At 42.1% G+C, this 56,485-nt stretch carries 62 protein-coding genes and 3 riboswitches (1 of these 65 cut by a window edge); of the genes, 26 read left to right on the forward strand and 36 right to left on the reverse strand.

All coding sequences use genetic code 11. The features are described from left to right. Positions 1 to 99: 99 nt before the first annotated feature. Both ACQKIC_RS16725 and ACQKIC_RS16730 read right to left on the reverse strand, forming a co-directional pair. A complete protein-coding gene (locus ACQKIC_RS16725; protein WP_427592014.1) occupies positions 100 to 1,308 on the reverse strand; it encodes an ABC transporter permease in 1,209 nt (402 codons plus the stop codon). Further along, entirely contained in the window at positions 1,301 to 2,044 is a 744-nt protein-coding gene (locus ACQKIC_RS16730) for an ABC transporter ATP-binding protein (RefSeq protein ID WP_402990130.1), read from the reverse strand. Before ACQKIC_RS16730 ends, ACQKIC_RS16725 begins: the two co-directional genes overlap by 8 nt. A gap of 661 nt (positions 2,045 to 2,705) precedes the next feature. Between ACQKIC_RS16730 and ACQKIC_RS16735 the strand changes: the two genes are divergently transcribed. From ACQKIC_RS16735 to ACQKIC_RS16745, 3 genes are all read left to right on the forward strand, one after another. Next, entirely contained in the window at positions 2,706 to 3,128 is a 423-nt protein-coding gene (locus tag ACQKIC_RS16735) for an HIT family protein (protein ID WP_402955763.1), read from the forward strand. A gap of 202 nt (positions 3,129 to 3,330) precedes the next feature. Continuing rightward, complete coding sequence (serC, locus tag ACQKIC_RS16740) at positions 3,331 to 4,434, forward strand: 3-phosphoserine/phosphohydroxythreonine transaminase (protein ID WP_427592015.1); 1,104 nt, start codon at positions 3,331 to 3,333, stop codon at positions 4,432 to 4,434. Positions 4,435 to 4,558: 124 nt separating this feature from the next. After that, the gene (locus ACQKIC_RS16745) at positions 4,559 to 5,077 is read left to right on the forward strand and encodes a tryptophan transporter (protein WP_402867713.1); all 519 of its coding nucleotides are present in this window, start codon (positions 4,559 to 4,561) and stop codon (positions 5,075 to 5,077) included. A gap of 121 nt (positions 5,078 to 5,198) precedes the next feature. On the opposite strand, the gene ACQKIC_RS16750 is transcribed toward ACQKIC_RS16745, so the two are convergent. Next, positions 5,199 to 5,378 carry a hypothetical protein gene (locus tag ACQKIC_RS16750; protein WP_402955735.1) on the reverse strand — a complete coding sequence of 60 codons (180 nt, stop codon included), beginning with the start codon at positions 5,376 to 5,378 and terminating at the stop codon, positions 5,199 to 5,201. A gap of 320 nt (positions 5,379 to 5,698) precedes the next feature. On the opposite strand from ACQKIC_RS16750, the gene ACQKIC_RS16755 reads away from it, so the two are divergent. Together ACQKIC_RS16755 and ACQKIC_RS16760 are read left to right on the forward strand one after the other, a co-directional pair. Then, on the forward strand, positions 5,699 to 6,061 hold the full coding sequence (locus tag ACQKIC_RS16755) for a YtxH domain-containing protein (RefSeq protein ID WP_402867712.1): 363 nt from the start codon (positions 5,699 to 5,701) through the stop codon (positions 6,059 to 6,061). Positions 6,062 to 6,249: 188 nt separating this feature from the next. Further along, positions 6,250 to 6,828, forward strand: coding sequence for an HTH-type transcriptional regulator Hpr (locus tag ACQKIC_RS16760; RefSeq protein WP_402867711.1), 579 nt, complete (start codon positions 6,250 to 6,252; stop codon positions 6,826 to 6,828). A 2-nt stretch (positions 6,829 to 6,830) separates the two neighbouring features. Here the strand turns inward: ACQKIC_RS16760 and ACQKIC_RS16765 are convergent, their stop codons facing one another. Next, on the reverse strand, positions 6,831 to 7,157 hold the full coding sequence (locus ACQKIC_RS16765; RefSeq protein WP_402867710.1) for a DUF1878 family protein: 327 nt from the start codon (positions 7,155 to 7,157) through the stop codon (positions 6,831 to 6,833). Positions 7,158 to 7,532: 375 nt separating this feature from the next. Between ACQKIC_RS16765 and ACQKIC_RS16770 the strand changes: the two genes are divergently transcribed. Beyond that, positions 7,533 to 7,919 carry a DUF3267 domain-containing protein gene (locus ACQKIC_RS16770; protein ID WP_402990353.1) on the forward strand — a complete coding sequence of 129 codons (387 nt, stop codon included), beginning with the start codon at positions 7,533 to 7,535 and terminating at the stop codon, positions 7,917 to 7,919. Positions 7,920 to 8,017: 98 nt separating this feature from the next. Next, positions 8,018 to 8,200 (forward strand): hypothetical protein, encoded by a 183-nt coding sequence (locus tag ACQKIC_RS16775; protein WP_402867708.1) that lies wholly within the window; start codon positions 8,018 to 8,020, stop codon positions 8,198 to 8,200. A gap of 123 nt (positions 8,201 to 8,323) precedes the next feature. Here ACQKIC_RS16775 and ACQKIC_RS16780 read toward each other — a convergent pair whose 3' ends face one another. Both ACQKIC_RS16780 and ACQKIC_RS16785 read right to left on the reverse strand, forming a co-directional pair. Continuing rightward, positions 8,324 to 8,407 carry a YjcZ family sporulation protein gene (locus ACQKIC_RS16780; RefSeq protein ID WP_402868526.1) on the reverse strand — a complete coding sequence of 28 codons (84 nt, stop codon included), beginning with the start codon at positions 8,405 to 8,407 and terminating at the stop codon, positions 8,324 to 8,326. Between the two features lie 179 nt (positions 8,408 to 8,586). After that, positions 8,587 to 8,670, reverse strand: coding sequence for a YjcZ family sporulation protein (locus ACQKIC_RS16785; RefSeq protein ID WP_402868524.1), 84 nt, complete (start codon positions 8,668 to 8,670; stop codon positions 8,587 to 8,589). Positions 8,671 to 8,874: 204 nt separating this feature from the next. On the opposite strand from ACQKIC_RS16785, the gene ACQKIC_RS16790 reads away from it, so the two are divergent. After that, entirely contained in the window at positions 8,875 to 9,735 is an 861-nt protein-coding gene (locus ACQKIC_RS16790) for a peptidylprolyl isomerase (RefSeq protein ID WP_402867707.1), read from the forward strand. Between the two features lie 54 nt (positions 9,736 to 9,789). Here the strand turns inward: ACQKIC_RS16790 and ACQKIC_RS16795 are convergent, their stop codons facing one another. The 7 genes from ACQKIC_RS16795 to cysK form a co-directional block, all read right to left on the reverse strand. After that, the gene (locus tag ACQKIC_RS16795; protein ID WP_402867706.1) at positions 9,790 to 9,957 is read right to left on the reverse strand and encodes a sporulation YhaL family protein; all 168 of its coding nucleotides are present in this window, start codon (positions 9,955 to 9,957) and stop codon (positions 9,790 to 9,792) included. Between the two features lie 97 nt (positions 9,958 to 10,054). After that, positions 10,055 to 10,996: a 3'-5' exoribonuclease YhaM gene (gene yhaM / locus ACQKIC_RS16800; protein ID WP_427592016.1), complete on the reverse strand. Its 942-nt coding sequence runs from the start codon at positions 10,994 to 10,996 to the stop codon at positions 10,055 to 10,057. Between the two features lie 127 nt (positions 10,997 to 11,123). Then, positions 11,124 to 11,909, reverse strand: coding sequence for a (2Fe-2S)-binding protein (locus ACQKIC_RS16805; RefSeq protein WP_402955732.1), 786 nt, complete (start codon positions 11,907 to 11,909; stop codon positions 11,124 to 11,126). A gap of 221 nt (positions 11,910 to 12,130) precedes the next feature. After that, positions 12,131 to 12,526, reverse strand: a complete 396-nt coding sequence (locus ACQKIC_RS16810; protein WP_402867703.1) for a hypothetical protein — start codon at positions 12,524 to 12,526, stop codon at positions 12,131 to 12,133. Positions 12,527 to 12,605: 79 nt separating this feature from the next. Continuing rightward, on the reverse strand, positions 12,606 to 15,602 hold the full coding sequence (locus tag ACQKIC_RS16815) for an AAA family ATPase (RefSeq protein ID WP_427592017.1): 2,997 nt from the start codon (positions 15,600 to 15,602) through the stop codon (positions 12,606 to 12,608). Positions 15,603 to 15,627: 25 nt separating this feature from the next. After that, positions 15,628 to 16,857: a metallophosphoesterase family protein gene (locus ACQKIC_RS16820; RefSeq protein ID WP_427668709.1), complete on the reverse strand. Its 1,230-nt coding sequence runs from the start codon at positions 16,855 to 16,857 to the stop codon at positions 15,628 to 15,630. Positions 16,858 to 17,014: 157 nt separating this feature from the next. Further along, the gene (cysK, locus tag ACQKIC_RS16825; RefSeq protein ID WP_402955726.1) at positions 17,015 to 17,938 is read right to left on the reverse strand and encodes a cysteine synthase A; all 924 of its coding nucleotides are present in this window, start codon (positions 17,936 to 17,938) and stop codon (positions 17,015 to 17,017) included. Positions 17,939 to 18,234: 296 nt separating this feature from the next. Here cysK and ACQKIC_RS16830 point away from each other — a divergent pair, with 296 nt between their 5' ends. Continuing rightward, on the forward strand, positions 18,235 to 18,423 hold the full coding sequence (locus ACQKIC_RS16830; protein WP_402867699.1) for a YhzD family protein: 189 nt from the start codon (positions 18,235 to 18,237) through the stop codon (positions 18,421 to 18,423). Between the two features lie 93 nt (positions 18,424 to 18,516). On the opposite strand, the gene ACQKIC_RS16835 is transcribed toward ACQKIC_RS16830, so the two are convergent. Together ACQKIC_RS16835 and ACQKIC_RS16840 are read right to left on the reverse strand one after the other, a co-directional pair. Next, positions 18,517 to 19,308 carry an enoyl-CoA hydratase gene (locus ACQKIC_RS16835; protein WP_402868522.1) on the reverse strand — a complete coding sequence of 264 codons (792 nt, stop codon included), beginning with the start codon at positions 19,306 to 19,308 and terminating at the stop codon, positions 18,517 to 18,519. Between the two features lie 65 nt (positions 19,309 to 19,373). Continuing rightward, on the reverse strand, positions 19,374 to 20,990 hold the full coding sequence (locus ACQKIC_RS16840; RefSeq protein WP_427592018.1) for a long-chain fatty acid--CoA ligase: 1,617 nt from the start codon (positions 20,988 to 20,990) through the stop codon (positions 19,374 to 19,376). A gap of 177 nt (positions 20,991 to 21,167) precedes the next feature. Between ACQKIC_RS16840 and ACQKIC_RS16845 the strand changes: the two genes are divergently transcribed. Continuing rightward, a complete protein-coding gene (locus ACQKIC_RS16845) occupies positions 21,168 to 22,046 on the forward strand; it encodes a dimethylarginine dimethylaminohydrolase family protein (RefSeq protein WP_402990159.1) in 879 nt (292 codons plus the stop codon). A 43-nt stretch (positions 22,047 to 22,089) separates the two neighbouring features. Here the strand turns inward: ACQKIC_RS16845 and ACQKIC_RS16850 are convergent, their stop codons facing one another. From ACQKIC_RS16850 to ACQKIC_RS16895, 10 genes are all read right to left on the reverse strand, one after another. After that, positions 22,090 to 22,593 (reverse strand): DUF1648 domain-containing protein, encoded by a 504-nt coding sequence (locus ACQKIC_RS16850; RefSeq protein ID WP_427592019.1) that lies wholly within the window; start codon positions 22,591 to 22,593, stop codon positions 22,090 to 22,092. A 31-nt stretch (positions 22,594 to 22,624) separates the two neighbouring features. Beyond that, positions 22,625 to 23,023 carry a hypothetical protein gene (locus tag ACQKIC_RS16855; RefSeq protein ID WP_402990165.1) on the reverse strand — a complete coding sequence of 133 codons (399 nt, stop codon included), beginning with the start codon at positions 23,021 to 23,023 and terminating at the stop codon, positions 22,625 to 22,627. 147 nt (positions 23,024 to 23,170) lie between these two features. After that, complete coding sequence (locus ACQKIC_RS16860) at positions 23,171 to 23,815, reverse strand: urease accessory protein UreH (RefSeq protein ID WP_427592020.1); 645 nt, start codon at positions 23,813 to 23,815, stop codon at positions 23,171 to 23,173. A 26-nt stretch (positions 23,816 to 23,841) separates the two neighbouring features. Then, complete coding sequence (locus tag ACQKIC_RS16865; RefSeq protein WP_402990169.1) at positions 23,842 to 24,657, reverse strand: urease accessory protein UreD; 816 nt, start codon at positions 24,655 to 24,657, stop codon at positions 23,842 to 23,844. Beyond that, complete coding sequence (gene ureG, locus ACQKIC_RS16870) at positions 24,654 to 25,274, reverse strand: urease accessory protein UreG (RefSeq protein WP_402955708.1); 621 nt, start codon at positions 25,272 to 25,274, stop codon at positions 24,654 to 24,656. The genes ACQKIC_RS16865 and ureG overlap by 4 nt, the downstream gene beginning before the upstream one ends. 46 nt (positions 25,275 to 25,320) lie before the next feature. Then, positions 25,321 to 26,007, reverse strand: coding sequence for an urease accessory protein UreF (locus tag ACQKIC_RS16875; protein WP_402990172.1), 687 nt, complete (start codon positions 26,005 to 26,007; stop codon positions 25,321 to 25,323). Beyond that, on the reverse strand, positions 26,000 to 26,446 hold the full coding sequence (gene ureE, locus ACQKIC_RS16880) for an urease accessory protein UreE (RefSeq protein WP_402867690.1): 447 nt from the start codon (positions 26,444 to 26,446) through the stop codon (positions 26,000 to 26,002). The genes ACQKIC_RS16875 and ureE overlap by 8 nt, the downstream gene beginning before the upstream one ends. A 10-nt stretch (positions 26,447 to 26,456) precedes the next feature. Then, positions 26,457 to 28,166, reverse strand: a complete 1,710-nt coding sequence (gene ureC / locus ACQKIC_RS16885) for an urease subunit alpha (RefSeq protein ID WP_402867689.1) — start codon at positions 28,164 to 28,166, stop codon at positions 26,457 to 26,459. Further along, entirely contained in the window at positions 28,163 to 28,486 is a 324-nt protein-coding gene (locus ACQKIC_RS16890; RefSeq protein WP_402867688.1) for an urease subunit beta, read from the reverse strand. The genes ureC and ACQKIC_RS16890 overlap by 4 nt, the downstream gene beginning before the upstream one ends. Before the next feature lie 12 nt (positions 28,487 to 28,498). Beyond that, positions 28,499 to 28,801 carry an urease subunit gamma gene (locus ACQKIC_RS16895; protein WP_402867687.1) on the reverse strand — a complete coding sequence of 101 codons (303 nt, stop codon included), beginning with the start codon at positions 28,799 to 28,801 and terminating at the stop codon, positions 28,499 to 28,501. Between the two features lie 235 nt (positions 28,802 to 29,036). Here ACQKIC_RS16895 and ACQKIC_RS16900 point away from each other — a divergent pair, with 235 nt between their 5' ends. From ACQKIC_RS16900 to ACQKIC_RS16910, 3 genes are all read left to right on the forward strand, one after another. Next, positions 29,037 to 29,492, forward strand: coding sequence for a DinB family protein (locus tag ACQKIC_RS16900; protein ID WP_427592021.1), 456 nt, complete (start codon positions 29,037 to 29,039; stop codon positions 29,490 to 29,492). A gap of 522 nt (positions 29,493 to 30,014) precedes the next feature. Then, positions 30,015 to 31,919, forward strand: coding sequence for an asparagine synthase (glutamine-hydrolyzing) (gene asnB, locus ACQKIC_RS16905; RefSeq protein ID WP_402990187.1), 1,905 nt, complete (start codon positions 30,015 to 30,017; stop codon positions 31,917 to 31,919). A 266-nt stretch (positions 31,920 to 32,185) separates the two neighbouring features. Then, on the forward strand, positions 32,186 to 32,644 hold the full coding sequence (locus tag ACQKIC_RS16910) for a DinB family protein (RefSeq protein ID WP_402955670.1): 459 nt from the start codon (positions 32,186 to 32,188) through the stop codon (positions 32,642 to 32,644). 47 nt (positions 32,645 to 32,691) lie between these two features. Here ACQKIC_RS16910 and ACQKIC_RS16915 read toward each other — a convergent pair whose 3' ends face one another. From ACQKIC_RS16915 to ACQKIC_RS16930, 4 genes are all read right to left on the reverse strand, one after another. Continuing rightward, entirely contained in the window at positions 32,692 to 32,940 is a 249-nt protein-coding gene (locus ACQKIC_RS16915; RefSeq protein WP_402867683.1) for a transcriptional regulator SplA domain-containing protein, read from the reverse strand. Positions 32,941 to 33,061: 121 nt separating this feature from the next. Then, the gene (locus ACQKIC_RS16920) at positions 33,062 to 33,928 is read right to left on the reverse strand and encodes a Cof-type HAD-IIB family hydrolase (protein ID WP_402867682.1); all 867 of its coding nucleotides are present in this window, start codon (positions 33,926 to 33,928) and stop codon (positions 33,062 to 33,064) included. A gap of 130 nt (positions 33,929 to 34,058) precedes the next feature. Then, entirely contained in the window at positions 34,059 to 34,412 is a 354-nt protein-coding gene (locus tag ACQKIC_RS16925) for a YlbF family regulator (RefSeq protein WP_402867681.1), read from the reverse strand. A gap of 75 nt (positions 34,413 to 34,487) precedes the next feature. Next, positions 34,488 to 35,627: a DUF445 domain-containing protein gene (locus ACQKIC_RS16930; protein ID WP_427592022.1), complete on the reverse strand. Its 1,140-nt coding sequence runs from the start codon at positions 35,625 to 35,627 to the stop codon at positions 34,488 to 34,490. 138 nt (positions 35,628 to 35,765) lie between these two features. On the opposite strand from ACQKIC_RS16930, the gene ACQKIC_RS16935 reads away from it, so the two are divergent. The 6 genes from ACQKIC_RS16935 to ACQKIC_RS16960 are packed head-to-tail and all read left to right on the forward strand — an operon-like array spanning position 35,766 to position 41,293. Further along, the gene (locus ACQKIC_RS16935; RefSeq protein WP_427592023.1) at positions 35,766 to 37,115 is read left to right on the forward strand and encodes a YheC/YheD family protein; all 1,350 of its coding nucleotides are present in this window, start codon (positions 35,766 to 35,768) and stop codon (positions 37,113 to 37,115) included. Positions 37,116 to 37,159: 44 nt separating this feature from the next. Then, positions 37,160 to 38,215: a YheC/YheD family protein gene (locus tag ACQKIC_RS16940; RefSeq protein WP_427668711.1), complete on the forward strand. Its 1,056-nt coding sequence runs from the start codon at positions 37,160 to 37,162 to the stop codon at positions 38,213 to 38,215. 3 nt (positions 38,216 to 38,218) lie between these two features. Next, on the forward strand, positions 38,219 to 39,586 hold the full coding sequence (locus ACQKIC_RS16945; RefSeq protein ID WP_402867677.1) for a YheC/YheD family protein: 1,368 nt from the start codon (positions 38,219 to 38,221) through the stop codon (positions 39,584 to 39,586). 50 nt (positions 39,587 to 39,636) lie between these two features. After that, positions 39,637 to 40,779 carry a YheC/YheD family protein gene (locus ACQKIC_RS16950; protein ID WP_427592024.1) on the forward strand — a complete coding sequence of 381 codons (1,143 nt, stop codon included), beginning with the start codon at positions 39,637 to 39,639 and terminating at the stop codon, positions 40,777 to 40,779. A 60-nt stretch (positions 40,780 to 40,839) separates the two neighbouring features. Continuing rightward, positions 40,840 to 41,043: a YheE family protein gene (locus ACQKIC_RS16955; protein ID WP_402867675.1), complete on the forward strand. Its 204-nt coding sequence runs from the start codon at positions 40,840 to 40,842 to the stop codon at positions 41,041 to 41,043. A 58-nt stretch (positions 41,044 to 41,101) separates the two neighbouring features. Beyond that, a complete protein-coding gene (locus ACQKIC_RS16960; RefSeq protein ID WP_402867674.1) occupies positions 41,102 to 41,293 on the forward strand; it encodes a hypothetical protein in 192 nt (63 codons plus the stop codon). Positions 41,294 to 41,322: 29 nt separating this feature from the next. Here the strand turns inward: ACQKIC_RS16960 and ACQKIC_RS16965 are convergent, their stop codons facing one another. Beyond that, a complete protein-coding gene (locus ACQKIC_RS16965; protein WP_402867673.1) occupies positions 41,323 to 41,547 on the reverse strand; it encodes a hypothetical protein in 225 nt (74 codons plus the stop codon). A 228-nt stretch (positions 41,548 to 41,775) separates the two neighbouring features. Then, positions 41,776 to 41,977: riboswitch (cobalamin riboswitch) on the reverse strand. A 95-nt stretch (positions 41,978 to 42,072) separates the two neighbouring features. Next, complete coding sequence (locus tag ACQKIC_RS16970) at positions 42,073 to 42,894, reverse strand: MBL fold metallo-hydrolase (RefSeq protein WP_402990199.1); 822 nt, start codon at positions 42,892 to 42,894, stop codon at positions 42,073 to 42,075. Positions 42,895 to 43,220: 326 nt separating this feature from the next. Continuing rightward, positions 43,221 to 43,330: riboswitch (SAM riboswitch) on the forward strand. Positions 43,331 to 43,399: 69 nt separating this feature from the next. Between ACQKIC_RS16970 and ACQKIC_RS16975 the strand changes: the two genes are divergently transcribed. From ACQKIC_RS16975 to ACQKIC_RS16995, 5 genes are all read left to right on the forward strand, one after another. Then, on the forward strand, positions 43,400 to 44,416 hold the full coding sequence (locus tag ACQKIC_RS16975; protein ID WP_402990201.1) for a methionine ABC transporter ATP-binding protein: 1,017 nt from the start codon (positions 43,400 to 43,402) through the stop codon (positions 44,414 to 44,416). Further along, complete coding sequence (locus ACQKIC_RS16980) at positions 44,403 to 45,071, forward strand: methionine ABC transporter permease (protein WP_402990204.1); 669 nt, start codon at positions 44,403 to 44,405, stop codon at positions 45,069 to 45,071. The genes ACQKIC_RS16975 and ACQKIC_RS16980 overlap by 14 nt, the downstream gene beginning before the upstream one ends. A 49-nt stretch (positions 45,072 to 45,120) precedes the next feature. Then, positions 45,121 to 45,942 carry a MetQ/NlpA family ABC transporter substrate-binding protein gene (locus ACQKIC_RS16985; RefSeq protein ID WP_402990207.1) on the forward strand — a complete coding sequence of 274 codons (822 nt, stop codon included), beginning with the start codon at positions 45,121 to 45,123 and terminating at the stop codon, positions 45,940 to 45,942. Positions 45,943 to 46,076: 134 nt separating this feature from the next. Next, a complete protein-coding gene (locus tag ACQKIC_RS16990; RefSeq protein WP_402990210.1) occupies positions 46,077 to 46,973 on the forward strand; it encodes a PucR family transcriptional regulator in 897 nt (298 codons plus the stop codon). Positions 46,974 to 47,072: 99 nt separating this feature from the next. After that, a complete protein-coding gene (locus ACQKIC_RS16995) occupies positions 47,073 to 48,215 on the forward strand; it encodes an ABC transporter ATP-binding protein (protein ID WP_427592026.1) in 1,143 nt (380 codons plus the stop codon). Positions 48,216 to 48,282: 67 nt separating this feature from the next. Here the strand turns inward: ACQKIC_RS16995 and ACQKIC_RS17000 are convergent, their stop codons facing one another. From ACQKIC_RS17000 to fumC, 4 genes are all read right to left on the reverse strand, one after another. Beyond that, on the reverse strand, positions 48,283 to 48,693 hold the full coding sequence (locus ACQKIC_RS17000; RefSeq protein ID WP_402990214.1) for a hypothetical protein: 411 nt from the start codon (positions 48,691 to 48,693) through the stop codon (positions 48,283 to 48,285). 239 nt (positions 48,694 to 48,932) lie between these two features. Beyond that, on the reverse strand, positions 48,933 to 50,129 hold the full coding sequence (locus ACQKIC_RS17005; protein ID WP_402990217.1) for an MFS transporter: 1,197 nt from the start codon (positions 50,127 to 50,129) through the stop codon (positions 48,933 to 48,935). A 228-nt stretch (positions 50,130 to 50,357) separates the two neighbouring features. Next, positions 50,358 to 50,600, reverse strand: coding sequence for a hypothetical protein (locus ACQKIC_RS17010; protein WP_402867664.1), 243 nt, complete (start codon positions 50,598 to 50,600; stop codon positions 50,358 to 50,360). Positions 50,601 to 50,707: 107 nt separating this feature from the next. Next, the gene (gene fumC / locus ACQKIC_RS17015; protein ID WP_402990220.1) at positions 50,708 to 52,090 is read right to left on the reverse strand and encodes a class II fumarate hydratase; all 1,383 of its coding nucleotides are present in this window, start codon (positions 52,088 to 52,090) and stop codon (positions 50,708 to 50,710) included. Positions 52,091 to 52,409: 319 nt separating this feature from the next. Continuing rightward, a riboswitch (SAM riboswitch) is annotated at positions 52,410 to 52,524 on the forward strand. 85 nt (positions 52,525 to 52,609) lie between these two features. Between fumC and ACQKIC_RS17020 the strand changes: the two genes are divergently transcribed. Together ACQKIC_RS17020 and metC are read left to right on the forward strand one after the other, a co-directional pair. Continuing rightward, positions 52,610 to 53,722, forward strand: coding sequence for a methionine biosynthesis PLP-dependent protein (locus ACQKIC_RS17020; RefSeq protein ID WP_402990223.1), 1,113 nt, complete (start codon positions 52,610 to 52,612; stop codon positions 53,720 to 53,722). Further along, positions 53,719 to 54,900, forward strand: coding sequence for a cystathionine beta-lyase (gene metC, locus ACQKIC_RS17025; RefSeq protein WP_402990226.1), 1,182 nt, complete (start codon positions 53,719 to 53,721; stop codon positions 54,898 to 54,900). The genes ACQKIC_RS17020 and metC overlap by 4 nt, the downstream gene beginning before the upstream one ends. A gap of 159 nt (positions 54,901 to 55,059) precedes the next feature. Here metC and ACQKIC_RS17030 read toward each other — a convergent pair whose 3' ends face one another. Further along, on the reverse strand, positions 55,060 to 56,485 hold the 3' portion of the coding sequence (locus ACQKIC_RS17030) for an ABC transporter ATP-binding protein (RefSeq protein ID WP_402990229.1). 593 nt of this gene lie beyond the right edge of the window; only the last 1,426 of its 2,019 coding nucleotides appear in the window; the start codon falls outside the window, past its right edge; its stop codon occupies positions 55,060 to 55,062.

Genomic DNA, 56,485 nt, shown 5'->3' on the forward strand with positions numbered 1-56,485 from the left:
CATTTTACTAAAAAGGGCGATTTTTTTGTGCATAAATTTCATAAAAAAAGGGTTGCCCTAAAAGTCATTTTCCTGACTTTTGGGACAGCCCCTTCGCGTTTAAAAGTTCTTGATTTTTTTGGTGGCGTACTTTTTGAATCCCAGAATGAAGATGATCCCTAGAACCAATACGGCTAAAGTGGAAACCCATTCTCCTTTTATTAAAAGGATGAGGGAAAACAGTACAGCCTCAAATAAAAGGAAATAGGATATAAGTTTAATGACTGCGGCTTCCCTCATTTTTGCGGGCAATGGATATAAGGATACCCAGACTTTCCATTCATGCACCTTCCAAACTGGTAAAAGCTGAAGGGCTGTCATGAATAGGAATAGGAAAGTGACGATTAAGTGCGCCCAGATGTTTGTAAACACCATCAGAATGACGGCGCCTATTACCGTTAACCGTAAGCATAGACCTACATAATCATTCGATCTAAGCAATGTGCGGGCATACAGGTAATTGTAGGTGGATTTTTCACCGTATGGGATGAGGGCTAAAAGCCAGTCCATCCACTTCCTGCGTGCTACCTTCCCTTTCAAGTGAGGAACATCCGTGAACATATTCGCTATTCTGTAAAAGGATGTCATCCGTTTGTTTTCAAGTTCCACCAAACGTTCCCACTTCAAAACAAGGCTTTTGGTGGCACTGCGGTAATACAGATATAGGCCAAGCAGCAATACGAAGGTGACCAGTACATATAGGATATGGGCTTTTGAACATACAAAGTAAAGTATTACTGCATTAAGTACCAGGCGGAGAATCGAATCCCAGTGGCTCACTGATACATCCTGGTACTTCAGCACATGCCAGCGCATGGACAAATTCAGATACTTCAATACGAGTAACACAACGAGTATGAACCCTAGCTGCTTACCGCTTGCACCCGTAACTTTTGCATACAATGGTACGAATACGATTAACATGATTAATAGCAAAAATCCTTGCATGACCCAACTGACCATCAGAGAATTTTTGAAGTAGCATTTCATCTTCGTTTCAAGCGGCAGTAAAAACACGGTATCCGGTTCTTTTAAGAATGTATTGATGGGACTTCTAGTTACAAGGATGCCCAACACAAAGGCCATGATCAGTTCAGCCGGAAAATCACCATCCAGTGTTTTCACCCAGTCACTGTAATAATAAGCCAAACCGCCTAAAACCAACACCATCACGAAAACGAGATGGCCGTTAAAAATGTAACGAAGGTATTTTTGCATTTCCTGGATGTAGAGAATATACCGTTCCTTCCAGAGACCTTGACTATTCATGACCGTTCTCTTCCTTCGTTAACTGGATGTATAAATCGTCAAGCGTGGCTCCAGGCATGGAGAATTGTTCGCGAAGCTGCTCCAAATTACCTTTTGCCCGTATTTCTCCGTTGTGCAGGATGATGAAAGAATCGCAATAACGTTCCGCAGTAGCCAGGATATGCGTCGACATCAATATACCTGCCCCACTCTCCTTCATTTTCCTCATCAAATCAAGCAAAGACTGAATGCCTAGTGGATCCAGGCCAACAAATGGCTCATCGATGATATATAATGATGGTTGTATTAAAAAGGCGCACATGATCATGACTTTCTGTTTCATGCCCTTAGAAAAATGGGCCGGAAACCATTTAAGCCTTTTCTCCATGCGGAATTCCTTCAAGAGACCGGTCATTCTCTCTTTATACTCGGATTCTTCCAGACCATGAGCCATGGCCGTTAGTTTCAAATGTTCCTCAAGTGTCAATTCATCATATAAAATTGGCGTTTCCGGAATATATGTAAATTGTTTCCGATATGTATCAGGATCTTGGGCAAGTGTTTTTCCATGAATCGAGACACTTCCACCTTTAGGCTCCATGAGTCCAATAATGTGTTTTATCGTCGTACTTTTCCCAGCACCGTTGAGTCCGATTAACCCAACAAGCTCATTAGGCTGAATATCGAAACTTATTCCTTTCAGTACGGGTAATTTCGTGTATCCCCCAACTAGTTGCTTAATTTCCAATAAGGACATATAAACGATCCTTTCTATATAAACGTTCTTTTTACCATTTTACCAAATTCTCCTGTTTTTATATAGTCGAGTGCACCCAATTTAAAACTTCCTAAAATAACCAATTATATTTTTCTTACTTCTGGGCCATCATAATTAAGGAAGAAGGGGCTAGTCATTGCAAGTGATTCACGTCATATTGTAAATGAGGTGTCAGTTAAAGACGTATAACACTGAAATACCCAGAAGTTCCATTACAATTTATTCACATTCAAAATTGTAAATGAGGTGTCAGTCAAAGACGTATAACTGAACGATACCAGAAGCTTCATTATTAAAATCGTTTCGAGCAAGGAGATGGTTCTCTTGCACGTAAAAGCTGAAAAATCATTCATTCATTATCGAATATACTTTGGAAGTTGAAAAAACTTTAAAGATATAGGAGATGGTTGGTTTGAATGCAGAATCTCTAATCAGATGACCAAAATTTTACTCTATTGTAGATGAGGTGTTTGTCGCAGAGAATTTAGATGCTAATGCGAATATATAATCGAAGCCCACTTCCCCTTTTTCAAACCGGCAGGGTGCAACGTTTTCGTTGCATCCTGTTTTTATGTTTTTTCTTTTCCTGGGGAATCATGCTATGGTACGATTAACCAAAATAGTGAATGGAGTGTTTTATATGAGCGATTGCATTTTCTGCAAAATCATCAATGGAGAGATTCCAAGTACGAAAGTATATGAAAATGAACATGTACTTGCCTTTCTTGATATCAGCCAAGTAACAAAAGGACATACACTGGTGATTCCGAAAGTACATAAGGAAAACATTTATGAGTTAACACCTGAGATCGCCAAGAATCTGTTTGAAGTCGTACCGGAAATTGCCCGTGCCATGAAACAGGAATTCGAGCCTGTAGGATTGAATATCCTAAACAACAACGGAGAGGCCGCCGGACAATCCGTCTTCCATTTCCATATGCACTTGATTCCACGCCATGGTGAGCATGATGGATTCGGTGCCGTCTGGAAAACCCATACAAGCGAGTATACTCCTGAAGCTTTAAAAGGAATTGCCGATTCCATTTCGCAACACATCAAATAACATTTCCCTTTTATGTTCATATTAGGGAAAACCAAGACCAAGTAGGTCCCTGATTCCTTCAGGGGCCTGTTTTTTACAGGTTTTTACATAACGATTTCCTACACTAAAAATTCTAAATTTTCCTCCTATTTAAATTCGTTTTCTGTTAGGATATATATAGTCTTACATACTTTCACACATTACTGTATAGGAGGAACACACATTGAAACGTGCACGTAATTTTAACGCGGGGCCTGCTGCCCTTCCATTGGAAGTTTTACAAAGAGCTCAAAATGAATGGTTGAATATCGAGGATTCTGGCATGTCTGTCATGGAATTAAGTCATAGAAGCGCAGAATTCGAAAAAATCCACAATCACGCGATCCAAACGCTGAAAGAAATCATGGAAATTCCGGACAATTACGAAGTCTTGCTTTTACAAGGTGGAGCCAGCCTCCAATTTTCCATGGTTCCGATGAATATATTGAAAGATGGGAAACGTGCAGATTACGTCCTGACTGGTTCTTGGTCGGAAAAGGCTTTAAAGGAAGCCAAGAAAGTTGGGGAAACAGCGGTCGTTGCCTCTTCTAAAGATGATACATATACGTTCATTCCCAAAGTTACTGATATCAAAATGAATGAAGATGCTGCCTATTTGCACATTACAAGCAACAATACCATCTACGGCACTCAATGGAAGGAATTCCCTGAAACAGGAAGCGTCCCACTCGTGGCAGATATGTCGAGCGATATCCTTAGCAGAAAAATTGATGTTAGTAAGTTCGGCATCATTTATGCGGGAGCACAAAAAAACTTGGGACCATCAGGAATCACGGTCGTAATTATCCGTAAAGACTTAATAACTGATAATGACAAGATTCCTTCCATGCTTAATTATTCTATTCATTCAAAAAGTAACTCTTTATACAATACACCGCCAACATTGGCCATTTACTTATTATCCCTTGTATTGGATTGGGCAAAAGAACAAGGCGGTGTAGAAAAACTCGCACAAATCAATGAAGAAAAGGCTAAAGCCATCTACGATACCATTGATAACAGCAATGGCTTCTATAAAGGACACGCCCTATCTGATAGCCGTTCACATATGAATGTTACGTTCACGCTTCCAACAGAAGAAGCTGAAAAGCAGTTCCTAAAGGAAGTAAAAGAAGCTGGATTCGTAGGCCTTAACGGACATCGCTCCATCGGAGGTTGCAGGGCATCCATTTATAATGCCGTTCCACTTTCCCATTGTCTGGAACTTGCTGCGTTCATGAAAAAGTTCCAAGAATCTTACAGCGCAAAAGAAACTCAAGCCCTTTGATATGTAGGTAATTGTGACTTCTAAAAGGCTAGGTCCTATGATATAATATTTTAAACTTCTTGCAACAAGCAATAGTGCATTGTTGAAGAAATTTAGTTGAGATGAGAATAGGAGAGATGAGTAAATGAAAACGAAAACCCTTGTGTCGATGTCCCTATTAATTGGGATTGGAGCAGCCCTCCATTTTATCATTCCTGGATTCTTCTTAGGAATGAAGCCTGACATGATGTTGCTGATGATGTTTTTGGCGATTGTACTGTTTCCCGAGAAAAAGAATGTATTCATCGTCGCCCTGGCTGCTGGAGCCATTTCTGCCATGACAACGACATTCCCTGGAGGACAAATCCCCAATATCATCGATAAGTTGGTCACAGCCTTTTTGTTTTACCTTTTATTCATCGGGATTAGGAAGTTTTCAACTTCCGTTATCAGCGTGAGTATCCTGACTGCCTTAGGAACCATCATATCTGGTGCTGTCTTCCTTGGTTCGGCTTATTACATCGTTTCCTTGCCAGGACCTTTCGTTGCACTATTCGGAGCTGTCGTACTTCCTGCCGTACTGCTTAACACAGTGGCAATCATCGTTATTTATCCAATTGTGAATGGCATTGTAAAAAAAACAAAGATACCCGTTCATGCTTAATCAGCAGGATTAACATACTTTAAAAAGCACCGGATGCCCGGTGCTTTTTTTTACACTCCTATATGGATTCGAACCAACACCCACTAGATCTCGCCAACTCATCCTAAAACCACTCGGGCGCTTAATGAACAAGCACCCATAATAACCAGACCAAAAGCAGAAAGGCACCTGGGACCCCCAGCATGACTGCATTGGACTGAAGCACCCTCTTAGGGGGATAACTCCCTGGATGTTTTGCTCTTGCTAAAAAATACCCCATCCCGCACAGGCATAGTAGACCTAATAAAAATATCATTTTCATTGTAAACCCACCAATGCCATCAACAGAGCCGACAGCATGTTTTTTTATTATCTATATGCTGAACTTCCCTTTATATGTAAACTTCCAGAGTCTTCACACTTGGTTTCCCTATCATTATTGAAAGAAAGAAGTTTAAAAAAATATTTTTGTGATATAAAGATAAAATGGTAGATCCTCTTCCATAAGTAAGAAAATTATGGTATTTTGTTATCAATAGCATTTATATCCCTATATAACATAATTTCCAATTGATGTTTTTCCTAGCAGGGATTTAGGCCATGTTAAGCGAAATGAATAATTATAAAATGAGGTGATTCTAAATGAAGGCAAAATCATTATTGATCGGCTTTATTACCGGAACAGTTGTAGCGGGTGCAGCCACATTACTTTCTACACCAACTTCAGGGAAAGACCTACGGAGTCGCATTAAAACAAATTCCGATGAAATTAAAACAACGATTGAAGAGTTGAAGGTTAAATTGCTGAATATTAAAGAGGACACGATGGAAGCGACTCAAATTAGCAAAGAAACGGTGAAAACTTTCATTTCGGATGTACAAGTCGTCATAGAGAACTGGAAGCAGGACATCGAACCGAATAAAACGGAGTTATTGAGGAATGTTCAAGAAATAGAGGAATCTTTAAGAGAATTGGAAACAACCATACCCTCTTCTAAAAACTGAAGGCAAAAGGAAGCACATTGTCGAATCTCCATTTTTACCATAAAAATACATCGTATTTTAGGGAAAAATGGAGAATTCATTGGCGATTATTAAATTTTCTAAAAATTTTGCTAATATTCTCTTTATTAATTTTTATTTTATTGTCATAATAATATATACAGAATCTGATAAGTAGGTGAGCCCATAAGATGCAGAATAAAAATTATTCTATGAAAGAAGCAATGATATTCAGTCAGCGAATCGCTCAATTAAGTAAAGCTTTATGGAAATCAATTGAAAAAGACTGGCAACAATGGATTAAGCCTCATGATTTAAACATTAATGAGCACCACATTCTATGGATTGCCTATCATCTTAATGGCTCTTCCATTTCCGATGTGGCCAAGTTTGGGGTCATGCATGTTTCTACTGCCTTTAACTTTTCTAAGAAATTGGAAGAACGTGGATTCTTGACGTTCTCAAAAAAAGAGAATGATAAAAGAAACACGTATATCGAAATCACCGATGAGGGAGAAAAAGTCATACTTGATTTAATGGAGACTTATGAACCAAGTAATAACTCCGCTTTCTCCGGAGCGATGCCCCTTCGTGAACTTTACGGTAAGTTCCCCGAAATGATTGAGATGATGGCTGTCATCCGTAATATCTATGGGGAAGATTTCATGGAAATATTCGAAAAATCCTTTGCTAACATCGATCGGGACTTTACTGACGTGGAGGGCAAAATTACAAAAAAAAAGATAGAGAAAGAAACTGAGGCCGTTTAATCTCACATTTTAGCCATTTCCTTCATGAACGATACATATATACCTTGTGAGAGGCAAGCCTCAATGCATTCTTTTATAGTTGTTTTGGGATTCAAATTTTTCTCCAGTTGACTAAAAAGCGGTCGAAAATTCATGTACCCTTCCGCTTTTTCTATTTCAAAGCGTTTGCTCAATACATCACATAAGGCATGTAATTCTTCGGCTTCCCTCTTCGTGAAATTTTTTTCCACGAAAAGATAATCCAATTTTGCCTGTGGATTATGAATTAACTTTAGTAGCAGTCGCTGGTGAAAACGGAGTATTTCGATTTCCTCATTTACACTTCTCATTCTATAGTCCCCAATCAATCATTATTTAGCATATGCATACAAAATCCATTATTATTTTTTCAGTTAATTTTCGTTACTCCACGAAATGCCCCACCAATCCTGAGCCTGGAAACTCCATCCTTTTTTATCTAAAAACAAAATCCATAAAACCTATTGCTTTTTCCATTCATTCATCGTAATGTATGTAAGTAAATTTAAGGGTCTATGGAGGCTGATTTCAACATGAATTCATGGAAAACAATTGACCTTTCAAAACAGTATGGGAGTTGCCGTCTACTCCTATTTACAGTTTTCACTATAATGATGTCATTTGTTTTAATATATACATTATTAAGCGTATTTTCACCCCATGTCATTTTGTATGACGATCAAACGATGGGATTTTTTAGCTTATTGCTCTTATTATATCCTGTTCACAAATTATTACACTACTTACCTATGAGATTAATATGTAAAAAGGTAAAAACATCATGGTCCCTCAGGTGGCATCTCGTACTTACATGCAAAGTATACGTGCATCATCCGATTCGGAAAAATCTCTATCTTATCACCTTGGTTCTACCCTTTTTCATCATGTCCTTTATTTTTATCGGTTGCGCCGTGGCTTTCCCACACTACACCCATTATTTCACCATTTTACTATCTTTGCATACAGGTTTGTGCGTGTCGGATTTCATTTATGTCAAGAACCTGATAGGATCACCCGGGCGATCCTTCATTGAGGAGCACGGAGAAGGATACGATATCCTAGTCCAAAAATGAATATTGCCTCCTTCCGACGCTACCAAGATTTTTAGGTATCTTTTTTCATTAATATTTGGTATCGTATTTATACATGATGTTATGCAAGGAGGGATTTTTTGATCTCGTTCTGGTTTATTATTTTTGCTATTGTGATTCTTTATAATATTAATAGAATGACAAACTCTTTATGTATTCAAAAGGAAATCTCTGAAGAAAAGCAACCTAAAGTATTCAGGACCATTAATGTGTTGATCACTATTTTGTTATTATCCTCCTATATTGAAGTTTTATATGTGTAAAGGGAAGCCCTTGCGTATATACTGATAATAATCATTACATACCTGCATTAATGTGGTATTCCAACGCTTCTATCCACATAAAGAAAAAGGCGAAGCACACGGCTTCGTCTTTTTTGTCTTTTCTTATAACCAGGATGCGCCAATGATTACTAATAGGATGAAAAGAACGACTATTAGGGCAAAGCCCCCACCAACTCCTCCAGACATTGATCTTCCTCCTTCCCATTCCAGATTAAGATTACTTTCATGCACACTCTTATAACCCGTAAAAAAAATACATTTCATCAGGTTTATTCACCATGTGTAAATTTCATGAGCGGCTACCCTATCCTATTCATCTCCATTCCAAAAGGAGTGGGCACTTTTCATATTAATGTTGTGTTCGGCTAACAATATGCGACCGCAGCAATCATTAATAAGACGAATAAAACAACCAATAAAGCAAACCCACTGCCATATCGATTACCCATAAAACTACCTCCATTGTTGTCTTCGATTTATCATATGTAGGGATTCAGGATATGGGTGGGCATACACCCAGTTTTTTTGAAATTCTTAAAGGTACATCAATATATTATTTTTTGTAAAACAGCCAAAATATGTTATAGTTAGTTTTGTGGATAATCGAATAATTACAAAAAAAAAGAAACTTAAAAATTAGGAGTTGTTACTAAATGAAGAAGTGGGCATTATCGGTTGCCGTAGCTGCTGGACTGATCGGACTTACAGCATGCAACAGCGACAAAGAAGCAGTAGTGGAATCAAAAGCTGGAGATATATCAAAAGAAGAGTTTTACAATGTGATGAAAGACAGATACGGTGACCAAGTCCTTCAGGAAATGGTATACGAAAAGGTTCTTTCAGATAAATACACGGTAACGGATAAAGAAGTTAAAGCTAAAGTAAAAGAGCTTAAAGATCAAATGGGCGAAAACTTCGACTCGGCTTTAGCTTCATCTGGATATAATAGTGAAGCAGATCTTAAGCGTGCACTTAGAATCGGCATGCTTCAAGAAAAAGCGGCCATCGCGGACATTAACGTGAAGGAAGCGGAAGTGAAAGAAGCTTACGAAAACTACAAACCAGACCTTAAAGCCAGACATATTCTTGTGAAAGACAAGAAAACGGCTGAAGAAGTCAAAGCTAAATTGGACAAGGGTGGAGACTTCGCCGCACTTGCGAAAGAATATTCCACTGATACAGGAACGGCTGCAAAGGGTGGAGATCTTGGTTGGTTCAGTACAGGTGAAATGGTTCCGGAATTCGAAACAGCTGCAGCTAAGCTGAAAAAAGACGAAATCTCCAAGCCAGTAAAATCTGAATTTGGCTACCATATCATCCAATTGCAGGATAAGAAAGAAAAAGAATCGTATAAAGATATGAAAAAGGATCTTGAATATAAACTAAAAGTGGCTAAAATTGACCAAACTAAAGTTCAAAATATTTTAGATTCTGAAATTAAAAAAGCAGACGTGAAGGTCAAGGATAAAGAATTGAAAGATTCCATCACATCCGAAACTGCTACAGAAAAATAATAGTCACCACTAAAAAGCGACAGGGACCACCCCCTGTCGCTTTTTACTATTATCTTAGGCCTCTTTTCGTTTCTCTCTTTCCTCTATCATACGGTCTATATATTTCTGCCCTTCCTTTTCAATCCACGCTTCGTCTATCATGCGTTCTTTCCTCGCTGTCCATATTGACATAACGGCACTGACAATGATTCCAATAAACACGAACCAGATCCATATTGGCATGTCCATTCTCCTTTCAAGATCCCCCATCGTTTTACTAGAGCATATGCAGGAGATAAAAAAATATGCTTCTTTCCCGGTTAGGAAAGAAGCATATTCATTATTTAAAGGTTGGTTTATAGAATGTACGATTATCCAGTGCAAAGACTCTTTCGGTGAATTCCCCTGGTTTCACTTTTTCAAGGGCCCGATCCATCATATTGATTTTGGCATCCATGTTATCTATATAATGAAGGACTTCCGCTTCCCTCACCATAGGCGGTTTCGGACTTCCCCATTCCGCTTTTCCATGATGACTCAAAACTAAATGTTTCAAAATCATTATTTCTTCGGTATCAATCCCAAGTTCTTCTGCAGCTTTGCCCACTTCATTCACCATGATCGTGATATGGCCAAGCAGGTTCCCTTCAACCGTATAAACAGTTGACACAGGACCCGATAACTCATGGACTTTACCTAAATCATGTAAAATGACCCCGGCATATAGAAGGTCCTTATCAAGGGATGGATATAAGCCTGAAATGGCCTTTGCAAGCCCCAGCATGGACACGACATGGTAAGCTAGGCCCGACATGTACTCATGATGGTTCTTAGTGGCAGCAGGGAATGTTAAGAGTTCTTCCTGATACTTTTTGACCAGATGCCTAGTCACTCTTTGGATATTCGGATTTCTCATTTCAAAGATGAATTGGGTGATGGTCTCCATCATTTCTTCCTGACTTAGAGGTGCCGTTTGAATCAAATCGCCTTTTGTGACGCCATCAGCATCCGTAGTCAGTCTAAGATGACGAATCTTCAATTGACTCCGACCGCGATAATTCTGAACCTCTCCTTGTACCTTCACCGTAGCCTCGGCACTGTACGTTTTTTCATCAGCCTCTGATACATCCCAGAGTTTAGCCTCGATTTCACCCGTTTTATCAGACAAAATCAGCGTCAAAAATGGCTTGCCATTACTCGCAACCGCCTTTGTACTCGTTTTGATGTACATATATATATCTACTACTTCACCAATTCCATAATGAATGATCCCATTGTTCATGCGACTGCCTCCGTTCAATTAAATATCAACATTATAACATACCAATTTGGTTAGTGCGTTTAGTTTCTATTAAAGTGCACATAAGAAAACCAGGCTTTACTTACAGCCTGGTTCCTAAACAAATCATTCAACAGTTACTATTGGGACAATAAGGGCATTTCATTTGACCTTCGATTTGATAATATAAACAGCATGTCACACGCTTATAAGAATTCATGGATTCAGGTACCGTCTTTTCCCCGATAAAGCGTTTGAATGGGGACCGCTTTTCCATCCCCAGCCAGATTTCATCATCCAGCAGATTTTCGATATCGGCTTCCACTCTTTCTTTGATATCACATTGCTTCAACAACTCTGAATACATCCAGACCGTATACCCCCATATATTTTCCCAAAGTATAAGTCTTGATACTTTAGTAGATTTAGAAAGTGGGACAATGACATCAGCGCCAAATTTATTTAATACAGTATGTAATGCTTGTTGGCTTTCCTTCTCCGGAACATCGCTCCAACTATTTTCTTTCAGCCAGAATTTTGGAAACCATTGCACATCTGCAGGATCATCCAGAATGGCCAAATCAGAAAGCGAACCATTCCAAACAAGCCGATGCTTACTGATCATGTACAATTGTGCCGTAATAAAAAATGCATAACGCCTGAACCACATGGAAGCGGCAACCCTAGGAGTATCTGCTCCAGAGCGGATTATTGCATAACCAATCAATTCTTCGATATCCTCCACGTTTCTTGGATTGTTTATCTCCTCTTTAAAGGAAATCCGATACGTTTGCAGCTCTTCTTCGATTGAAGGTGACACCTTATGAGGTTGAGGCATTTCTATATTCATTCCATTTATAATTGATTTTTCAGCATTACCACATGATAAAGACTGGGTTTTAAGAGATGGACTCATTATACTACTCCCCTTTTAGTCTATTAATCCTAGTTTAATGAAAATGATTCTCAATGTCAATTTAAAAAAAGAACGATGCCTTCATTTACGCTCAGATCCTTCAGCTTATATACTGGAAACCGACATACGCGTCCATAGGAATCCCGAAGACCCTTCAACTATCTCCATTCGAAGTCATGAGTCGATGTGAAAACAAAAAACCCTCCAATTCCGGAGGGTTTTCAACCAACAAGTACGTCTTTTGTACAATAGCTCAGCGACTCATCCCTAACTCTACTAAATAAGCCTTGATCGATGAATGGAATCAATTCACCTGCAATGTTCCATGCATTGAGTTCTATTTGATAGAGCGTTTCCCGTTTACTCGGACCAACTAATTCCATGCTCAACATGGAAAGGTCCGGGTCCAATGCATGGCCCATCTCATGGGCAAAGATGATCCATACATATTCCTCAAGCCTTTCGAGGGAACCAAGTAAACGTTGCAATTGGATTTCGATATCTTTTTTATATAACGTGATGGTATGTTTCGAAACCGAATACTTCCCGCCAACACACCGTCTGTCAGGAAATTCATCCTCGATGAGTAACTGTAGCGAAGCATCATATCGATTCAAAAAATCATGCATGTCCAAATTCGTTCACTCTCTTTATTATAGGTTTTTTTCATTTTATGTCGGGGAGGATAAAATATGATCATTTTGGAGTCAAAGCTTGCTTGGACAGATGAATCACGTCATTTCCCTCGAAATGGTGCAAATTATGATCATGACACGTAAAAAATAAAACTTGACGCCTTTGGGATACCTTATTCAACAGCTCAAGCATCCGTTTTGTCCTCTTCCCATCAAAATTAACAAAACTGTCATCGATGATAAGGGGAAAAGGATCTTCCGCAAAAGTATGATCGGCAAGTGCTAGCCTTAAGGATACATAAATCTGCTCAGCCGTTCCCCGGCTGACTTCCTCGGCCTCGAAATTCAAACCATCGCTCCGCTCTACACGTAACCCTTCACCTTTTGGCTCCAGGATGATTTTTTGGTAGCGACCATTCGTTAAAAAAACTAAATGTTGCTCCGCTTCCGCAATGACCTTTGGAAGCCGTTCCCTTTTATATCGGTCCAGGGTTTTATTTAATAAGCCTTTAGCCAATGCCAATTTTGCCCATCCCTTTGCTTCCTCGTTAAAAGCGGCTTTTGCTTCATGGAAACGATGCAGCAACTCCTCATAAACGCCATTTGCCTCCAACTGTTTGATCTTATATCGAGTATCAGCTTGGTTCTCCAGTAAAACTGTTTTTTCCTTTACTAGATCCTTCCGTCTTTGTTCCAAGTTTTCAACCGAATACACGTTGATTCCTTGTTCGGAAAGTGTTTGGATTCGTTCCGGTTGCATATCCGCTTGGCTCAATTGAATGTTGAGTAATTCCCATTGCTTTTGCAGCATGATTCTTTCATCGGCCAAAATGGCTTTTTCACGATATGTTTCTTCACTATCCACCTTAGCTTTCGTAAATAGCTGGTCCTTCTCCTTTTCAAGATAGTCTTTTTCCAGCATCAGGCTTTCTTTTTCACTCATTAAATCTCTGAGTACCTGCTGACATTGCACCAACTTGGCTGTTTGATCCGCCATGAGGTGAACTTCCTTTTTCAACGTTAGGATGGCATCCTTCCATGTGGATGGCTCTTTGCCAATCTGTAAGGCATAATCAAATAACGCATCCGATATACTATGGAAATCGGCTTTTAATAAGCGATGGGTCTCGATATATTCATTCTTTCTTTCAACTGCTGCCTTCCACTTCACCAACTCGTCAAAGGTAGACTCTAGATTGACGTCCGAACCTGGATGCGGGAAGCCCCAAGAAGTCATGATGGCATTCACGGTTTCTAGTAGCTGTACCTTTCTCTCCTCCCATGCGGCATATTCCTGGATGGTGGATTCGAAGGAATCCTCCCGTTCTTTATATTTAAACATTTCATGGTCCAGCTGTTTTTGAAGGTCATCATCTTGGTTGATGAGCTGCTTCATAGCCCCTGAACTCATGTCCCTTTGAGATTTATCGACCCGATCCAACGCTGCTCGTTTCCTTTTCGCTTGCTCAAGTTGCGCAGACTGTCCAACCAAACTATCGTCACCTTTGGAAAGGAACCGAGAAACAGCCAATACAATGGCTGCACTCAGTAAAATAAATCCGCCTAGGCTCTGGCCTTTGACGAAGCTTCCTATCGCAATCACACATATGAGGACAATCAATCCGCCAGTTAGTAAGTGGAAGCGCTTATGATGATCCTGTCGCTTCTTCCGGGAGTCTAGTTGGCCCTCCAGCTCTGAAATTTGCTCATCAAGAAATTGCCTTTTCACTTCGTCAAAGTTGGAATCCTGTCGTTTGTTGACGATGGCTTCCAACTCGTTTCTTTTTTCCGAAGGCATAAGCTTTGACTTTAACTCCTTCATCCGTGCTTCCGTCGTGTCCAGACCCACTTTTTGCCGACTATATTTTTCATCAAGCAGATTTTCACTTTGGTGCAAATGATGCTTTTCCCTTTCCGCTCTCTTTATTTTTTCTTTCATGAACGTACTGGTATCAAGCTTACTGATATGTTGATCAGCAGCATCCCAAAATAAATCCTGCTTAATCCTTTCGATTTTTTTTACTTCAGCTTGAATTTCATGTTCTACTTTCCTTATTTCCAGCTCTAGCTTATCCAGCATCGCCCCTTGTTCGATGGCAAATTCGACCTTTTCTTTATGCTTTCTAAGGAACGAACCACTTTCATTTTGCATAAGGTCCCTTTCGATTTTACGCACCTTCTCATTCAAGGCCGCCAGTTGAGCATTTAATGGAACTTCAACGGCTTGCAGCTGCTCTAACCGCCTCAAACCATCCGAAGGAAAATTCATGTCCCCGATGTCATTCAATCTTGCTTCAATTTCCCGGCGTTCCTCGAATAATGGCTTAATTCGTAAAAAAGATCTCGATTCAACAAGTTTTCTCTCCATCTCTTGGATTTGTTCCAGACAGCTGGCCAGTTGACTATTCAGCTCGATTTCATCTTGGCACAAAACAGTATAAGACTGTTGTTCCACTTCGGCAGCTTTGACTTGTTTCTCCAATTCCTTAAGCTCTTTTATTTTCACGTTTAATAGTGGTTTCTGCCCGGAAGGTTTGAACCGGAGATCCATCTCCTTCTGTAGCTTCGTTTCAGCCTCCAGCAACCGATCATTCCCTATCAGGCCTGCCGAAAGTAAATATTTACTCATGTCCCCTTCACTAAGGGCTGACAAGCCTTGTAACCCCTGAAGGTCAAAAGAAAAGATGGACTGATAATAGTTTTTATCCATGCCATGAAGAATTTCATTGAGCTCTTCTTCGCCTCCGGTTCTCCCATCCTGGAATGTGATTTTCACATCTCCCGTTGCCTTCCCCTTCACCCGTTCAATGATGACTTCACCATCTTTTTTTGTAATAAGCGTGAGTCTCCCGCCATACTTGGCATGAAGTTTAGGCTCATATCGCCGAACATTTTGAACCTTTGTCGGAAAACCAAATAAAAGACTGTGTATGAATGACATGATTGTGGATTTACCTGACTCATTCTCCCCATAGAAAACCTGCAGCTGCCCCATTTCTAAGAACCTCTGGTTTTCCAGTTTCCCATAGCCATAAACATGGAGGTCTTTAATTTTCAAATCGGGTTCCTCCTTCAATTGACCATTATGATTCAAATACCTGCAACAGCCATCTTTCAGCCTCATTCATGAGCTCTTGCTCCTCTTCCTGACTCAAGGCATCGAGAAATCTCCTTGATGCAGCCTGTTTGTAAAGTGGCGCTAGGACCTTTTCTATATCGGCAAAATCAGCAGTCAATTTGGATATTTCATTTGAAAAAGGTGTCAGCCTTTTTCCCGCTTTACGTAAGGAAGATGGCTGAAGGGTGATCTTATGTACCCACACGAATGATTGCTCCTGCTCTTCCTCTTCCAGTAAAAGCCGGGTTAAATCTTCTAGTAATTCACGTGAGAAGACAAAAGGATCCTCGACATCCAGCTGGATGTCTAGGAGATAACCCTTATCATCCGAACGTTTTTGCCCGATCATCTCCTTGCACTGCTTATAAAGATCATCAAAGCCAGCGGTTGCCGGGACTTTAAAGAGTACACTTTCCCATATCAGCTCGGATGTTTCGATAAAGGAGTGCCTTTTTTCTTCTCCGTCCATTTCGACCAACACACAGCCCTTTACACCCGACTCCTTCCGATTCCTCCCTTGTATATTTCCCGGATAGATGACAAGTGGATATTCTGAAACGACCTGGCGCTTATGTATATGACCTAATGCCCAATAATCAAAGTCCTTTTCAGTAAGCTCATTCAATGAAAAGGGAGCATAGTTTCCATGATCCGAATTTCCTTCTAAATTCCCGTGAAGAAGGCCGATATGATAATCGGCAGCTTCTGATTTTACATACGATTCTATCATTCGTTCCGTTACATGCCTCCGTGGATAACTGAAGCCATATAAATGGACTGTTGTTCCGTCCATCTTTTCAAACCGCTTGACTTCCATTTCGTCTGAAAAAATATGCACATTTTCAGGAAAGTCCACCTTAATCCAAGAGCCATTAAGGTGATCATGGTTCCCATGAACGATGAAAACCGGAATCCCATGTTGCTGAAGTCTTTCCATTTCACTCCGAAAACGGACCTGTGTCCGAAGATTCCGATTTTCCCCATCAAACAAATCACCTGATATCACCATGAAGTCGACATGACGACAGATCGCATTCTCCACAATTCTTTGAAAAGACTTAAATGGACTTTCCCTGATGTCTTTTAATATGGATGCCGGCAAATTCCTCAATCCTGAAAAAGGGCTGTCCAAATGAAGATCTGCCGCATGAATGAACGTAACGGCACTCACCATAACCACCTCGTCCCCTAACATTTATTTACTTTTATTTTATCATATCCAGAACATACTTTCCCATTTTAATGACAGGAATGATTCCAGTTAGTTTAGGTGAAAACAGTATAGACCATTTTATAAATAAAAAGACCGAATCGCAGGCACTTTTTAGATGCACTCCATTCGGTCTTTGTTTTTATTTGAAGATATCCATGCTTAAATATCGCTCGCCATTATCCGGTGCAATACATAGTACGCGTTTTCCTTTTCCAAGGCGGCGTGCTTCCTGAAGGGCACCCCAGACAGCGGCCCCACCTGAAGGCCCAATTAAAATACCTTCCTTCGCAGCCATGTCCTTCATTGTCGATATGGCATTTTCATCCGTTGCTTGAAGGATTTCATCAAAGACATCCGTATTTAAAATGCTTGGAACAAAACCTGGGCTTGTTCCGACAAGCTTATGAGGACCTGGTTTCCCTCCTGAAAGAACAGGTGAGCCTTGAGGCTCGACGACAACAACCTTTAGCTCAGGCAGCGCTTCTTTCAAAGCTTCACCTGTTCCTGTAATTGTTCCACCTGTACCAGCAGTTGCGATAAACACATCGAGATTCCGATCCATTTGGTCCAATATCTCGACTGCAGTCGTAACCCGGTGAATATCTGGATTAGCCTTGTTTTCAAATTGCTGTGGGATAAAGCTATTAGGAATCTCTGCGGCTAGCTCCTCCGCTTTTCGAATCGCACCTGGCATCCGGTCTGCCGCTGGAGTAAGGACCACTTCCGCTCCATAGGCTTTCAGTATATTGATTCTCTCTTTTGACATATTATCCGGCATGACCATGATCGCGCGGTAGCCTTTGGCAGCAGCATTCATGGCAAGACCAATTCCCGTATTCCCTGAAGTCGGCTCGATGATCGTTGCCCCAGGTTGAATTAGCCCGTCCAGCTCAGCCTGACGGATCAAATTAAAGGCTGCCCGGTCTTTTACACTTCGGCTTGGATTGAAATATTCCAGTTTGACATATACATCCGCATCGCCTTCCGCGGTTAAACGATTAAGTTTTACGACTGGTGTATCCCCAATCAATTCAGTAACATTATTTACGATTCTTACAGTCATTTCTTAAAAATCCCCTTTCAACTCATTCACATTCATCATTTACTTACTTCCTCATTATTATATCATTTATAAATTTTTGTTTAGTAAAGGAAATACTTCATATTCTATAGGATTAATTTAGTTACCCAAGATATTCACATAAATTGGTACATTTACTTGCCTTCTCGGGAAAGATTCCACGTCCTTATATAATAATAGTCAAAAATGACATAAAATGATAAAATTTTCATTAACAGGTTATATGCTATACAGAAAAATGATTGAACGGTCATTGATGAGAAAAGGGGAGTTTTAACATGAGTAAAGTATATAAATTAACCGTTTTTGAACCGACAGGGGAAAAGCTTTTAGACGAAGCATTCACCGCTGAAACTGATCAACAGGCAAAAGAAATCGGTCAAAAAATTCTAAATGAAAAAAATTATCAAGATCAAACGCACCGCTGCACATCACCTGCAGGGGCACTATTACTCTTTCATCGTTAAACGGTTGAAGAATGGAAGCGCTTTTTTATATTTTGGATAATCTAAGAATGGGATAAAAATAGAGAGACCGTCATCCTGACGGTCTCTCTGATTTCATTTCCCGATAAAAACGGGTTTCCTTTTCTCGACAAAAGCACGGATTCCCTCTTTATGATCTTCTGTTTGACGCATTTTCATTTGGGCCGCTTTTTCAATTTCAAGCATTTTTATTAACAAGGGACGATTTTTTTCACTGAGGATCTTTTTCGTTTTAATCATCGCCTGTACCGGACTTTTCAGCCAGATCTGCACTTTTTTCTCGACCGCCTGTTCCAAGGACCCTTCCACCACTTCATGAATGAGGCCTTTTTCTTTTGCCTCATGGGCGGTAAGGACTTTTCCTTCCCAAATCAATTCCTTCGCCCCCACTTCACCAAGACGGCGTTCAAGGAAGAAGTGTCCTCCGCCATCTGGGATCAGTCCGATACCAATAAAGTTCATGGCCACCTTGCTTTGTGAGTCCGCAATGAGGTAATCCGTTGCAAGGGCAATGCTTAAGCCAAGACCTGCCACTGCACCGTGGATCTCACTGATGGTCAATTTAGGCATGAAATATAAGGTTGTAACCAATTCACTTATTCCATCCATGAGGCTATCAAAACCATTTTCCTCATCGGATCCAAGCATCATCTTGATATCTCCACCTGAAGAGAATGCCTTTCCATTCCCTTTTAAAATGACGACGTCAATATCTTCATTCTCGCCCACTTCCTTAAGGGCATAAATAAAGTCGTTTAGCATGGCTGGATTTATTGCATTCATGGACTCCGGGCGATTCAAAGTGACCGTCGCCGTTCTCTCCGTGCATGTAACTAAAACAGTACCTGTAGATGAAGTCGATTCAATATTCACTAATTTTCCTCCTCTTTTTCATTCCTTCATTTTTTTCCTATCCATGGTTCTCTTAGCGTTCAACTTTGCAGGTATGTATCCTTAAGCTGTTCACGAAGCGCCCTTTTCAAGAACTTTCCTACACCCGTTTTTGGGATTTCATCCATAAAAATGATTTCATCCGGTAGCCACCATTTCGCAAACTGTGGTTTTAAAAATTCAAGGATGTCTTCCTGCGTCACTTGGTCTTTGTACCCGTCTTTTAAAACGACACAGGCGACTGGCCGTTCCTGCCATTTTTCGTGCGGCATGGCAACGACAGCTGCTTCGAAAACCCCTTCATGGGCCATTAAGGTGTTTTCTATATCAACCGAGGAAATCCATTCGCCTCCACTTTTGATTAAGTCCTTCGTCCGATCGACAATTTTGACAAACCCTTCGTCATCGATTGTGACGACATCACCGGTATAGAGCCAGCCATCTTTAAAGGTTACCTCTGATCGTTCATCCTTAAAATACTCATCGGCAATCCAAGGTCCTCTTATAAGTAACTCACCCATCTCTTTTCCATCGGGCTTCACTTCACCATCTTGGCCTACGACTTTAATTTCAATCATGGGCGCGACAAGTCCCTGTTTGGCCTTCAGGTCATAAAGTTCTTCCTCAGGCAGGTCATCCTGGTAGCTCTTCGGTTTCGCAACGAATACAAGCGGGCTTGTTTCAGTCATTCCATAGGCATGAAGGAATGGGATATTGTATTTTTGCTCGAATGTCCTGATCATGCTTTTCGGGGCAGCCGACCCACCGCATAAAATGGTGCGCATACTACTTGTGTCATGATTTCCCGTCTCAAGCTCCTTCAACAGCCCAAGCCAGATTGTCGGAACGCCGGCCGCAATTGTGACCTTCTGGGTTTCAATGAGCTCCGCCAAAATTTTCGGTGTGAAGTTCGGTCCCGGCAAGACCATCTTCGTTCCGAACCAAACACTTGCAAATGGCATGCCCCACGCATTTACATGAAACATCGGCACGACCGGAAGCGCTACATCCCGCTCGCTTATTGCCGTCGAATCAGCCAGGCCCAATGCAATCGCGTGCAATAAAATCCCTCTATGTGAATAAAGGACTCCTTTTGGGTTCCCTGTTGTGGCCGATGTGTAACACAAACCTGCTGGAGCGTTTTCATCCAAATCCTTAATGAATGGCTGTGCTGGATTTCCTTCAGCCAATAATGTTTCATAATGATAGACGGGTGATAAAGTAGTCTCAGGAAGCACCTCTTCATCGGTCATGATGATGTATCCCTCAACCGTAGTCAGCTCATCCTTGATCATTTCCAGTAATGGAATCACATCTGGATCTATAAGTAAAAGGCGATCTTCCGCACTATTGACGATATAAGAAATATGCTGAGGAGATAGACGCATATTGATTGTATGGAGGACCGCTCCATGACAAGGGATGGCAAAGTAAGCTTCCAGATGTCGGTGATGATTCCATGCCAGTGTTCCAATTTTGTCACCGGTCTTGATGCCCATTTTTTCGAAGACGCTTGTGAGCCTTCTTGTCCGCTGGGCAGTTTCTGCATACGTAAATGTATGGACTCCGCCGTCCGTACGGGAGACCACTTCTTTTTTCGGAAAATACTTTTCAGCTCTCTCAATGATTTGCGTCATAATCAATGGAGTGTCCATCATAACAATCTCCTCCTTATATAGAAAACGCTTCCATTTATATATTCGACCACATCAAAAATAATCCTTTTTCAATTGATCAGGATTTTACATTTTATTTTATAAATCGACTTCTATTTTGTTTTTTTTATAGAAAATAGAGGTAAAGTATAGATAAATGATATGTAGAGGAGTTAATCCATGGCTAACAATCTTAATGAGGAACTCGATGCTTCCTGTACAAGTGAATACTCTATCCTTTCTCAGGTAATCGTCTGTGAACCAAGGTATATGGAAATACGCGAAGTCATCAATGAAACTCAAAAAGAATTTAAAGAGGAAAACATAGATAGGATACTAGCGATGAAACAGCATGCAAATTTTGTGACGGCACTTAGGAATGAAGGAGTAGACGTCATAAAACTACCACCCCAATCTACATATCCAGAACAGGTCTTCACAAGGGATATCGGCTTTACCATAGGTAATACTGTTTATGTTGCCGAAATGGCAAATGCGATACGTTCAGGAGAAGAACTATTATTGAAACTGTGGCTTGAATTAAATGAAATCCGTTATTTCAATGTAAGTAAAGGGAATATTGAGGGTGGTGATGTTATTCTTGATGGAAAAACGGTATATATAGGAATTAGCGATAGAACCAATGAGAAGGCCATTAAGGAACTACAAGGCCTATTACCCGAATACGAGGTCATACCGGTTCCTTTCGTTGAAAAGTATCTCCACTTGGACTGCATATTCAATATTCTTTCACCGACCGAGGCTCTCGTTTTCCCTGATGCCCTTACCAAGAAGGAACTAGACTTTTTAGGTTCACGTTACGATCTGATCGAAGTGAACGGAGATGAACAATTCACAATGGGCACGAATGTTCTTTCCATCGGAAATAAGAAATTGTTCAGTCTTCCTTGCAATAAAAAGGTCAATAAGCAGCTTCGAGAACGGGGATATGAAGTAATTGAAGTCGATATAAGTGAAATCATCAAATCCGGTGGCTCTTTCCGCTGCTGTACGATGCCACTTTTACGTTCAAAAAACAAGGTCACTGAACTCCGTTAAAAACGGGGTGTTTAAACCGGGTCTTCATCACGGCAGACCCGGTTTATTTTGCGTTACGGACCGACCGGGTTACAAAGAAAGCGACGGAACCTAAAAGCAAGATCAGGAAAATGGACAGAGCTAATGTTCCGAGGCCTTCTTCCTTCCCCATAGCCACATGAACCGATTCCCAACTCGTATACAGGAAAAAGAGGATGATCTCCACCTTCAAAAACAAACTCATCATTCGAGCATTTCTATATTGAAATGCAGCATTTTTTTCGGTTATTTCGATTGGGTAATTAAAAAGGTGCGGGACCCTCTCCAACAACGTCAAGCCAACCCATAAAAAAAGGCTGATGGTAGGAAGGAGCCAAATCAACGCTCTTCCTCCCCATCCATCCACTTCTCCTTTTCCATTAAAGTGAATCGGGACTTCGGCGGGTAATGTGTTCCATACACTGATTAAATAAACCAGGCTGATTACGATGAAGAGAAGTGAAACGATATCCATCATTTTCTCAACTCCCGTCTTGGGAAAATGTAAAACCGGATGATTACTTTTCATGTTTTTCTCCCCCATTTCTTATAAGAATCGGTTATTGTAGTAAGTCCAAGATGACAGCAGAGTCTTCTTCGTTTAATTGCACATACTTGTTTTGATCGTCTTTCGTAACTTCCAGCGCATGTTCACCGGAATTCAACCACACAAAGTAAACAGGGATTTCATCCCCAAAGTTGCGATCATTAAAGTAGAAGATGAAATCTGCTTTCCGGTCATCTTTCTCCATGGGATTTTCCTTCCACGTCACATTTTCCAAAATTTCTTTTGGCTTTACAGTCTTTTTTATGTTTATGTTTTCTTTATAGGCTTCAAATCTATATGTATCTTTTCCTATTCGTTTTTGGATTGAAATACGTTCTTCCCTATCAGAACAACCCGAAGCAAATGTTAATGATACTAGGCATAGTGCAAATAACATTAATCTCCACTTCATTACCACCACCCCCTATAGAGCAAACTACTTTCCCATATATTCATTATACTCGTTCACCCATGGAAAATAATAGGATTGTTCAAGCTGAAAGAGGAAAAACCTCCAAGCTGATTGCCTGAAAGTTTCCGACTCGAATATTTGAGTGAATCAACCAAACCAAATCGTAAATAGCTGTTCATTCACACCAAGGTTATACATATAATAAATTCCGAAAATCGTACTGACCACACCCGTCAACCGAACGAGAGAGCGATTCATTTTTTTTGAGGAAGCGCTAGTCACAAACGGAATGCTCAATATGGCCGTAAACAAGAGCATGCCTAAACAGGTCCCCACCCCAAAAACAATGATATATAAAGCTCCCTGCCAGGCAAAGTCTATCGTGCTCATCGTAAGAAGGACCATCGCGGCACTTCCGGCAAGTCCATGGACGACCCCAATGAACATCGATTTCAGGTAGGTATTTCTTTCAAAATGGTCATGTTCATGAGCATTCTTCCAGGAAAAAATCGTGGTCATTCCTAGATACACCAACATGATTCCCACAAGAAACTCGAGTGACATTGCCCAAGCTTCCGGTATCTCATCTTTCAACAGGATCAGGACGACACCGAAAACCAGGAGTGTCAGTGTATGACCAATTCCCCAAAACACCCCGGCGAGCGACGACCTCCAGATTTTCTTGCTTCGGCTGGCAATGGTCGAAACAGCGATCACGTGATCCGGTTCAAGAGCATGCTTGATGCCTAATAAAAATCCGATTCCTAAAACTAGCAATAAACTCATTTCCATACCACTCAATCCCGTCTATTAATAAGTTAGTATTTACGATAAAACACAACATCTTTCTGCAATGCAAGGCTCCGTAAAAGATTCTCGGAAACGGCGAATATTTTCTCGATTAACTGAGTTTGATTCGCTAATACCCTTACCATCAGTCCTCGTATAGGCAATCTCGAAAAACCGATTCTTGCCTTTTGCCCGAAATCAGATAGCGATTCTTCTAATTGCGTTATCATGTCCTCACTTAGCCCATCATGTATGAACAATAATGAACCAAAATGGCTGTATCCTTCCAATAACAAAATGGATTCCATCTGATCGGATGGTTGCAATAATACATGATCCATAATCAGCCTTTTCCGATCATAAAACACATTCATTTTCGAACGAATCCAATCGTATGTAAAATCCTTGCCGCTCTTGGACCATCCCGGGGTGAAGATATCCGTGAGTAGTAGCCCTGACCCTTTATCCATATGTATGTTCGTATCTTGTATATATCGTGCACCTTCATATGCAATCAAGGGGTCCTGAACATAGGTGAGGAAGCTTCCCTTCCTTAATACCATTTCAGTCTCCTGCCTTGCCGGTTCTCCCGTAGTCTTATATACCTTTGTCGCAGACTGGGTCGTCAACGTCAAATGTGCCCCTTCTTCTAAACAGAAATGCTGTTGGTAGCAATCACCCCCGACATAACCACCCCCGACATGAATGAGAAAGTAGGTGGGTGAAGTTTCATCCAGAAAAACAGGACGGGACAGTTTGAAAGCACCCTCATGATAACTGTCCTTCACAATCGTCCGCCCCTTTTTCAGTACTGACGTCAAGCGGATGCTACCGGTCCAATTCATTGCTCTAACCCTATGAAAAAGGCCTCGGATTTAATCCAGTTCACCACATCCTCTAATCCTTTTTCATCTTTTAAATTCGTAAAAAAGAAGGGCTTATTTCCGCGTGTTGCCAATGTATCTCGTTCCATCACTTCAAGACTAGCTCCAACGTAAGGGGCCAAATCCGTTTTATTAATGATGAACAAATCCGATTTGATCATCCCCTGTCCGCCTTTTCGCGGGATTTTCTCCCCTTGGGCCACATCTATGATATAAATCGAAAAATCAACGAGCTCCGGACTAAATGTGGCTGCTAAATTATCACCGCCGCTTTCAACGAAAATTAAATCAAGATCAGGATGAAGGTCCTCCAATTCATCAATCGCCGCGAAGTTCATCGAAGCATCTTCCCGAATCGCCGTATGCGGACAGCCTCCCGTTTCCACCCCGATGATCCGATTTTCAGGCAACACACCGTTTTTCATGAGAAAAAGAGCGTCTTCCTTCGTATAAATATCATTCGTGACGACGGCCATGCTGAAATCATTTGCCATTGCCCTTGTCAACTTTTCGACGAGCATCGTTTTCCCGGCACCAACCGGGCCACCTACACCAATTTTCACAACCTGCTTCATCATAATCGGTTTGTCCCTTCTAGGAGCAAACCTGTCACCTCTTTTCTATTCAACTCATAAATAGCCTTACATGCAATTGCTCATGCCTCATTTGGGAGATTTCCAAACCCGGTAATGTCCTCCCAAGCTCATCCTCTGTCATTTCCTTAATTACCACCACCGCTGATTGTATGATGCCATGTGTCCATAACAACAATGATTGTCCAGCAGTCTGTCCTAACGGGATTCCTCTGACTGCATTTTGAATAAGGGAAGAAACGGCCGCATACAGGCAAGATGTGATGGCCATGTCCACGGAAATGCCAAGCTCCGTACAGACAAGTGCAAAGACGATTGCCGGATGACCGTAACATTTCTTTTCTTTGATTTTGATTAGATAGATTGACAACATATCGGATGGGTACAGTGTCATACAAAGCTTTGCCATCTGCTGCCCAATCCTTCTTGAAGCTTCCCTTGATTCTTTGGCAGAACAGCTCGCAAATAGCTTTTCATCCAAATCCCAAATCCCTTCCTCATCTTGATCCAGAATGAGTGCATATGCGATACGGCACCCCAGGCCATCGGTATAAGATAAGGACTTCAAAATATATACCTTTAAAAATTCTTCAAAAGAGTGCGCATCATGAATCTTCTCTTCCTGTATATAGGTCTCCATCCCGAAGGAGTGGGAAAACGAACCGGACGGAAAATTCGAATCACAAAGCTGGATGAGCGGAAACAACCGTTCATTCATGAGAATGTCCGATATGACGGAATGCCTGCTTTACCTTTCTTTTCTCACGGCGAAAGGGAATGCCTTGCTCTGCAAGCAGCTCTTCAACCAGATAATCATATTGAACCAGCATTTCATCCCCCTCAAATTGTGCCGGCAAATGGCGATTCCCCAATTGATGTGCGATATTGCCCATCTGCCCGACGGATGTAGGCGCGATGGTTAAGATATCGTCATCAATCGTCTGAACCACGATCATATTCTTTTCATCCATATACAAAATATCGCCATCCATTAACTCTTTGTTTTCCTTGAGCCTTATTCCAATCTCATTGCCATGATCCGTTTTCACACGTTGAATTCTTTTTCTTAAAGCATCGCTTTCTAGAAAAACCCGTTCCGTATGTTTTGGTTTATTTTGAATGGACTCAACGTTTCCTATCACCTTTTCGACAATCATGCTATTCACCTCAGAATAAAAAGTATCGCTGCGCCATTGGCAGGTCTTCTGCCGGCTCACACGTAATTAAATCACCGTCGACCGTCACTTCATATGTTTGTGGATCCACTTCGATGACGGGTGTTTCCCCGTTTAACTTCATGTCTTTCTTTGTAAGATTCCGGATATTCGAGACGGTTTTCACAATTTTCTTCAACCCGATTTCCTTATGGATTCCCGCTTCATAAGCAGCCTTAGATAGAAAGGTGATGGATGTACCAGAAACGGCTTGCCCAAAACTCGCAAACATCGGACGATACAAAACCGGTTGTGGGGTCGGAATGGAGGCATTGGGGTCTCCCATGATGCTGTGCGCAATCATGCCCCCTTTTACGATCATATCCGGTTTCACTCCAAAAAAGGCCGGGTCCCACACGACCAAATCTGCAAATTTCCCTTCTTCCAATGATCCGACGACATCGGAGATTCCATGGGTGATGGCTGGATTAATCGTATACTTGGCGACATATCGCTTCACACGGAAATTATCGCCATCCCCTTTCTCCTCCATCATCTTTCCCCGTTGTTTTTTCATTTTATCCGCCGTCTGCCATGTCCGCAGGATGACTTCTCCCACCCGGCCCATTGCCTGAGAATCCGAACTGATCATGCTGAAGACGCCTAAATCATGGAGAATGTCTTCAGCAGCTATCGTTTCCTTCCTTATCCGGGAATCGGCAAAGGCGATATCCTCCGGTACGGAGGGATCCAAATGATGGCATACCATCAACATGTCTAAATGCTCTTCCAGCGTATTGATGGTATACGGGCGTGTCGGGTTCGTCGAAGAAGGCAAAATATTCGGATAACTCGCCACCTTAATAATGTCCGGGGCATGTCCGCCACCCGCTCCCTCGGTATGATAGGTATGAATCACACGGCCCTTGATGGCTTCAATCGTATCCTCGACAAAGCCCCCTTCATTAAGGGTATCGGAATGGATGGCTACCTGGACATCATATTCATCCGCAACGGACAAGCTTGTATCGATGGCAGCTGCCGTGGTCCCCCAATCTTCATGCAATTTCAGCCCGATGGCCCCAGCCTTGACCTGCTCGATGAGTGGTTCTTTTGCCGAGGCATTGCCTTTTCCCAAAAACCCGAAATTCATGGGGAAATGTTCAGCCGCCTCAAGCATTTTATGGATATTCCAGGCTCCCGGTGTACACGTCGTGGCATTCGTTCCGGTTGCCGGTCCTGTTCCTCCGCCAATCATCGTCGTGATTCCACTCGATAACGCCGTCTCAATTTGCTGGGGTGCAATGAAATGAATATGTGCGTCAATGCCTCCCGCGGTCACGATCTTTCCTTCGGCGGCGATGATTTCAGTCGCCGCACCAATCGTCATGGTCACCCCATCCATCAATAGGGGATTTCCTGCTTTACCGATTGCCGCAATCTGCCCATCCTTCACCCCGATATCCGCTTTATAGATGCCCGTATAATCGACGATGATTGCATTCGTGAAGACAAGGTCCATGACCCCTTCCCTTTCAGCTGTTGGATGCTGTCCCATCCCATCACGTATGACCTTTCCCCCGCCGAACTTCACTTCATCTCCATATCTAGTGAAATCTTTTTCTATTTCTATGAAAAGCTCTGTATCTGCCAGTCTGACTAAATCCCCGGTCGTCGGACCGAACATGTCGGCATATTGCCTCCGTGACATTTCATGACTCATCCTTCACCCTCCACATCAAGCGGTCCGTTCGTTCGATTGCTTAATCCGTACACTTCCCTTTTGCCGCCAAAAGGAATCAGCTCCACTTCCTTTTCATCGCCTGGTTCAAAGCGGACCGCCGTTCCCGCAGGAATGTTCAACCGTTTCCCATAGGCTTCTTCACGAGTAAATTCCAACCCGTTGTTCACTTCATAAAAATGAAAATGGGAGCCAATCTGAATCGGTCGATCTCCCCGATTGATGACAGAAATGCCTGTCGCAAGCTTCCCTTCATTGCACACAATCGAATCTCTTTTCAAGATATATTCACCTGGTATCATGCCCCAGCCTCCTTACTGAATTGGATTATGGACCGTCACAAGCTTTGTTCCATCCGGAAACGTCGCTTCCACTTGAATATCGTGGATCATCTCCGGGATCCCCTCCATTACATCCTCACTGGATAGAATCATCCGGCCAAATTGCATAAGCTCCGCAACAGAGCGTCCATCCCGTGCCCCTTCCATGATTTCATACGTGATCAAGGCAATGGACTCCGGATAATTCAATTTCACTCCTCTCTCTTTTCTTCTTCTAGCTAAATCCGCTGCAACCACGACCATTAATTTCTCCTGTTCCCTTGCCGTTAAACGCATGACTTCTCTCCTTCTATCATTCTAAAAGAACTGATTTACAAACGAGTCAACCCACATATATAACACAGAAATGTAAGATTTTATAACATATTCTCATTATAAATAATTTTCTGACAATTTCAAGAAGAAAAATGAAAAACGTAAAAACCCTTTCACTCAAACTTGGTGAATATCCATAACCTTGTTATACTTTTATTTAGAAGAAATTTTCTAACAAGATGTGGAGGAATATAAATTGAATTACATAAAAAACCAGTTAAAAGTCACCCGAAGCAGTTTACTAAGTGAAATCAAGGGATTATCGCCAGAGTTTATGGATGTCCAGCCTTCAGGATTCAACAATACGATCCATTGGCACCTTGGTCATGTATTGAGTGCAGCGGAAAAATTCTTATTGGACTCTCCAAATGGCAGTAACCTACCTGACAACTATGGACAACTATTCGGATATGGTTCAAAGCCAGCTGACTGGCCAGAGGATGTCCCATCCACTGATACACTGAAGCTACAGTTAGAGGAGCAACTCGATCGCCTTCTTGCGATTCCAGAAGAAAAATATGCTGATAAAGTGGAAACTCCATTCAAGGGGATGGAAACAGTGGAGGACTTCATTAGCTTTATCGTCTTACACGAAACGAATCATATCGGACAAATTCATGCGATGAAGCTTCTCGTTCAAGCTTCTAACTGATAACTCAAAAGCCAGGCACACCGATTTTCCAGAAAATCCGGGTGCCTGGCTTTTTTATGTTATGGTCATCAAAGCAAATCGATGGATCGACTCCCTCCGACCATCCCATTCACAATTATTTTCCCCAAGCCCATGTCGATCTTCACGATAAGAAGCCGTTCTATTTTAACCCTTTCTATTATAGAAACCACAAGCACGCGTCATGAGGGAGACTTACTCCTCGTTACGTTTCCTTCATATTCCAGACATAAAGAGCCAAAAGTATACACCAAAACGAAATTTATCCAGCACGTGATGTATAAAAAATGGTGAAACGGTTGAAAAATGTAATTTCTTCCATTATAATGATGAGATTGTTTGTAATAATATTTAATATCAGGATAAAAATGTATGGATTTTCAATTTTCTTCAATCTCCTCTTCCCTCGAATGTAATGTAGATGAACTACTGTCAGTCATGGATCATTCCTAAAAAAACGAGAATCAGAGATTAATACTATTAAGTAGGTAGGTGACCCCCAAAATGTGTGGATTTGTTGGTTGTATGCATCAAAAACCCAATCAAATGAATATAGACATGAAAGATCAAATAAATAAAATGAATACGCTTATTACACATAGAGGTCCGGATGATGAAGGTTATTATAATGATGCGTATGTCAATTTTGGTTTCAGACGACTCAGTATCATAGGAATCGAAAGTGGACACCAGCCCCTTTCTTATGAAAATGATCGGTATTGGATCATCTTCAATGGTGAAATCTATAACTATATAGAATTACGCGAAGAACTAATCCAAAAAGGTTATGAATTTACTACCGAATCGGACACAGAAGTCATCATTGCCCTGTTCAGTGACCAAAAGGAACGTATGGTGAGCAAATTAAGAGGCATGTTTGCTTTTGTCATCTGGGATAAAGTGGAGCAATCGATATTCGGTGCCAGAGATCAGTTTGGCATCAAGCCCTTCTTTTACTCAGAACAAGAAGAATTAACTTATTTTGCTTCAGAAAAGAAGAGTATTCTTCTAGCGATGGAAGGAAAGATAGATTCCGACTCCTTACAGCACTATCTTAGCTTTCAATATGTACCTGAACCCGATACGATGACAAGCCAAATTAAAAAACTAGCGCCAGGCCATTGCTTCACGAAAAAGCCAGGTGGCAAGATGAATATCAGCCGATATTGGGCACCGACTTTCAAACCGATGGACCTATCCGAAACACAACTTTCCAAGGAAATTCGTGATGTTTTAATAGATTCGGTGAATGTGCATATGCGAAGTGATGTACCGGTGGGATCGTTCCTATCCGGAGGCATTGATTCTTCGATCATCGTTTCCCTTGCCAAGGAGGTCAACCCCAAACTAAAAACGTTCTCTGTCGGTTTTGAACGGGATGGATTCAGTGAAGTCGACGTGGCGAAAGAAACAGCCCACGCTCTTAATCTAGAGAATATCAGCTATATCATTTCGCCTGAGGAATATCTTGCTGAACTCCCTAAAATCATTTGGCACATGGATGACCCACTGGCAGACCCAGCGGCCGTCCCTTTATATTTCGTGGCTCGTGAAGCCAGAAAACATGTAAAAGTGGTATTATCCGGTGAAGGGGCGGACGAGCTTTTCGGTGGTTATAATATCTATAGGGAACCTCAATCATTGAAAATGTTCAACCATATCCCGAATCCGATCAAACACCTGTTAAAAGTGATGAGTAGGATTTTACCGGATGGAGTGAAGGGGAAAAACTTCATTGAACGTGGTGTCACCCCTTTGCAAGAGAGGTACATCGGTAATGCAAAAATATTTGAAGAACGTGAAAAGAAATCATTGCTTTCGGAATATAAACCAAACTTGGGCTATACGACCGTGACTGATCCCATTTACAATCAATCCAGATCATATGATGCCGTTACGAAAATGCAGCATTTAGATATTCTTACTTGGCTGCAAGGAGACATTCTGTTGAAGGCCGACAAAATGACGATGGCTCACTCTCTTGAACTACGCGTTCCTTTCTTGGATAAAGAAGTGTTTAATGTCGCGACAAAGATTCATTCAGAGCAAAAGATCAAAAACAATACGACTAAATATATACTTCGTAAAGCAGCCGAGGGGATCGTCCCTGACCATGTATTAAATCGGAAGAAATTAGGCTTCCCTGTGCCTATCCGCCATTGGTTAAAGGATGAAATGTATGATTGGGCCAACAATTTGATTCGTACTAGCCCCACAGATTATCTTTTAAATAAAAAAGCGATTTTTGACTTGATGCAGGAACATGTCGCTGGCAAAAAGGATAATAGCAGGAAGTTATGGACCATCATTGTATTTATGATTTGGCATCAAATTTATATAGAATATGCTTATGATTTTAACGATTTAGGTGAGAAACAAGAAAACAAAAAACAAGTTGTACTTACTTAATCGTTCATTCATAGCTATTCAACCTATCCCTATCAAGGCTTCGTCCGAGCCTTGATAGGGATATTTTCATTTATATTGATGCACGATAACAAAACGCGGCGCCCCACCTTTTATCAGAAATAAGAAAAGCACGCTAATGCATCACTTGATTTAATTCATAAATAGATTATCATTAGAAAGACTGAAATCTCATTACAAGCTGACAAGCGTACCATTGTCGTTGGCGGTGGACGTTTTTATTGCGACAACTAGAAGGAGCTACTAACATGAACCCATTACAAAAACGTTTTTCCCTAATTAGAGGTAAGTTCTTCGAGAGGGTCATCGACCGGATTACCCCTGAACTGACAGATATTCAACCCGAAGGATTTAATAATAATATTCACTGGCATCTTGGCCATACATTATTTGTAACGGAAAAGTTCTTGCTTGACCATCCGGCAGCAGGTAACTTGCCCGCCAATTACGCTGAATTCTTTGCTCAAGGAACCAGTCCTGCTGATTGGACGGATGAAGTCCCTTCTGTTGAAGTATTAATTGAGCAATTTAAAGAACAGCTTGATCGTCTTCTTGCCATTCCTGAAGAGCGTTTGGCCGAAAAACTCGAAGAACCATTCAAAGGGTTCGAAACATATGGGGAAATGGTGAACCTTGCCCTCTTCCATGAAACTTACCATATGGGCCAAATTCATGCGATGCTACGTGTGATTCACGCTGCAAAATGACATAAACAGAAGCCCCCGCAATCCTAAGCGGGGGCTTCTTACTTTTCTCATGTCAATTGATCATTAATGAAATTACTATAGGCTTGTTCCGCAGCCGCTTCTGATGAAAATAATGCATCATCATCTTCAATCGTATGAAAGGTATCGTTCAGGAATAAAGCGACTGCATTAGGATCTTTCGGATGCTGCACAATTTCTGCAGCCCTTACGTTTGAAACTGAGGGAACGTGCGGATTATTATAAATGACAAACACCTCATCGCCAACTTGTACTTCTTTTGCATTAATAACGTCCATTACATTCTTCCTTTCCTTAGGGATTTACTTAGTTTACGGATAATGAACGAAATTATTTATTGGAAAGATAAACCTGATCAACAAAAAAAGAACCCTCCATGATGGAAGGGAGCAGCATCTTTCACTTGAGCATATTCATCTTCTGTAAGAATCCAATCGGGTGCTGCTTGCGGAAGAACTCTTTCAACATATAGGCAATCCCGTCATCATCGTTCGAGCGGGTGACCCATTTGGCAGCTTTTTTGACTTCAGGGTCCGCATTTCCCATGGCAACACCCAAACCTGATCCCGCGATCATCTCTATATCATCCAGTCCGTCCCCAATCGATACGATTTCGGTCCGCTTCACGCCTAAATGATCCGCTAAATACAAAACGCCACTCCATTTTGAAACACCTCTCGGAACGATTGTCAGCCTGTGCCCAGGATTTGTAGTCACTTCAACTTCTGGAAACATGTCTTTTACCAGTTTGTGCATTTCCACTTGATCTTTCTGCTCAGTAAATATGATATCAACTTTTGTCGGGGACATAGGATGATCCATAAGCTCTTCGCTTATGTCATCCACATAGTTTTGGGCATAAATGTTTTGGTCATTCGTATACATGACCGTTTTACCGAGTAAGTTTTCCGGGAGATTAACTCGATTGCCAAGGGAGTACTTTTCATGATGGAGCATTATTTGGGAATTGGTCTTCTCCAGCATTTGCACGAGTTCCACGGTCAATTCTTCTGACATTCTTTTGACCATGATGGGTTTCTCGATGGATGCACCGACAAAAGCTCCGTGTTGGGCAACGATCATTGGATTTATTTTTAGGGCTTTGGCCACTTTTTTGGCAGAATGGTAGTTTCTTGACGTTACAAGTGCAACATGGACACCCTTATCGTGAACATACTCAATGGCCTCTTTGGTCGATTTATTTAAACGGCCATTGGACTGAAGCAATGTTCCATCAATGTTAACCGCTAATAGACGATATACCATGTAGATCTCCCCCATCTGTAATATCCTCTTTCAAATTTATGACTAAAATTTGTAGAGTAGAACAGGATCAGTTTGTCTTTCTTTTTCAAAAAAACTCCTTCGCCATAAGGCAAAGGAGTTTTTTTTGGTATTATTGCTGTTCAGCTGGGCCGTATAAATCTTCTAGTGGCTTCATGATGATTTTGTTAAGGTCGGCAATGACCATGCTCATCCGTTGTTCCGCTTCCATCAATTGAGAAATCGTTGGGTTCTGTTGAACAAGTTGCACAGTTTTTTGAGCTTGTGCCACTTCTTCGGGATCAATTTCCTGCCCCATCATTTGCTTTTGTTGCAATGTCATCTGCAAGTTACGGAAGTTTTCGAACATCCCTTTCGTAGCTGGGTCTGAATTGACTAAATCATATAACCGTTGCAAGTCTGCATATTCATTGCTTGATCGAATCGCTTTTTCCATTTCATATGCTGCATCATACACGTTACTCATAAAATTTTCCCCTCCCGGTAATCATTGTATTCCTACACCTTTCCCACTATAACAAATCCCTTTACTAATTACACGTCATCCTAATAAAACGGTCACAAATCCTTGGAATAGACCGATGATCCCACCAAGCAGGGCACCTAGATATGTGATCATCGATAATTCCTTCTTAGTGATGGAGACAACCATTTGCTCCAATCGTGAAACGGAAAAGGAAGATACCTGTTCCTCCACGATATCATCCAAATGCAGTCGTTGGAAGAGTGGCTGGAAATGGACAATTAAATAGTCCGCGGCTTTTTCAACAAAAATCGGAACGCCTTTGTTGACGATGGTATCCGCAAAACTAGCCGTCAGTTCACGAACCGGTTTTTCCATGATGGAAGCGACCGGAATCCATTCTCCCGTTTTTTCTGTAATCAGCGTGCGGATCGTGTCTTTTCCAATTAATACTTCCACTTTCTCCATATCCCATTTTTCAAGGTTTTTCAACTCTTTTTCCATCATGACCGATAATAAGTCGACCGTCCGGGATTGATCAAAGAATTTAATGATCTCAGGCTGAATCTTATCGATTAACTTTTCATTTCCGATAAACATTTGAATCAAGTTAATCATTTTTCCTCGCTCTTTGAAAAAATCATCAAGCATTTCTTCGAGTCGTCCCTTGCCATCGGCACTGTTGAAGTATTCTTTCCCCTTCGTTACGATATATTTCGAAATGTCCGGGATTGATTTCACCGCTTTTTGCTGGATATTCAAAGGAATGATGTCTTGTAGACTCTTTCCTCGGTTTTCCGCTGCCCATGTTTCGTATTTACCAAGGACGAATGTCTGTAAACGCTGTTCCATTGTCAGGGGAGAATTCTTCATCCCCAATTGGTCCAACAGTTGTGCCGTACTTTTTTCCGTGGACAACGCCTTCTTCACTTCTGACTGTACGAAAATCTTCATATTCTTTATAGAGGCATCATTGATAACCTTACTTTGAATGCTCTCGGGTGTGATTAAATGTTCGACGACCAATTTCCCTAACTGCTTGGCTAACTCATCCTGCCGCTTCGGAATTAAACCCGGTGTCAACGGCACCTGCTTTCCAAAAATAAATATGGGCTTATAGGGTCTGAACAGCATGCGGATTGCCAATAAATTGGTGAACCCTCCTATGACTGCACCGACAACGACCATAAACAGTATTTTTACCCACAACTCATCCATGATGTTTTTCTCCTTTTATTGCTTGAAATAGGGGCTATATGACACGTTCTACTTTGAAAAACATAGAATGTGATATCCACTTTTGCCCATCATTTAATTATAAAAGGATATCAAACTTAGTGCAAACGGGGAATTATTATGACCTTGAAATACCAAAAAGTTTTTATTACGGTAAATTCAGCTGCTACAAGAAAGAAGGCACTGTTGTTTGTCGAAGAAAAACTATTTCAGGAATGGGACCTTCAATATGGAGAACCTCTTACGCTCATTGCCGGACGGCGTTCTGTCCCGGTACTTGTCCAAACATTCGCCTCACCGGAATCCACCATAAAGATCTCACATGATACGAACCAATTCTTATCTCTGCCTCCCTTCTCGGGGCCGGTCTCCGTTTCCTTTCATGCAGAGGAGAGAACGTTGCAAATAGCGCCTTTCCTTGCCGTCCTCATTAACCAGGGGCCCTTGCAGAGCGGCACATTCGGTGAAATGGAACCATTTTATCAGGAGATGATAGCCTATTGTAATCAAAAAGGCTTTCCTTTCTTTTTGGCAAAACCACAGCCACTTGCGGACGGGATCCTTACAGGATATTGGCCAGGGGCGAATGGGTGGGAGACCCTTGAGCTCCCCATTCCTGATGTGTTTTACAATCGGATCCACTCCCGGAAGGTGGAAGGAACACCACTATTCGAAAACTTTTCAACGGAATTGAAATCCCTTGCCATTCCCATGTTCAACGGGCGGTTCCTTTCCAAGCATGATGTGCATGAGCTTCTGCTCTCAGATTATAGCCTGCTTCCACATTTACCCGAGACGGTGATGTTTAATGAACAGGAACCCTTCATGACATTTTTAGATAAGCATCCAGTAAGCTATCTAAAGCCCTCGACAGGCAGTCAGGGGCGGAATATCTGCAAGCTGACCGAATCATCGGGCAGATGGTTAATCGAGCATGCTGGAACAGAAAACAATATCCATACTATCGAAACGAAGGAGAAATTATTCTCGGCATTGAAAAAGTTTTGCCGGAATCAAGCTTACATCCTTCAAAAGGGGATTTCCTTATTCGAGATCGATCAGAAATTAGTGGATTTCCGCATCCTGCTTCATAAAAACGGACAGCATCAATGGAAGGTCACCTCCATGGTTGCACGAATCGGGGATTCGGGAAATATCGTTTCCAACCTCGCACAAGGTGGTGTCATGAAGAACGGTTTCGACTTTTTAAAAGAGATCGTGGATCACCAAGAAGCCAAACGTTTATATCAAAGCCTTATCCGTTTAGCTAAGAAGACGGCAGTTGCGCTTGATGACAACCATCTGGAATTATTTGGGGAGCTGGGTATCGATTTAGCCCTTGATAGTAACAAGCATCCTTGGATCATAGAAGTGAATTCGAAGCCCTCAAAAAAATTCCAAGGTACCTATGAAACATTCCGGCCATCTGTAAAGTCGATTATTGAGTTTATGTATGCGATAAATGAGTGAAGACCATCCATAAAAGGAGTTGCTGGCACGTGTTAATAGGGCTAATGTCCACGAAAGATACACAAGAAAATCATTATTTCACCGAGCTAGCCAAGACGGCTAAAACCCTTGGCATGAATGTTTGTAAGTTCGTACCGGAAAATATGGACGTTGATTCGAAGAAAATCAAGGGCGAGCGCTTTGATGGGGAAAAAGAAGTTTGGCTTCCTGCTTCACTTGACCTTCCTGATTTTGTATATGACCGTTGTTTTCATGGCATTTCCCGTGAGCATAATGATATACGTGAGAAAATAAATTGGTTAAAAGAAAACTCGAATTTTCTTGGGCTTGGCCTCCCTGGCAAATGGGATGTTTACCAAACATTGAAAACCAATCCCCTGCTTCAAGCCTTTTTCCCAGAGACGGAGCGGGTCACGACACCTGAGCAAATAATCGAGCACATGGAACGACTGGAAAAAATCATCATTAAGCCCGAGTTTGGATCAGGCGGTCTTGGCATTTACCTTCTGACGAAAACTAAGGAAGGCACAACCGTCTCCATGACCAAAAAAGGAACGAAATATGACCGCCAATTCGAATCAAAATCGCAACTGAATAAATGGCTACAGCACTTATTAACTCGCTATAGTTACCTATGTCAACCTTATTTAGAATTGAGCAACCAGAAGAACGAACCATTCGACTTACGGATTTTGCTTCAGAAAAACGAAAAAAACCAGTGGCTGGAACGGGGGCGGGGCATTCGTCTTGGGAAACAAGATCATATCACTTCCAATCTGACGACTGGCGGAGAAGCCTTATCGCTTGAAGCCTTCATGAAAAAGAATCCTGATTCCATCCCAGTAACCGTCGAACAAACCATCCAGCATATCCTCCGGACTCTCCCTGTGGAGACGGAAGGCGCTTTTCAAAGGCTATTCGAACTTGGAATCGATTTAGGCATCGATAAGGCGGGGAAAATTTGGATTTTGGACATTAACTCCAAGCCCGGAAGAAAGATCATCCAAACACTCCAACCAGAGTCCATGAAAGAAATTTATCAAGCCCCGTTCAAATATTGCCAATATTTATCCGAACATCTTCTGAAAGCAGGTGAATGACCCATGCGAAAGACATACCCTGCAGAGATTGCCAACATCCCCGGCCACGTCCTTTTTTATCCGTCTGACCTTGGGGAATTGGGGGATATCGAATTAATTTATTTTGGGCAGCATTCCTGCCCTGCAGCCGTCAAGCCAAATCCAGCCATCAAGCAATCCATCGTACTCTCGAATAGTCTTGCCGATTCTTTGATGTTCAACGAGATCGATACTCCCCTTCATTTATTTATATACGGGAAGAGCCTTCATATCGGCCCACTCATTGGAATTTTCTCATCAGGCTTCACAGGCATTTCCAATAAACCGCTTGGGGAACGTTCCGGCTTTTTTTCGAAATTACTTTCTCTCAGTCAAACAACCGGTTGTATCCCCTTTGTTTTCGGTGAGAATGTCATCAATTGGGATCAAGAAACGATTAAAGGATATGTATATGAGAAGGAAAACTGGCAGATCAACGAATTCCCTTTTCCCAACGTCGTATATGACCGGCTCCCCAACCGAATGACGGAAAACCGTGAGGGGCCAAAGGAAGTGAAGCAAAAGTTCCAAAAGGAATATAAGATTCCTTGGTACAATCCTGGTTTCTTCAATAAATGGGATGTTTACGAACGGTTGAATGCGGATGATCGGGCTTTGCCATTTTTACCGGAGACCTACCCTTTTCAATCTCTATCCGTCGTCGAGACGCTTCTGTCGCATTATCGCCAAGTCTATATCAAACCCATTCATGGTAGCCTTGGCCTCGGCATTCATCAAATTCTGTATGATAAGCATGAAAATGTCTACTATTGCCGGTATAAAAATGAGGAACAGGAAAACAAATTACAAAAGTTCTCCACACTCGAATCCATCCTCAAACATGTATTTCATAATCGACCGCTTGAGAACCTGATCGTTCAACAAGGCATCCCGTTAATCCGCTCTTCAAAGCGGCCAGTGGATTTCAGGGTCCATACGAACAAGGACAGCAATGGGGTTTGGCAAGTGACGGCCATCGCCGCAAAAGTTTCCGGGGCTGGCAGTGTGACGACCCATATTAAAAGCGGCGGGGTCATCAAGACGGTTGCCGAACTATACGGAGATGACGAAGAAGCTAAACGGATCGAGGAAAAGCTATCAGAAGCCGCTCTTATATTAAGTGAAAGCATCGAGGAGCACCTAGATGGCATCATAGGAGAAATCGGTTTCGATTTCGGATTGGATAAAAAAGGGCAAGTATGGATGTTCGAAGCTAATTCTAAACCAGGCCGTTCTATCTTTTCCCATCCAAAGTTAAAGGAATTTGAACTTTTAACCAGGAAGCTCAGCCTTGATTATGCCATTTATCTTACCGAACAGACGATTTCACAAACGATTGGTACACAGAAATGAACATTTTTTATGATGTTCCCTCTGAGAGATGGAGCCATAACGAGGAAGATATGCAGCTATATGCGGGAGCCGCGAATGAGGAAATCCCTTTTAAGCAGGACACCCAGGATCAGGCACTTTTTCCGATTACTTTATTTCCGGGAAACCGGGTGCTAGTCGTTGGTATCTTGACCTCTCTAGATCCAAAGAAGGAATCAGGTATAGGGGGGAATTTGACACTTTTTCAGAATTTATCTCAATATTTATCGAATCATGGGATATTGGCCTATGTATTCACGGTTGAATCCTTGCTTTCCAACTACATGAAAGGCTTCATCTTTTCTTCACAAACGAACACATGGAATGAGGTAAAATTACCACTGCCCGATATCGTTTATAATCGCATTCCCAAAAGGGGATTCGAAGCATCGGAAAGTTTTCAAGAACTCCTTTCCTTTTTTAAAGAACATCGCATCACTTTATTCAACCCTCATTTTTTGGATAAGTACTTGATGTACGAAGCATTGACGGAAGATGGATCTCTAGCCCGCCATCTTCCATCGACCATAGACCTATCCGACCCTACCCAACTAGCGGACTTCTTACATTTCCACAAACATATTTATTTGAAACCATGCAAAGGAAGCCAAGGTAAGGGCATCTACACCCTGCTAGAAAAACCTGATGGCACCCTCCAATTCAATAGCCTGAAACATCAGGAATTGTATTCTGATTTCTCCGCGTTTTGGGAAGCCAATAAGGCGTCGCTCAAAAAGAGGGGGTATCTAGCCCAACGAGCGGTCATTCCAAAGAAACTGAATGGACACCGATACGATTACCGTATTCTTGTTCATTATGAAAATGGATTTTATAAAGTGACCGGCAAGGGCGTGAGGATGTCGCAAACCCAGGAAATCACAACCCATACACCAAGGGGGGGAAAGCTTTTTCCCTATCAGCAGCTACAAACGAGGCCGTTAAACAGGAAGTTGGCGAACATTGCGCAAAGATGTGGAATCATCCTCTCCAGGAAGTTTGGCTTTCTTGGGGAATTCTCCATTGATATCGGGGAAGATACATCCGGTGCTCTATTCATTTATGAAGTCAATTCAAAACCCATGCAATTTGATGAAGAGGAAATTGAAGCGAGCCGCCTACTACATTTAAAAAACCTGTTCATTGAATTAACTTTTCCGAATCACATAAGAAAATAACCTCCATCCTGCTTTTTCCATTATAATGAAATGAGAAACAGCGATATGGAGGTTATACATATGATTACGCATTTTCAATGGAAGCCGTTGCACAAGAATTTACCTGGCTGGAAGATTTCCTTTTACTTCAATAAATTGGCCGTCCAAGCCCTCTATCATAAAGATGGGTCCATTGAGTGGTTAACCAATCCGCCTGTAGAGTCAGAGGAAGAAAAACTCAAGGGCATGATTCATGATTTAATGGTGTACCACGTGTACGACTAAATAGAATAAAGAATCCCTCTTTGGCTAACACTAATAAAAAGCCAAGGAGGGATTTCATTTGGATAAAGAAAAGATTACATTTCTGAAGGATACCGAGTATGACGGTAAGGATTCTGTATATCTCGATATCGACCGTATCATCAATGAAGGACTTGCTGGCGGAAACGTCTATGAAGCCGCGGACACCTTGAACATTGAGGAAGCCCATGACTTTCATGATGAAACGGAACCGAACATCAATAAAGATTGAAAACAAGGGCTTCCCTTATGGGCGGCTCTTTACTTGATTTCTTGATAGCCGAATATTTCTAGATTCACTTGGCTAAAGGCTCTTTCAAGATTTGCTTCGTATTCTTTCCTATCTTCTACGTTTTTGCCATGAACCTGGATTTCCTCAATCAAGCTTGCTCGGCAATCATCTAAAGATATCATTTCTTCCACACAAAAGTTACGCATGATTTGCGCTTTTAAATAGTCCGTAAAATGCTCAACTGTACCAAACAATGATATGGCCCCCTATGATAGCTGTCCTGTCTAATTAGCAGGATTCTTTTTGAATGTTGTCCAATATGGACTTGTAAAAAACAAAAAACAACTTCCCATTCAGAAGTTGTTAGAGTGCAAACGAAACATAACAAAAATGACCATGATTCCCCATTTTTCTACAAAAATAAGAAAGCATGTTCTTGCTAATTTTTCGCACTTAACACCCCCTATCCTCGTAGGTTTCTGGCGTTGTGCTAAAAACGGGCAGGTCTCCTGGCTCATGATCATCGCTTTTCGAACCTTCCCATCTTTTCTTGCAAAAAAGACAGTGGCATTCCTTCGAATCGCTCTCATTTACAGTTGCGGGACAGCGTCGGATTCTAACCGACTTCCCTTTTAAGCAGATAAGCTACACTTTCTTATCTGCACCCATTTCTAGACGAAATACTATTTTTCAGTTTAACTGTATCAAATTTTCACTAGGATTACAATGAGGCTCCTGCCTTGTTCTTGGGCCCTATCTATCCTCTTTCCTCCTATTCATCATTTCTTCCTGTCCTCTGAATACACCCTACTCTCTTTCAGTATCGATGTAATGATATGCTCCGAATCCCATTCATGACCGGATATCTCGATAAGCGGATACCGATTAGGCAACACGTTTTGCTGAATTTCATGGACTTCCAATCCTTGATCATGCAAACGCAGAATTTCACCGCGCAGATTTTCCAAGTAACTGAGCTTTCTTCCAAACATTTCCTTTCCGTTCGGGACATATCCGGCATGGCAGCAAAAGACCTCTTTAAAATCATACTGAAGCAGTTTCTTGATGGATTCCATGATGACCGGGATAGATTCTTCCCTTAAAACGAGCTTCGTTTTCGGCGTTACAAACAGGTCACCCGAAAACAGCATACCATTACTATGGTTCAGGTAAACCATATGGTCCCTCGAATGCCCTGGCGTAAAGATTGGCTCCCATGTTTGAGTGCGTGAATGGACGATCCCTCCTAATGGTTCTGCCTTGAAGGCATCCCTATCTCCCCAAAAAACTCTACGATAATCGGGATATTCTGCATCCTTTGCACAAATATCGAGGGACATCGGATGAATATAGATGGGAACGTTCCTATGTTCCTGTATCCATGCGGCCCCACCCGTATGGTCCTCATGATAATGCGTCAGCGCAACCATATCGTAATCAGCGGTTTCAAAGAATGGAGTAAGTTCCTTCAACAAGATTTTTGCCCCCGTATCAACTAACATGCCATCGGTTAAGAACACATTCACGCTCATGCCTGATTTGTTTCCTTCCGGTGTCCCTTTTACGCAAACCACATCGTTTATCGTTTTCATTTCCAGCATGACTTTCCACCCCAATCATTTTTTTGGAAAAACTCATCATCCTTTATTTTCTAATTTACTTACAATAAATGTATTATCTCTCCATACTTTTTACAAGTATAATATTTTTTCTAATGATGGGAGTGATCAAAGTCCATATTCTTACGCAGACAGGCCATGTAAGATCCGGGACGTTCCGTGTAACTTAGCAAATGGCCACTATAATCTGGGCAAGTAGATCGTTTGATTCATAATCTTGATAAAATTCAAAAAATAATTGACATTACTGTATTTAACAAATAATATAGATTATATTAAAAAAATAATAAAATACTAAAATAGTAATTAACTTATCAAGAGTGACTGAGGGACCAGGCCCTATGACGTCCGGCAACCGCCCCACATCGGGAATGGTGCCCCTTCCTGCAGAATGAAATACCATTCTGAAAGATAAGACGGGATATAATTTCGCTGCCTCTTTCTGAATGATAGAGGTAGCTTTTTTATGTATAAGGAGGATAGCATCATGATTGAAATTCGTTCAGTTCGAAAGGAATATATCTCGAAGAATACCCGAGTTATCGGAGTGGATAATGTATCTTTAACCATTCAAACGGGAGAGGTTTATGGGATTGTCGGGTATAGCGGCGCGGGAAAGAGTTCATTGATTCGCTGTCTGAATCTTCTTGAGCGTCCGACCAATGGTAGCATCATCATCGATGGCGTCGACTTAACAACCTTATCAAGCCAGGAGCTTCGCAAACAACGCCAGAAAATCGGCATGATATTTCAGCATTTTTCCCTAGTCAGTTCCAAAACGGTTTTTGACAATATCTCCTTCGCCTTGAAAGCCGCCCATCAACCAAAGGAGGTCATTACTAACCGCGTTCTGGAACTTTTGGATATCGTTGGCCTTCGGGATAAAAAAGATGTTTATCCGGCTCAACTCAGTGGCGGACAAAAACAGCGGGTAGGCATTGCACGGGCCTTAGCGAATGACCCTACCGTCCTATTATGTGATGAAGCGACATCAGCCCTTGATCCAACCACTACGAAGTCGATCTTACAGTTGTTGAAAAAGATCAATAAAGAACTGGGCATCACCATCGTGTTGATCACCCATGAAATGGAAGTGGTCAAGGAACTGTGCCATCGTGTCTCCGTCATGCAAGATGGACGAATTATTGAAGATGGCCCTGTTTATGAAATATTTTCACAACCCAAACAAGAACTGACTAAGCAGTTCATCAGTAGCGTGTTGGATTTTGAACTTCCTCCCCACCTTATTAGGGAAAACAAAGGAACGATTATCAAAATACAATTTGAAGGGCAAACCGCTGGTGAATCGATTCTCTCGGATACTCTACAAAACTATTCTGTCAGAGGGAATATCCTGCACGGGAAAATTGAATATATCCAGGATCTTCCTCTAGGAATCTTGATCATCGAATTGATTGGTGAGCTTGAAGAAGTGCAAGTAGCCCTTGAATACATAAGAAGCCGGACCCAATCTGTGGAGGTGTTAAAGCATGTCACTGCTTGATTCCATCATCAATATTTTGCCTGACCTTAATAAAGCCTTTCTGGAAACGATTTATATGGTCGGAATTTCCCTTGCGGTTGCCCTCCTGATTGGACTGCCTCTAGGAGTGTTGCTGTTTACGACGACCAGGAATTTGTTCTTTGAAAATATCACGTTGAATCGATCCCTCGGTTTCGTGGTTAATCTAGTCCGCTCGATTCCGTTTATCATTCTTTTAGTCGCTTTGCTTCCTTTAACCGAATTCCTTACCGGGTCAACAATTGGACCGCTAGCGGCTTCCGTTTCCCTATCAGTCTCCGCCATTCCTTTTTTCGCTAGGATCGTAGAATCTGCATTGAGGGAAATAGATAAGGGAGTGATCGAAGCCGCCATTGCAGTGGGCGCTTCCCCATGGATGATCATCAAGGATGTGCTTCTTCCTGAAGCAAGGCCTGGAATCATCCAAGGCGTGACATTAACGACGATATCACTCATCGGCTTCTCGGCTATGGCAGGAACAATCGGCGGAGGAGGAATCGGTGACCTCGCGATTCGTTTCGGCTATTACCGTTATGACAACACGATCATGATCACAACGGTGGTCGTTCTGATCTGTCTTGTCCAAATCATCCAAATGATAGGCGATAAGGCCTCTCACTATGTAAACAAACGATAAGATTCATAATGTTAACGATGACACTACATTAAACAAGGAGGAATTTTTCATGAAAAAAATCACTTCATTATTATCTATATGTGCATTAGCCCTTGGGTTGTCAGCTTGCGGAAATGACGATGCGACAACTAAAACGGAGGACAAAAAAGAATTAAAAATTGGGGCAACGACTGGCCCTTATGCCGACATGGTCATAGAGGCCATACAACCCGGACTTGAAGACCTTGGCTACAAAGTGGACATCGTCGAATTCAGTGATTATATCCAGCCGAATAAATCACTTGGTAATGGTTCGATCGATGCCAACCTCTTTCAGCATAAAGTGTATATGGATAATTTTTCAAAGGAACATGACTTAGAGCTCTCTGACCTTATTATTGTTCCAACGGCACCGATGGGCATTTACTCCACGGAATACAAATCATTGGCCGATATTAAAAATGGTGCGACCATCGCCGTTCCCAATGACCCAGTCAACCTCTCCCGTGCACTTAAAGTTTTATTGGATGAGGGCCTGATTGAAGTGGATCCGGATGTTGACCCATTAAGAATATCTGAGAAAGATGTAACAAAGAATCCGAAGAACATTCAATTCGAACCACTGGAATCGGCACAATTACCTCGTGCAACGGACAGTGTTGACCTATCGGCCGTTCCTGGTAATTTTGCGATTGCCGCCAAAATGGACCTTCAAGATGCTCTTGCATTAGAAAACATGCCAGATACGTATCGCAATGTCGTGGCTGTAAACACTAAGGATAAAGACGCCCAATTTGCAAAAGATATCAAATCAGTTGTAGAAAGTGCCGAATTCGAAAAGGTGATTGATGACAAGTTCCAAGGCTTCGGTAAACCCGATTGGATGAAATAAGGAAACAGCAAGTATGGGTCTGCTCCTGTCTGGGGCAGGCCTTTACTGATTAACAATACCTATGAACGCAGTCATTGTTTTCTTTTCCGCTTTGCCCTTTTTGGATATAATGGAATGGAAAGAAGGTGAACATGATGCTTAATAAGCTTAAACATACATTCCCAAACTCCCTTTCAGATAAAAAGGATGCACAGGACATCTCGGCATATTTCTGGTTGGAAGATCCATTCGGCCATACAATTGGCATTCCCCGCTCAGACATATCGGCGGAGGAAATCCGTTTGCTTACGCTACTCTTTGACACTCCATCACTCCAAAGTCCAAACACCTCCACTACCCAAACTACTTGGAATGATTTTTTATTTGGGCCGCGTGCCTCCCAGCCCCTAACGAACTGGGAGAATGTCCGGTTCACCTACTTTAACCTTGCCCATGGGGATTTTTCACACGATCATTTCGAGGAAGCGATTCTCTCATTCGTACCATCCGATTCCATCCTGGTCTGGGAGAATGAAACGGCGGGAACCTTAATTGAATCAGACATGGATGAACCCTTATCGACGCATGATTTTCTCGCCATCTCATCCACACTCGAGAGTGACTTTTACGTAAAGATCAGGGTCTATGCCGGTCGATTTCACCCTGTCGATGCGGACCTTCATCACCATCTGATACAAGAGAGAAAATGTTTCACACTTTCTTTGCTCCATCTATCCGATGTTAAGGTGACGGAATTACCCAATATTATCCCCTACGCACTCATGAATGCCTGTACTGACATGGATAAAAGATGGTACATCAATGAATTGCTTGGCAAGACGCGGCAGGATCATGAATTGATCAAAACGGTTAAAACGTATATCGAATGTAATTCCAACGCCTCATCGGCAGCTAAACAACTTTATATCCATCGGAACAGCCTGCAATACAGGATAGATAAATTCGCTGAAAAAACAGGACTGGATGTACGGAATTTCCCGCATGCTTTGGCTGCCTACCTCCTCATTCTCTTAAATGAGAAAAAAGGATAATTATCCCTTTTGTGCAGTGTGCCCATATTTATTTCAGCATTGATAGAGTAGACTATAAATATCATTACGAATTTAGGAGTTTAAGAGGAGGAATAGTTCATGGCAGAGTTAGTATTGGATCATATCTTCAAGATTTATGATAATAAGGTGACAGCCGTTAAAGACTTCAACCTTAGCGTGGCCGATAAGGAATTCATTGTTTTCGTCGGACCCTCGGGGTGTGGAAAGTCGACCACTTTAAGGATGATTGCCGGCCTTGAGGACATCTCCCAAGGGGATCTTTTTATAGATGGCAAGCGGGTCAATGACGTGCCTCCAAAAGATCGGGACATTGCGATGGTTTTCCAGAACTACGCTTTATATCCTCATATGACCGTCTATGACAATATGGCTTTTGGACTGAAGCTAAGGAAAACGCCGAAGAAGGAAATCAAGCAACGCGTCCATGATGCTGCCAAGATCCTTGGACTTGAAGACTTCTTACAACGGAAGCCTAAAGCCCTTTCTGGCGGGCAGCGCCAGCGTGTGGCACTTGGAAGGGCCATTGTCCGGGATGCCAAAGTCTTCTTGATGGATGAGCCCCTTTCCAACCTTGATGCAAAACTTCGGGTACAAATGCGCGCAGAAATCGCGAAACTGCACAAACGGATCAACACAACAACCATTTATGTCACCCATGACCAAACAGAAGCCATGACCATGGCCACACGGCTTGTAGTCATGAAGGATGGTATCATCCAGCAAGTGGGCGCACCGAAGGATGTCTATGAAAAGCCTGTAAATGTTTTCGTAGGCGGATTCATCGGCTCACCTGCCATGAACTTCTTTACGGGTACCTTGCAGGATGGATTCATTCAAATTGGGGAGCAAACACTTGAGGTGCCTCCTTTCAAAATGGATACGCTTCGTAATCAAGGCTATATCGGAAAAGACATCATTCTTGGCATCCGGCCTGAGGACTTTCATAACGAAGAAACGTTCATTTCCGCATCGCCCACTTCAACATTCACGGCTCAAGTCGATGTGGCCGAGCTAATGGGTGCCGAAATCATGCTCTATTCGACATTCGCCGGACAGGACTTTGTTGCCCGGGTGGATGCCAAACATATCATCCAGGCTGGTGATGCCATTGACCTGGCCCTTGATATGAATAAAATCCATTTCTTCGATAAAGAGTCCGAGCAACGCATTTTTGACGAAGAATCAGAAATGGAAGGCAACCAGCAAACGAAGATGGCTTAAGTAATACTTTTTGATTTTGATTTGCATACAAATGGGGGAAGCCTTATCGACCAAGGCTTCCCTCAACTTATTTCTCAAATCGAACCAATGTCTTTTCAGGCATTTCAATCGAATCAACATTCAATGTATCCATTTTTAACGTTAACTCACCTACTCGTTTTTCTTTCTCCTCCCCTACCCAGCAACTATACAATTCGAAATACTGATCTTTTTCAAGATAGTCATTCATCATTTCGCATAATGCTGTAAGCTTCTTTTTTGATTCAAAACACTGGCTTGGACTCATATCTTTTGAAATTTCAATTCCCCAGTCGGATGACACTTCATAAACAAACTGTGCCGTGAATTGATACTTTTTCACATGTTGTTTGTCGTACTTACTTGAAAAACAATCTCCAATCTGAATTAAGGCGTTATGCTCTTCATCTTCACTAAGACGGAGTTCCACGTTACACCCAATATAGCTCGCTAAACTCACATTACATGCTCCTTTATACTCCTCTTTTCCTCGATATATGGACGATCCGCCGAACTATTCTATTCCAAAAACTTACCTCATCCACTTCTATCGACCCGCTCCACGTTTCTTTTTTCAGCTTCATTATCCTGCGTCTAATCGCCTGCCTACCACGAAGCAATAAGACTTTAAAATATGGCATTCACGTTCATCACTTCATAACGATTCATGAGGTAGTCCTCCCATCCAAGGTAGGGATCTTAATTAGCCCAACGCTTCTTCAACATTCCATTCAATTTTTCAGATCCGAACAGCATGGCCATCACATAAACCAGAGCAAAGTACGGAAATACATCAAGCGTAGTGTACGAAGCAATTAACCCTAGAAAGGGCGGCAAAAGGGTGGTCCCCGTGTATGCCACAGCCATTTGATACCCTATGATGGACGGTGAATGGGTTTTACCGAACCTGGCGGGGGTCTCATGAATCATGCAAGGATAAATGGGGGCCAGGCCCAATCCGACTATAACAAAACCGACAAGCGACATCGTAACCGGCAAGGGCAGGATAAGGAGTACCGTCCCAATAAGTGCTGCAATCTGTCCTAATCGGATCATGAGCTGATGGTTGGTGACCTTCAAAAGAATAAATCCTGTTATAATCCGTCCTAGCATAATACCTGTATAGAAAAAAGAGACCCCTTGAGCGGCCAAAGCAGCTGACATGCCCTTGCTATTCACAAGATAGCTGCTTCCCCACAGTCCTAGTGTTGATTCAACGCCGCAATAGAAAAAGAACGTGAACAACGCATACTTGACTCCTTTGATTTTTAGCGGCTTTTCCTTGGATACCCGTTCTTCCGAGTAATCCGGATTCACTGTGCTACCTTCATCGATTGGCACCCTCTGAGAGACTAGATTCCATAATGGGAGGGTTAACACGAGTAAAAGGGCTAGGGTGAACTGGATATAGGAAATGGTTACATAACCAGCTCTCCATGTGCCTTGATTAGCCATATTATAAGACATCATGATTGGGCCTATGCTTGCCCCCACTCCCCAAAAGCAATGAAGCCAGTTCATATGATGGGCTTTATAATGCAACGCCACGTAGTTATTCAGGGCAGCGTCGATAGCTCCTGCACCCAGTCCCAAAGGGATCGCACAGATAATAAGCCAAGCCAGAGAGGGAGAATAGGCAATGCCAAATAAGGCCACCGCTGTCAGGGCCACACTTATACACGTGACCTTTCCCGTCCCCAGTCGTTTATTTAGCCAGCCGCTAGCCAGGCTTGAGAAAATGGTCCCCGCTGCAACAATCATATAAAGTAAGCCTGCAGTCTCCAGTGGCTGGTCATAATCAGACTGCATGACCGGCCAGGCAGCACCCAGTAAGGAATCTGGAAGACCCAGGCTTATGAAAGCCAAGTAAATCATAACCAATAAGAGCATTGCCAAGGATACCACCCTACTTTCCATTCTCCACGAATAACTCACTACCATAACATTATACGGCGAGACAAGCCCACTATCCCTCTATTTTTCCACTATGAATTTCCAAATCCAAGTTTAGGTAACCTCCTTTTCATGAAAAAATGATCCACATAAAAAAGAGACTTCTCATTTTTTTATGAAAAAGTCTCGATCATTAATTATTCTTAGATCTCACCCTATTATTCAAGAACTCTATTCCTGTACCAAAATCACTTCATCGTGTCCGCAGTTGGGGCACTTCATAATATGCGGGCATTGTCCCTTTTGAAGGGATTCGGGAAAACCGTCATTTTTTTTCAATGTATCAATATCCATATAAGCACTGTAATCATCGGCATAATCCATCAATTTCCCTTGATCTTCAAGGTCACTACTGCATTTAGGGCATTCTAAATGCATTTTTCTAAGACCATTGCATAGTGGACATAAAGACATGACCATTCCTCCTGTTCGATTTATCTAGTTTAAGTATTCGTTTATTCCATCATTTTAACACATTAAAACATCCTCCCTACATGCGAGGAAGGATGCTTACCTGTTGATTATTTATTGACCATGTTAGCAGGGTCAACCCATGCTTTGAATTCATCTTCCGTTAGGAATTCAAGTTTCAACGCCGCTTCTTTCAAAGTGGAGTTGTCTTTGAATGCAGTTTTCGCAATTTTAGCCGCTTTTTCATACCCGATATGTGGGTTCAATGCCGTTACGAGCATAAGAGAACGATCAACATTTTCTTTTATCTTATCTTCATTCGCTGTAATTCCTACCGCACAGTTATCATTGAAGGAATGAATGCCATCTGTCAATAATTTAACGGTTTGCAGGAAGTTGTAAATGATGACCGGTTTGAAAACGTTCAATTCAAAGTTCCCTTGGCTTGCTGCAAAACCGATTGTAGCATCATTTCCGACAACTTGTGTCGCAATCATTGTCATTGCTTCACATTGGGTCGGATTCACTTTACCTGGCATGATGGAGCTGCCTGGCTCATTTTCAGGAATGGCGATTTCACCGATTCCGCTTCTTGGGCCACTTGCCAGCCATCTAACATCATTGGCAATCTTCATTAAATCAGCAGCCAACGCTTTAAGAGCACCGTGTGCATAAACAATTTCGTTATGGCTTGTTAAAGCATGGAACTTATTATCCGATGTGACAAATGAATGTCCTGTATCCGCTGCGATTTGTTTAGCAGAAAGTGCCGGGAATTCTTTTTTCGTATTGATTCCAGTCCCAACAGCCGTACCGCCCAATGCAAGGTTCAATAATTTTTGGCTACTTTCTTCGATCATCGCCAAATCTTTATCAAGCATTGCTTTCCAACCGGAGATTTCTTGGCCAAGAGTTAGTGGTGTCGCATCCTGAAGATGGGTCCGTCCAATTTTCACGACATCCCAGAATTCTTTTTCTTTGGCTTCGAATGTGTCACGAAGCACTTTAATGGCCGGTACCAATTTTTCGGCAACTTCCATATAAGCTGCGATATGCATGGCTGTCGGGAATGTATCGTTAGAGCTTTGCGCTTTGTTAACATCATCATTCGGGTGAAGCATCTCAGTTTCGCCTTTTTCCTCTAACCATTTATTCCCTTTGTTTGCGACCACTTCATTCACGTTCATATTACTTTGTGTGCCGCTACCAGTTTGCCAGACGACAAGTGGGAAATGTTCGTCAAGCGTACCTTCAAGGATTTCACCACAAATTTTAACGATGGCATCCTTCTTCACTTCTGAAAGATCGCCAAGTTCAAAGTTCACTTTTGCTGCCGCTTGTTTTACGTAAGCAAATGCATGGACTAATTCAATCGGCATTTTTTCATAACCGATTTTGAAGTTATTACGGCTTCTTTCCGTTTGTGCACCCCAGTACTTATCAGCAGGAACTTTTACTTCCCCCATTGTATCTCGTTCGATTCTAAATTCCATGTGTTCTCCTCCTATATTCGCACTATCCACTGAGAAACAATATGTATATGTAATGAATAATGACGTTTTATATGATCCCCTATATATTGTACAAACATTATTATTGTAAAGCAAAAAAAACGGAACACAAATGACCTTTTCCTTCAGAAAAGTCCGTTTAATCTGAATCCGGTTCTATTACTCTGTTGAATTCGTAATTTTATAATGATAAATCTGATACATGTTCCATAATAGCTAGTCCCAAATAACCGTCTATTAGGAATGTCCTTGACAGAATCCTATATTTATAGTAAATTCAAAAGAAATTGAATAATCAAAACTCTTATCGAGAGAGGTAGAGGGAATGGCCCTATGACACCTCAGCAACCTTCATTTGTTTCAAACCAATGAAAAGGTGCTAATTCCACAAGTTTGTGTAACTTGGAAGATAAGAAGAATGACTCTATCCTACTTATTCAAGTCTTCTTCTTAAAGAAGACTTTTTTTATTTTATTTAACTAAAAGGAGCAGTGAAAAATTATGTACAAAACAGAAACCTATCTTGCTCAGCTTGGAAACCGCAGTGAAACGGCGACAGGAACGGTCAATCCGCCCGTTTACTTCTCGACGGCTTTCCGTCACGAAGGAATTGGTCAATCAACAGGATTCGACTATACACGAACAGGAAACCCTACACGCCAGCTATTGGAGCAATCGATCGCCAAACTAGAACATGGCGATCAAGGATATGCATGTAGCTCGGGAATGGCTGCCATTGCCACCATCCTTTCCTTATTCAAATCAGGGGATGCATGGATCAGTAGCGAAGATTTATATGGCGGTACATATCGTTTATTAGAGCATGGCTTTAAAAAATGGGGGCTACAATGCGAATATGTCAATACATGTTGCCTGGAGGATATTGAAAAAGCAATCACCCCTCAAACAAAGGCCATCTTTATTGAAACTCCCACAAACCCTCTTATGCAGCAAACGGACATTCCAGCCGTCGCCGCTCTTGCCAAACAATACAATTTACTATTGATTGTTGACAATACTTTTTACACGCCGATCATCCAACAGCCCCTCTTACTTGGTGCTGACATCGTGATTCACAGTGCAACGAAATATCTAGGTGGCCATAATGACGTGTTGGCCGGCTTGATTGTGGCAAAAGGCGCCGAGTTATGTGAGTCCCTTGCTTTCCACCATAATGGTATGGGTGCGGTATTGAGCCCATTTGATTCGTGGCTGTTGATGCGCGGGATGAAAACCTTGGCACTGAGAATGGAGCGTCATGAAAAGAACGCCAAGGTTATCGTTGATTATTTGACGGAACATGAAAGTGTAACGGATGTTCTCTATCCTGGTCGTGGCGGCATGATTTCATTCCGGGTCAATGATGAAACGGTGGTCAACCCATTTCTACAGTCCCTTTCATTGATTTCATTTGCCGAAAGCCTTGGTGGCGTCGAAAGCTTCATCACGTATCCGGCGACACAGACACATGCCGATATGCCTCTTGAAGTTAGAACGGCAAATGGAGTTTGCAATCGACTCCTTCGATTCTCTGTCGGCATCGAGGACAGCGGAGATTTAATCGAAGACCTGCAGCAGGCATTTGCTCAAGTAAAAAAGGAGGCAATACGATGACAAACCAAGAATTCAGTTTTGAAACCAAATTACTACACAATCAACATAAATTCGATCCAACAACAGGTGGGGTGAGTGTTCCGATCCAGCATGCTTCCACCTTCCATCAAACCGACATTGATCAATTTGGCAAATACGATTACAGCCGGAGCGGGAATCCGACGCGAGAAGCACTGGAAGATATCATTGCGGAACTGGAAGAAGGCACGCGCGGATTCGCTTTTTCATCCGGGATGGCTGCCATTTCAACGGCTTTCCTCCTGCTTTCTGCCGGTGACCATATCGTCATCTCTGAAGATGTATACGGAGGCACATTCCGAATGGTAACAACCGTGCTGTCCCGTTTTAACATCGAACATACCTTCGTGGATATGACGGATCTTGAGAGTGTAAAAGCGGCCATCCAGCCAAATACGCGAGCAATCTATATTGAAACGCCTTCCAATCCCTTGCTTAAAGTAACCGATATTAAAGCGGTATGTGATATCGCCAAAAGCATTGGCGCATTAAGCTTTGTAGACAATACATTCCTGACGCCTGCCCTCCAAAAGCCGTTAAACCTCGGGGCCGATATTGTCCTGCACAGTGCAACGAAATTTTTGTCTGGACATAGTGATGTCGTAGCAGGCCTTGCCGTCGTAAAAGACCCGGACCTTGCCGATAGAGTTGGTTCCCTCCAAAACTCTTTTGGAGCGGTGCTCGGTGTTCAGGATGCCTGGCTTGTGATGAGAGGTCTGAAAACCCTATCCGTCCGGATGGAGCACTCTCAAAAAGGTGCTGAAAGAATTGCGGAATATTTAAAACAGCAACCGTTAGTGAAAAACGTGTATTACCCTGGTCTTTCCGACCACCCACAACACGGCATCCAGGGAAATCAAGCCAGGGGAGCGGGAGCTGTTCTATCATTCGAATTGGAAAGCGAAGAAATTTTCCGCTCGTTCGTAAACCATGTCGAGTTACCCGTGTTTGCTGTAAGCCTCGGGGCCGTCGAATCGATTCTATCTTACCCGGCTAAAATGTCCCATGCGGCCATGCCTGCAGAAGAAAGGGAAAAACGCGGCATCACGAACAGCTTGCTTCGCTTGTCCGTCGGTTTGGAAAATCCTGATGATTTGATCAGGGACTTTGATTTAGCCCTTAAGAAAAGTGCAGAAAGACAGGCCGTTTCTACTAAATAATCGGATTGAGCACTGAGCTATTGGTTAAATAACGAGGATAAGAAGAATGAGTTTGTAAAATACCGAGAATTTGTTTACAAGGAAATGTAATCTATATGAGCAAATGAGAAAGAAGAGGAGCAAATGCCCCTCTTCTTTCTCATCCTACATATTATGAATCTATCCAGCCATCCCCTTATTAGGTCCAGCCTGCAGTTCATACATTTGATAGTATTTCCCCTTTTGTTCCATCAACCCTTCGTGTGTCCCCTGTTCCACTATCCGCCCTTTATCCAATACGAGAATCTGGTCGGCATTCTTGATCGTAGATAATCGATGCGCGATGATGAAAGTCGTTCTTCCTTTTTTCAACACTTCCATGCCTTCTTGGATGATGGCCTCTGTTTCCGTATCGATGCTCGCCGTTGCTTCGTCCAAGATCAAAATCGCCGGATCGAATGCCAGGGCGCGAGCAAAGGAAATCAGCTGTCGTTGTCCCGAGGACAATGTCCCACCTTTTTCAATCACCGGTTCATCAAGCCCTAATGGCAAATGCCGCAACACTTTATCTCCACCAACATCCTTTAACGCTTTTTCTATGGTGGCCCTTGTGATCCTTTCCTGGCCTAGACTGATATTGGAAGCAATCGTTCCCGTGAATAAGTAAGGATCCTGAAGGACGATTCCCATATGTTCCCTTAAGGTTTGATGGGGAATATCCAAAATATCCTTTCCATCAATCTTAATGGATCCCTCATTGCTGTCATAAAAACGGAACAGTAAATTCATGATGGAACTTTTCCCTGAACCAGTATGGCCCACCAATGCGACCGTTTCTCCCTGACTAGCTGAAAAGGATATATCCTTTAAGACATATTCATTTTCCTTATAGCCAAACGATACATGTTCGAATGCCACATTGCCTTTATATCTGGGATTGTTTCGATCGCTGACTTGAATGCCCGGCTCATCCAACAGACTGAAAGCCCTCTCCCCCGCAACCAATGCCTGTTCTAGGTTCGCGAACTGATTGACGATTCCATGTAACGGATGAAGCAGTCGGCTGATCAAGTCGACGATGGCATACATCATCCCGAGTGAAACGGCTGAGGTCGCTGTAAGAGACATCCCGCCAAAATACCATACAAATGCGATGAGTGCGATAACCTTGATGACTCCAATCAAGTTTCCCCCCGTCAAGGAATTCAAATGAAGCATCTTGTTTTGATAAAAGTAATGATCTCGGTTCAAGGTTTCAAATGACTGTTTCGTTTCCTTTTCACGTCCGAATGCTTGAATGATATTCATTCCTGAAATCGATTCATTGATCATCCCATTGATATCACTGACTCGTTCCCGAATGATATGATTATATTTCGAGGCGAATTTACGATATACCTTCGTCCAGATAATAATGATGGGAACAAGTAGGAGACCCATGAGACCCGCACGTGCATCCAAAATGTATAAGGCAATGAGTACACCGATGATGTTGATCGTACTCGAAAAGAAATTGGCCAGGACGGTTACATATAATTCGCGGATGGCCTCTGTATCATTTGTGACCCTGGCAACGACCTTACCAGCAGGCATATTGTCAAAATAG

The sequence above is a fragment of the Peribacillus sp. NPDC046944 genome (genome assembly GCF_050272735.1).
In the GTDB taxonomy this organism is placed as follows: Bacteria; Bacillota; Bacilli; order Bacillales; family DSM-1321; genus Peribacillus.

Bases quoted from the DNA above. Each gene is read 5' to 3' on its own strand.
- ACQKIC_RS16765 (WP_402867710.1), bottom strand. From the start codon at position 7,157: ATGAGAAGTGTAAATGAGGAAATCGAAATACTCCGTTTTCACCAGCGA.
- ACQKIC_RS16995 (WP_427592026.1), top strand. From the start codon at position 47,073: ATGGCAGAGTTAGTATTGGATCATATCTTCAAGATTTATGATAATAAG.
- ACQKIC_RS16865 (WP_402990169.1), bottom strand. From the start codon at position 24,657: ATGAATTGGACCGGTAGCATCCGCTTGACGTCAGTACTGAAAAAGGGG.
- ureG (WP_402955708.1), bottom strand. From the start codon at position 25,274: ATGATGAAGCAGGTTGTGAAAATTGGTGTAGGTGGCCCGGTTGGTGCC.
- ACQKIC_RS16925 (WP_402867681.1), bottom strand. From the start codon at position 34,412: ATGAGTAACGTGTATGATGCAGCATATGAAATGGAAAAAGCGATTCGA.
- ACQKIC_RS16950 (WP_427592024.1), top strand. From the start codon at position 39,637: ATGCAGCTATATGCGGGAGCCGCGAATGAGGAAATCCCTTTTAAGCAG.
- ACQKIC_RS16770 (WP_402990353.1), top strand. From the start codon at position 7,533: ATGGGATTTTTTAGCTTATTGCTCTTATTATATCCTGTTCACAAATTA.
- ACQKIC_RS16930 (WP_427592022.1), bottom strand. From the start codon at position 35,627: ATGGATGAGTTGTGGGTAAAAATACTGTTTATGGTCGTTGTCGGTGCA.
- ACQKIC_RS16890 (WP_402867688.1), bottom strand. From the start codon at position 28,486: ATGATACCAGGTGAATATATCTTGAAAAGAGATTCGATTGTGTGCAAT.
- ACQKIC_RS16845 (WP_402990159.1), top strand. From the start codon at position 21,168: ATGGCTAACAATCTTAATGAGGAACTCGATGCTTCCTGTACAAGTGAA.
- ACQKIC_RS16760 (WP_402867711.1), top strand. From the start codon at position 6,250: ATGCAGAATAAAAATTATTCTATGAAAGAAGCAATGATATTCAGTCAG.
- ACQKIC_RS16820 (WP_427668709.1), bottom strand. From the start codon at position 16,857: ATGTTAGGGGACGAGGTGGTTATGGTGAGTGCCGTTACGTTCATTCAT.
- ACQKIC_RS16970 (WP_402990199.1), bottom strand. From the start codon at position 42,894: ATGCTGGAAATGAAAACGATAAACGATGTGGTTTGCGTAAAAGGGACA.
- ACQKIC_RS17020 (WP_402990223.1), top strand. From the start codon at position 52,610: ATGTACAAAACAGAAACCTATCTTGCTCAGCTTGGAAACCGCAGTGAA.
- ACQKIC_RS16920 (WP_402867682.1), bottom strand. From the start codon at position 33,928: ATGGTATATCGTCTATTAGCGGTTAACATTGATGGAACATTGCTTCAG.
- ACQKIC_RS16940 (WP_427668711.1), top strand. From the start codon at position 37,160: ATGTCCACGAAAGATACACAAGAAAATCATTATTTCACCGAGCTAGCC.
- ACQKIC_RS16725 (WP_427592014.1), bottom strand. From the start codon at position 1,308: ATGAATAGTCAAGGTCTCTGGAAGGAACGGTATATTCTCTACATCCAG.
- ACQKIC_RS16935 (WP_427592023.1), top strand. From the start codon at position 35,766: ATGACCTTGAAATACCAAAAAGTTTTTATTACGGTAAATTCAGCTGCT.
- ACQKIC_RS16780 (WP_402868526.1), bottom strand. From the start codon at position 8,407: ATGTCTGGAGGAGTTGGTGGGGGCTTTGCCCTAATAGTCGTTCTTTTC.
- ACQKIC_RS16980 (WP_402990204.1), top strand. From the start codon at position 44,403: ATGTCACTGCTTGATTCCATCATCAATATTTTGCCTGACCTTAATAAA.
- ACQKIC_RS16895 (WP_402867687.1), bottom strand. From the start codon at position 28,801: ATGCGTTTAACGGCAAGGGAACAGGAGAAATTAATGGTCGTGGTTGCA.
- ACQKIC_RS16990 (WP_402990210.1), top strand. From the start codon at position 46,077: ATGCTTAATAAGCTTAAACATACATTCCCAAACTCCCTTTCAGATAAA.
- ACQKIC_RS16790 (WP_402867707.1), top strand. From the start codon at position 8,875: ATGAAGAAGTGGGCATTATCGGTTGCCGTAGCTGCTGGACTGATCGGA.
- ACQKIC_RS16915 (WP_402867683.1), bottom strand. From the start codon at position 32,940: ATGGACGTTATTAATGCAAAAGAAGTACAAGTTGGCGATGAGGTGTTT.
- ACQKIC_RS16750 (WP_402955735.1), bottom strand. From the start codon at position 5,378: ATGAAAATGATATTTTTATTAGGTCTACTATGCCTGTGCGGGATGGGG.
- ureC (WP_402867689.1), bottom strand. From the start codon at position 28,166: ATGAGTCATGAAATGTCACGGAGGCAATATGCCGACATGTTCGGTCCG.
- ureE (WP_402867690.1), bottom strand. From the start codon at position 26,446: ATGATTGTCGAAAAGGTGATAGGAAACGTTGAGTCCATTCAAAATAAA.
- ACQKIC_RS16860 (WP_427592020.1), bottom strand. From the start codon at position 23,815: ATGGAAATGAGTTTATTGCTAGTTTTAGGAATCGGATTTTTATTAGGC.
- ACQKIC_RS16945 (WP_402867677.1), top strand. From the start codon at position 38,219: ATGCGAAAGACATACCCTGCAGAGATTGCCAACATCCCCGGCCACGTC.
- ACQKIC_RS16850 (WP_427592019.1), bottom strand. From the start codon at position 22,593: ATGAAAAGTAATCATCCGGTTTTACATTTTCCCAAGACGGGAGTTGAG.
- cysK (WP_402955726.1), bottom strand. From the start codon at position 17,938: ATGACTGTAAGAATCGTAAATAATGTTACTGAATTGATTGGGGATACA.
- ACQKIC_RS16785 (WP_402868524.1), bottom strand. From the start codon at position 8,670: ATGGGTAATCGATATGGCAGTGGGTTTGCTTTATTGGTTGTTTTATTC.
- ACQKIC_RS16875 (WP_402990172.1), bottom strand. From the start codon at position 26,007: ATGAATGAACGGTTGTTTCCGCTCATCCAGCTTTGTGATTCGAATTTT.
- ACQKIC_RS16830 (WP_402867699.1), top strand. From the start codon at position 18,235: ATGAGTAAAGTATATAAATTAACCGTTTTTGAACCGACAGGGGAAAAG.
- metC (WP_402990226.1), top strand. From the start codon at position 53,719: ATGACAAACCAAGAATTCAGTTTTGAAACCAAATTACTACACAATCAA.
- ACQKIC_RS16730 (WP_402990130.1), bottom strand. From the start codon at position 2,044: ATGTCCTTATTGGAAATTAAGCAACTAGTTGGGGGATACACGAAATTA.
- ACQKIC_RS16985 (WP_402990207.1), top strand. From the start codon at position 45,121: ATGAAAAAAATCACTTCATTATTATCTATATGTGCATTAGCCCTTGGG.
- ACQKIC_RS16910 (WP_402955670.1), top strand. From the start codon at position 32,186: ATGAACCCATTACAAAAACGTTTTTCCCTAATTAGAGGTAAGTTCTTC.
- ACQKIC_RS17010 (WP_402867664.1), bottom strand. From the start codon at position 50,600: ATGTCTTTATGTCCACTATGCAATGGTCTTAGAAAAATGCATTTAGAA.
- ACQKIC_RS16735 (WP_402955763.1), top strand. From the start codon at position 2,706: ATGAGCGATTGCATTTTCTGCAAAATCATCAATGGAGAGATTCCAAGT.
- yhaM (WP_427592016.1), bottom strand. From the start codon at position 10,996: ATGAACAATGGGATCATTCATTATGGAATTGGTGAAGTAGTAGATATA.
- ACQKIC_RS16975 (WP_402990201.1), top strand. From the start codon at position 43,400: ATGATTGAAATTCGTTCAGTTCGAAAGGAATATATCTCGAAGAATACC.
- asnB (WP_402990187.1), top strand. From the start codon at position 30,015: ATGTGTGGATTTGTTGGTTGTATGCATCAAAAACCCAATCAAATGAAT.
- ACQKIC_RS16745 (WP_402867713.1), top strand. From the start codon at position 4,559: ATGAAAACGAAAACCCTTGTGTCGATGTCCCTATTAATTGGGATTGGA.
- ACQKIC_RS16795 (WP_402867706.1), bottom strand. From the start codon at position 9,957: ATGCCAATATGGATCTGGTTCGTGTTTATTGGAATCATTGTCAGTGCC.
- ACQKIC_RS16955 (WP_402867675.1), top strand. From the start codon at position 40,840: ATGATTACGCATTTTCAATGGAAGCCGTTGCACAAGAATTTACCTGGC.
- ACQKIC_RS16805 (WP_402955732.1), bottom strand. From the start codon at position 11,909: ATGAGTCCATCTCTTAAAACCCAGTCTTTATCATGTGGTAATGCTGAA.
- ACQKIC_RS16855 (WP_402990165.1), bottom strand. From the start codon at position 23,023: ATGAAGTGGAGATTAATGTTATTTGCACTATGCCTAGTATCATTAACA.
- fumC (WP_402990220.1), bottom strand. From the start codon at position 52,090: ATGGAATTTAGAATCGAACGAGATACAATGGGGGAAGTAAAAGTTCCT.
- ACQKIC_RS16840 (WP_427592018.1), bottom strand. From the start codon at position 20,990: ATGATGGACACTCCATTGATTATGACGCAAATCATTGAGAGAGCTGAA.
- ACQKIC_RS16755 (WP_402867712.1), top strand. From the start codon at position 5,699: ATGAAGGCAAAATCATTATTGATCGGCTTTATTACCGGAACAGTTGTA.